The organism is Geobacter psychrophilus (assembly GCF_056821595.1).
Window position 1 is genome coordinate 467891 of record NZ_JBXDTU010000004.1, and the last position, 55862, is coordinate 523752.

Annotated in this window: 60 protein-coding genes (2 of these 60 running past the window's edge); 5 read left to right on the plus strand and 55 right to left on the minus strand. The window is 57.3% G+C overall.

The genetic code is table 11. The features are described from left to right. Window positions 1-180, plus strand: the 3' portion of a protein-coding gene (locus tag ACOCF6_RS04325) for a hypothetical protein (RefSeq protein ID WP_482459160.1). Its footprint begins 123 nt before the window's first position; only the last 180 of its 303 coding nucleotides appear in the window; its start codon lies off the left edge, out of view; the stop codon is at window positions 178-180. 62 nt (window positions 181-242) lie between these two features. Here ACOCF6_RS04325 and larE read toward each other — a convergent pair whose 3' ends face one another. The 16 genes from larE to ACOCF6_RS04405 form a co-directional block, all read right to left on the minus strand. Further along, entirely contained in the window at window positions 243-1055 is an 813-nt protein-coding gene (gene larE, locus ACOCF6_RS04330; RefSeq protein ID WP_482459161.1) for an ATP-dependent sacrificial sulfur transferase LarE, read from the minus strand. Further along, entirely contained in the window at window positions 1052-2731 is a 1680-nt protein-coding gene (gene cysN / locus ACOCF6_RS04335) for a sulfate adenylyltransferase subunit CysN (RefSeq protein WP_482459162.1), read from the minus strand. Before cysN ends, larE begins: the two co-directional genes overlap by 4 nt. Continuing rightward, complete coding sequence (gene cysD, locus ACOCF6_RS04340) at window positions 2731-3633, minus strand: sulfate adenylyltransferase subunit CysD (protein WP_482459163.1); 903 nt, start codon at window positions 3631-3633, stop codon at window positions 2731-2733. The genes cysN and cysD overlap by 1 nt, the downstream gene beginning before the upstream one ends. A gap of 140 nt (window positions 3634-3773) precedes the next feature. After that, window positions 3774-4844: a tRNA 2-thiouridine(34) synthase MnmA gene (gene mnmA, locus ACOCF6_RS04345; protein ID WP_482459164.1), complete on the minus strand. Its 1071-nt coding sequence runs from the start codon at window positions 4842-4844 to the stop codon at window positions 3774-3776. Between the two features lie 15 nt (window positions 4845-4859). After that, complete coding sequence (locus ACOCF6_RS04350; RefSeq protein WP_482459165.1) at window positions 4860-5555, minus strand: phosphoadenylyl-sulfate reductase; 696 nt, start codon at window positions 5553-5555, stop codon at window positions 4860-4862. Window positions 5556-5753: 198 nt separating this feature from the next. Beyond that, a complete protein-coding gene (locus ACOCF6_RS04355) occupies window positions 5754-6791 on the minus strand; it encodes a sulfate/molybdate ABC transporter ATP-binding protein (protein WP_482459166.1) in 1038 nt (345 codons plus the stop codon). Between the two features lie 17 nt (window positions 6792-6808). Then, window positions 6809-7678 (minus strand): sulfate ABC transporter permease subunit CysW, encoded by an 870-nt coding sequence (cysW, locus tag ACOCF6_RS04360; RefSeq protein ID WP_482459167.1) that lies wholly within the window; start codon window positions 7676-7678, stop codon window positions 6809-6811. A gap of 163 nt (window positions 7679-7841) precedes the next feature. Beyond that, a complete protein-coding gene (cysT, locus tag ACOCF6_RS04365; RefSeq protein WP_482459168.1) occupies window positions 7842-8672 on the minus strand; it encodes a sulfate ABC transporter permease subunit CysT in 831 nt (276 codons plus the stop codon). Between the two features lie 167 nt (window positions 8673-8839). After that, window positions 8840-9841: a sulfate ABC transporter substrate-binding protein gene (locus ACOCF6_RS04370; RefSeq protein ID WP_482459169.1), complete on the minus strand. Its 1002-nt coding sequence runs from the start codon at window positions 9839-9841 to the stop codon at window positions 8840-8842. A gap of 63 nt (window positions 9842-9904) precedes the next feature. Then, the gene (locus tag ACOCF6_RS04375; RefSeq protein WP_482459170.1) at window positions 9905-10132 is read right to left on the minus strand and encodes a sulfurtransferase TusA family protein; all 228 of its coding nucleotides are present in this window, start codon (window positions 10130-10132) and stop codon (window positions 9905-9907) included. Then, window positions 10119-11096 carry a 4Fe-4S dicluster domain-containing protein gene (locus ACOCF6_RS04380; protein ID WP_482459171.1) on the minus strand — a complete coding sequence of 326 codons (978 nt, stop codon included), beginning with the start codon at window positions 11094-11096 and terminating at the stop codon, window positions 10119-10121. Before ACOCF6_RS04380 ends, ACOCF6_RS04375 begins: the two co-directional genes overlap by 14 nt. An 87-nt stretch (window positions 11097-11183) precedes the next feature. Beyond that, window positions 11184-11585, minus strand: coding sequence for a M67 family metallopeptidase (locus ACOCF6_RS04385; protein ID WP_482459172.1), 402 nt, complete (start codon window positions 11583-11585; stop codon window positions 11184-11186). Window positions 11586-11591: 6 nt separating this feature from the next. Beyond that, on the minus strand, window positions 11592-12401 hold the full coding sequence (locus tag ACOCF6_RS04390) for a HesA/MoeB/ThiF family protein (protein ID WP_482459173.1): 810 nt from the start codon (window positions 12399-12401) through the stop codon (window positions 11592-11594). Further along, entirely contained in the window at window positions 12391-12615 is a 225-nt protein-coding gene (gene thiS, locus ACOCF6_RS04395; protein WP_482459174.1) for a sulfur carrier protein ThiS, read from the minus strand. The genes ACOCF6_RS04390 and thiS overlap by 11 nt, the downstream gene beginning before the upstream one ends. Before the next feature lie 32 nt (window positions 12616-12647). After that, a complete protein-coding gene (locus tag ACOCF6_RS04400) occupies window positions 12648-12848 on the minus strand; it encodes a hypothetical protein (protein WP_482459175.1) in 201 nt (66 codons plus the stop codon). Between the two features lie 44 nt (window positions 12849-12892). Then, window positions 12893-14137, minus strand: a complete 1245-nt coding sequence (locus tag ACOCF6_RS04405) for an O-acetylhomoserine aminocarboxypropyltransferase/cysteine synthase family protein (protein WP_482459176.1) — start codon at window positions 14135-14137, stop codon at window positions 12893-12895. 428 nt (window positions 14138-14565) lie between these two features. Here ACOCF6_RS04405 and ACOCF6_RS04410 point away from each other — a divergent pair, with 428 nt between their 5' ends. Then, window positions 14566-14700, plus strand: a complete 135-nt coding sequence (locus ACOCF6_RS04410; RefSeq protein WP_482459177.1) for a hypothetical protein — start codon at window positions 14566-14568, stop codon at window positions 14698-14700. Between the two features lie 55 nt (window positions 14701-14755). Continuing rightward, window positions 14756-14890 (plus strand): hypothetical protein, encoded by a 135-nt coding sequence (locus ACOCF6_RS04415; RefSeq protein ID WP_482459178.1) that lies wholly within the window; start codon window positions 14756-14758, stop codon window positions 14888-14890. 122 nt (window positions 14891-15012) lie between these two features. On the opposite strand, the gene ACOCF6_RS04420 is transcribed toward ACOCF6_RS04415, so the two are convergent. From ACOCF6_RS04420 to ACOCF6_RS04580, 33 genes are all read right to left on the minus strand, one after another. Further along, entirely contained in the window at window positions 15013-16368 is a 1356-nt protein-coding gene (locus tag ACOCF6_RS04420; RefSeq protein WP_482459179.1) for a sigma-54-dependent transcriptional regulator, read from the minus strand. A 17-nt stretch (window positions 16369-16385) separates the two neighbouring features. Continuing rightward, window positions 16386-17609 (minus strand): two-component system sensor histidine kinase NtrB, encoded by a 1224-nt coding sequence (locus tag ACOCF6_RS04425; protein WP_482459180.1) that lies wholly within the window; start codon window positions 17607-17609, stop codon window positions 16386-16388. A 2-nt stretch (window positions 17610-17611) separates the two neighbouring features. Beyond that, window positions 17612-18496: a transporter gene (locus tag ACOCF6_RS04430; RefSeq protein ID WP_482459181.1), complete on the minus strand. Its 885-nt coding sequence runs from the start codon at window positions 18494-18496 to the stop codon at window positions 17612-17614. Next, the gene (locus ACOCF6_RS04435) at window positions 18493-19023 is read right to left on the minus strand and encodes a MamS/MamX family magnetosome protein (protein ID WP_482459182.1); all 531 of its coding nucleotides are present in this window, start codon (window positions 19021-19023) and stop codon (window positions 18493-18495) included. Before ACOCF6_RS04435 ends, ACOCF6_RS04430 begins: the two co-directional genes overlap by 4 nt. Window positions 19024-19085: 62 nt before the next feature. Then, window positions 19086-19412 carry a hypothetical protein gene (locus ACOCF6_RS04440; RefSeq protein WP_482459183.1) on the minus strand — a complete coding sequence of 109 codons (327 nt, stop codon included), beginning with the start codon at window positions 19410-19412 and terminating at the stop codon, window positions 19086-19088. A 242-nt stretch (window positions 19413-19654) separates the two neighbouring features. Beyond that, window positions 19655-20998, minus strand: coding sequence for a sensor histidine kinase (locus ACOCF6_RS04445; RefSeq protein ID WP_482459184.1), 1344 nt, complete (start codon window positions 20996-20998; stop codon window positions 19655-19657). Next, a complete protein-coding gene (locus tag ACOCF6_RS04450; RefSeq protein WP_482459185.1) occupies window positions 20988-21692 on the minus strand; it encodes a response regulator transcription factor in 705 nt (234 codons plus the stop codon). Before ACOCF6_RS04450 ends, ACOCF6_RS04445 begins: the two co-directional genes overlap by 11 nt. A 20-nt stretch (window positions 21693-21712) precedes the next feature. Then, complete coding sequence (locus tag ACOCF6_RS04455; RefSeq protein ID WP_482459186.1) at window positions 21713-22138, minus strand: hypothetical protein; 426 nt, start codon at window positions 22136-22138, stop codon at window positions 21713-21715. A gap of 60 nt (window positions 22139-22198) precedes the next feature. Beyond that, complete coding sequence (locus tag ACOCF6_RS04460; protein ID WP_482459187.1) at window positions 22199-22630, minus strand: hypothetical protein; 432 nt, start codon at window positions 22628-22630, stop codon at window positions 22199-22201. Window positions 22631-22748: 118 nt separating this feature from the next. Further along, window positions 22749-23555, minus strand: a complete 807-nt coding sequence (gene extS / locus ACOCF6_RS04465) for a selenite/tellurite reduction operon c-type cytochrome lipoprotein ExtS (protein ID WP_482459188.1) — start codon at window positions 23553-23555, stop codon at window positions 22749-22751. Beyond that, window positions 23537-23947, minus strand: a complete 411-nt coding sequence (gene extQ, locus ACOCF6_RS04470) for a selenite/tellurite reduction operon b-type cytochrome membrane protein ExtQ (protein WP_482459189.1) — start codon at window positions 23945-23947, stop codon at window positions 23537-23539. Before extQ ends, extS begins: the two co-directional genes overlap by 19 nt. Further along, window positions 23944-24564, minus strand: coding sequence for a cytochrome b N-terminal domain-containing protein (locus tag ACOCF6_RS04475; protein ID WP_482459190.1), 621 nt, complete (start codon window positions 24562-24564; stop codon window positions 23944-23946). Before ACOCF6_RS04475 ends, extQ begins: the two co-directional genes overlap by 4 nt. Before the next feature lie 409 nt (window positions 24565-24973). Further along, on the minus strand, window positions 24974-25228 hold the full coding sequence (locus ACOCF6_RS04480; protein ID WP_482459191.1) for a Txe/YoeB family addiction module toxin: 255 nt from the start codon (window positions 25226-25228) through the stop codon (window positions 24974-24976). Beyond that, window positions 25225-25479: a type II toxin-antitoxin system Phd/YefM family antitoxin gene (locus tag ACOCF6_RS04485; protein WP_482459192.1), complete on the minus strand. Its 255-nt coding sequence runs from the start codon at window positions 25477-25479 to the stop codon at window positions 25225-25227. The genes ACOCF6_RS04480 and ACOCF6_RS04485 overlap by 4 nt, the downstream gene beginning before the upstream one ends. Window positions 25480-25614: 135 nt before the next feature. Beyond that, the gene (locus ACOCF6_RS04490) at window positions 25615-26013 is read right to left on the minus strand and encodes a QcrA and Rieske domain-containing protein (RefSeq protein WP_482459193.1); all 399 of its coding nucleotides are present in this window, start codon (window positions 26011-26013) and stop codon (window positions 25615-25617) included. Next, window positions 25968-27134, minus strand: coding sequence for a selenite/tellurite reduction operon b-type cytochrome iron-sulfur cluster-binding subunit ExtO (gene extO, locus ACOCF6_RS04495; RefSeq protein WP_482459194.1), 1167 nt, complete (start codon window positions 27132-27134; stop codon window positions 25968-25970). Before extO ends, ACOCF6_RS04490 begins: the two co-directional genes overlap by 46 nt. Beyond that, window positions 27097-28944: a selenite/tellurite reduction operon c-type cytochrome ExtM gene (gene extM / locus ACOCF6_RS04500; protein ID WP_482459195.1), complete on the minus strand. Its 1848-nt coding sequence runs from the start codon at window positions 28942-28944 to the stop codon at window positions 27097-27099. The genes extO and extM overlap by 38 nt, the downstream gene beginning before the upstream one ends. Before the next feature lie 46 nt (window positions 28945-28990). Next, window positions 28991-30640 (minus strand): methyl-accepting chemotaxis protein, encoded by a 1650-nt coding sequence (locus ACOCF6_RS04505; protein WP_482459196.1) that lies wholly within the window; start codon window positions 30638-30640, stop codon window positions 28991-28993. 142 nt (window positions 30641-30782) lie between these two features. Continuing rightward, the gene (locus ACOCF6_RS04510; protein WP_482459197.1) at window positions 30783-31004 is read right to left on the minus strand and encodes a hypothetical protein; all 222 of its coding nucleotides are present in this window, start codon (window positions 31002-31004) and stop codon (window positions 30783-30785) included. Between the two features lie 147 nt (window positions 31005-31151). Then, entirely contained in the window at window positions 31152-31496 is a 345-nt protein-coding gene (locus ACOCF6_RS04515) for a c(7)-type cytochrome triheme domain-containing protein (protein ID WP_482459198.1), read from the minus strand. A gap of 62 nt (window positions 31497-31558) precedes the next feature. Next, on the minus strand, window positions 31559-32275 hold the full coding sequence (locus ACOCF6_RS04520) for a 4Fe-4S dicluster domain-containing protein (protein ID WP_482459199.1): 717 nt from the start codon (window positions 32273-32275) through the stop codon (window positions 31559-31561). A 2-nt stretch (window positions 32276-32277) separates the two neighbouring features. Next, complete coding sequence (gene nrfD, locus ACOCF6_RS04525; RefSeq protein WP_482459200.1) at window positions 32278-33435, minus strand: NrfD/PsrC family molybdoenzyme membrane anchor subunit; 1158 nt, start codon at window positions 33433-33435, stop codon at window positions 32278-32280. Between the two features lies 1 nt (window position 33436). Beyond that, window positions 33437-35635 (minus strand): molybdopterin-containing oxidoreductase family protein, encoded by a 2199-nt coding sequence (locus ACOCF6_RS04530; protein ID WP_482459201.1) that lies wholly within the window; start codon window positions 35633-35635, stop codon window positions 33437-33439. A 121-nt stretch (window positions 35636-35756) separates the two neighbouring features. Then, complete coding sequence (locus tag ACOCF6_RS04535; RefSeq protein WP_482459202.1) at window positions 35757-37124, minus strand: cytochrome C; 1368 nt, start codon at window positions 37122-37124, stop codon at window positions 35757-35759. Window positions 37125-37321: 197 nt separating this feature from the next. Further along, on the minus strand, window positions 37322-38722 hold the full coding sequence (locus ACOCF6_RS04540; RefSeq protein ID WP_482459203.1) for a rhodanese-like domain-containing protein: 1401 nt from the start codon (window positions 38720-38722) through the stop codon (window positions 37322-37324). Between the two features lie 27 nt (window positions 38723-38749). Then, on the minus strand, window positions 38750-39073 hold the full coding sequence (locus tag ACOCF6_RS04545; RefSeq protein ID WP_482459204.1) for a hypothetical protein: 324 nt from the start codon (window positions 39071-39073) through the stop codon (window positions 38750-38752). Window positions 39074-39203: 130 nt separating this feature from the next. Further along, a complete protein-coding gene (locus ACOCF6_RS04550) occupies window positions 39204-41162 on the minus strand; it encodes a DUF3373 domain-containing protein (RefSeq protein WP_482459205.1) in 1959 nt (652 codons plus the stop codon). 706 nt (window positions 41163-41868) lie between these two features. After that, entirely contained in the window at window positions 41869-42135 is a 267-nt protein-coding gene (locus ACOCF6_RS04555; protein WP_482459206.1) for an ArsR/SmtB family transcription factor, read from the minus strand. 2 nt (window positions 42136-42137) lie between these two features. Then, window positions 42138-42515 carry a rhodanese-like domain-containing protein gene (locus ACOCF6_RS04560; RefSeq protein WP_482459207.1) on the minus strand — a complete coding sequence of 126 codons (378 nt, stop codon included), beginning with the start codon at window positions 42513-42515 and terminating at the stop codon, window positions 42138-42140. 43 nt (window positions 42516-42558) lie between these two features. Beyond that, window positions 42559-42783, minus strand: a complete 225-nt coding sequence (locus tag ACOCF6_RS04565) for a YgaP family membrane protein (protein ID WP_482459208.1) — start codon at window positions 42781-42783, stop codon at window positions 42559-42561. A 15-nt stretch (window positions 42784-42798) separates the two neighbouring features. After that, the gene (locus ACOCF6_RS04570; protein WP_482459209.1) at window positions 42799-46032 is read right to left on the minus strand and encodes an efflux RND transporter permease subunit; all 3234 of its coding nucleotides are present in this window, start codon (window positions 46030-46032) and stop codon (window positions 42799-42801) included. Window positions 46033-46099: 67 nt separating this feature from the next. Continuing rightward, window positions 46100-47227: an efflux RND transporter periplasmic adaptor subunit gene (locus ACOCF6_RS04575; protein ID WP_482459210.1), complete on the minus strand. Its 1128-nt coding sequence runs from the start codon at window positions 47225-47227 to the stop codon at window positions 46100-46102. Window positions 47228-47241: 14 nt separating this feature from the next. After that, entirely contained in the window at window positions 47242-48585 is a 1344-nt protein-coding gene (locus ACOCF6_RS04580) for a TolC family protein (protein WP_482459211.1), read from the minus strand. A gap of 268 nt (window positions 48586-48853) precedes the next feature. Between ACOCF6_RS04580 and ACOCF6_RS04585 the strand changes: the two genes are divergently transcribed. Together ACOCF6_RS04585 and ACOCF6_RS04590 are read left to right on the plus strand one after the other, a co-directional pair. After that, complete coding sequence (locus ACOCF6_RS04585; protein ID WP_482459212.1) at window positions 48854-49042, plus strand: hypothetical protein; 189 nt, start codon at window positions 48854-48856, stop codon at window positions 49040-49042. A gap of 102 nt (window positions 49043-49144) precedes the next feature. Then, on the plus strand, window positions 49145-50464 hold the full coding sequence (locus tag ACOCF6_RS04590) for a diaminopimelate decarboxylase (RefSeq protein ID WP_482459213.1): 1320 nt from the start codon (window positions 49145-49147) through the stop codon (window positions 50462-50464). Window positions 50465-50549: 85 nt separating this feature from the next. On the opposite strand, the gene ACOCF6_RS04595 is transcribed toward ACOCF6_RS04590, so the two are convergent. From ACOCF6_RS04595 to ACOCF6_RS04620, 6 genes are all read right to left on the minus strand, one after another. After that, window positions 50550-51707: a MalY/PatB family protein gene (locus tag ACOCF6_RS04595; protein WP_482459214.1), complete on the minus strand. Its 1158-nt coding sequence runs from the start codon at window positions 51705-51707 to the stop codon at window positions 50550-50552. Window positions 51708-51709: 2 nt separating this feature from the next. Then, complete coding sequence (locus ACOCF6_RS04600; RefSeq protein WP_482459215.1) at window positions 51710-52312, minus strand: flavin reductase family protein; 603 nt, start codon at window positions 52310-52312, stop codon at window positions 51710-51712. 255 nt (window positions 52313-52567) lie between these two features. Next, window positions 52568-53473 (minus strand): ABC transporter permease, encoded by a 906-nt coding sequence (locus ACOCF6_RS04605; RefSeq protein ID WP_482459216.1) that lies wholly within the window; start codon window positions 53471-53473, stop codon window positions 52568-52570. A 9-nt stretch (window positions 53474-53482) separates the two neighbouring features. Further along, complete coding sequence (locus ACOCF6_RS04610; protein ID WP_482459217.1) at window positions 53483-54262, minus strand: ABC transporter ATP-binding protein; 780 nt, start codon at window positions 54260-54262, stop codon at window positions 53483-53485. 2 nt (window positions 54263-54264) lie between these two features. Then, the gene (locus ACOCF6_RS04615; RefSeq protein ID WP_482459218.1) at window positions 54265-55278 is read right to left on the minus strand and encodes an ABC transporter substrate-binding protein; all 1014 of its coding nucleotides are present in this window, start codon (window positions 55276-55278) and stop codon (window positions 54265-54267) included. A gap of 149 nt (window positions 55279-55427) precedes the next feature. Then, window positions 55428-55862 carry the 3' portion of a hypothetical protein gene (locus tag ACOCF6_RS04620; RefSeq protein ID WP_482459219.1) on the minus strand. The gene runs 54 nt beyond the window's last position, so 435 of the gene's 489 nt are visible here — the last part of the coding sequence; the start codon falls outside the window, past its right edge; it ends in the stop codon at window positions 55428-55430.

The following is a 55862-nucleotide window of genomic DNA, read 5'->3' on the forward strand; positions in this document are numbered from 1 at the left end:
GCCGGGGTCACAGGATTCGCAACACGCGAAGAGATAATGAACGAATTTATGGAACGGTACGGCTTGATTGTGGATTTTACCGACAACAACCCGGATATGAGACCCGATCAGATTCTTGCAGATGAGCTCTCAAAACGACTGCCCGGGTTGCCTTCAGGTGCAAGGTTTAAGATCGGATAAGACCACAACAGATTACTACTGGGTTGCTGCTTTTCTCAAAGGTCAACGTGTGTCAGCCGGATTTAAAGGTTCATCGACCCTGTGCGGTATCCGGACAAATCCACGGCAACATAGGTGAAGCCCGCATCCTTTACAATTTTATCCACCTGCTCGCGCAGCGCCCCGATTGCCAGGACAAACTCGTCCGGCCCCAGCTCCAGTCGGGCAACCTTGTCATGATAGCGAACCCGCAAGATGCGGAACCCGATTCCCCGGAGCGCTTCTTCAGCCTGCCCTACCCGCCTGACACGCTCCGGCGTAATGGAGGTGCCATAGGGAAAGCGGCTGGACAGGCAGGCAAAGGCCGGCTTGTCCCAGCTGGGCAGCCCAAGAAACTGCGACAGGCCCCTGATATCCTCCTTGGTAAAGCCCGCTGCCTCCAGCGGACTGAGCACCCCGATTTCCTGCGCCGCCTGGCGACCGGGACGGTGATCGCTGCGATCATCCAGATTGGTCCCGTCCAGCACATGCAGCAACCCTTCCTCATCGGCAACATTCCTCAGCTTGGCGAACAACTCCTTCTTGCAGTAGTAGCAGCGGTTGCGAGGGTTATCCTTGAACTCGGGGATATCCAATTCTTCCGAAACGATCTCCCGGTGACGGCCACCGATACGGGTTGCCAGCTCACGGGCTTCCTGCAATTCACGTTGCGGATAGGTCTCGGACGTGGCGGTGACCGCCAGGGCCTTCTCACCGAGAACAGCCGCAGCCACGGCAAACAGGAGCGTTGAGTCAACACCACCGGAAAAGGCGACAACACAGCTTCCGAGTTCTGCTAGCATCCGCCGCAGATTCTCATATTTTTTTGTGAGGGCATCATCCAGTTTCACCGTCATATCCCGGTCCCCTCATCTGAAGACAAGCTGTTTACGGGCCGTGTGCCCCGTTTGAAGATCAGGATACTGACCCCTTCTGCAGTGCGATCGAATTCAAATGATAACGTATTCTCGTATGCCAGCTGCGCCACCGCTTCAAGTTGTACCAATTCCCGCAGAGTGAACAGCACGCGGTTACCCTTTGCAAGGTAGTCGATGAAGCTGGTTGACACATCGAACTCAAGCGGGCCCCATTCACCGGTCAGGTCAACCACGCTCACCCCGATGCCGCTGATGGAGGCTTCACTCAGACTGATGCGGCGGGTTTGGTAACCACCTGCAGCCGGCAGTTCCTGACCGGATCCAGTCAGCGCTGTCATCCGGGGTTCCAGGGGCGCCGCCGCGATCACCATGCCGGCAGCCACGGTGGCATTGGTGAAGCGGTCAATCAGGATAAAGCTGCCCGTATCCCGGTTCTGTTTGTACGTATCGAATGAGATCGGACGGTCAAGCTCCAGGCGGACCACGCCGATTTCGTTCAGACCGAGCGTCGTCACCTGTTTCTGTTCCAGGGTATTGACGTCCACCGCATACTGCACGGTGGTGACCCGTCCGGGGGTCACGGCCGTAGCGGTCTTGACCAGATAGATCTGTCCCGGCTGCAGCGGCTCGTCGTGCATCCAGACCAGGTGCGCCTCCGGGTGCCGGGCATGGATCGGCGGGGCATCAGGGACAGTCAGCATGTCCCCCCGGCTGACATCGATTTCGTCCGCCAGCGTCAGGGTCACCGATTGGCCAGCGGTCGCTTCCGGCAGGTCGCCGTTCATGGTGACGATCCTGGCCACGCGGCTGGTGCGTCCGGATGCAGCGACCCGCAGCTCGTCTCCCGGACGAACCGTACCGGCAGCGATGACACCGCAGAAACCGCGGAAGTCGAGATTGGGGCGGTTCACCCACTGGACCGGCATGCGGAAGGGCTGCGCCCGCTTGTCCCCTTCCACCTGGAAGGTCTCCAGGAAGTTCAGCAGAGTCGGCCCGGTGTACCAGGGAGTGTTGGGACTGGCTTCGATCATGTTGTCGCCGTTCAGCGCCGAAAGGGGAATGGCGGTTATGGAGGCAAACCCCAGCGGTGCGGCAAACTGCTCGTAGTCGCTACGGATTGCTTCGAAGGTATCAGCGTCAAACCCGACCAGGTCCATCTTGTTGATCGCCAGTACCACGTGCCGGATGCCGACCAGCGAGACCAGAAAACTGTGGCGCCGGGTTTGGGTCAGAAGCCCCTTGCGGGCATCCACCAGGATTACCGCCACCTGGGCGGTGGAGGCGCCGGTGACCATGTTGCGGGTATACTGCTCGTGGCCGGGGGTATCGGCGACGATGAACTTGCGCAGATCGGTGGAGAAAAAGCGGTAGGCCACGTCGATGGTGATGCCCTGCTCCCGCTCCGCCTGCAGCCCGTCCAGCAGCAGGGCATAGTCGATGGCGCCGCCCTGGGTGCCGACCTTTTTGCTGTCCGCTTCCAACGCTGCCAACTGGTCCTCGAAGACCATCTTGGAATCCCACAGCAGGCGCCCGATCAGGGTACTTTTGCCGTCATCGACGCTGCCGCAGGTGATGAAGCGCAGTAGTGATTTTTCTTCCTGGCTCTTGAGATAGGCAAGGATATCGTTTTCTATAAGATCAGATTGATGTGCCATTAGAAGTACCCCTCTTGTTTCTTCTTCTCCATGGAACCGGCCGAGTCGTGGTCGATCAGGCGGCCCTGGCGTTCCGAGGTGCGGGTCAGCAGCATCTCCTGGATGATCTGAGGCAGGGTGGTCGCCTCCGACTCGACAGCGCCGGTCAGGGGGTAGCAGCCCAGGGTGCGGAAGCGTACCGATTTGTGCTGGATGGTTTCCCCCGGCCTGAGATCCAGGCGCTCGTCATCCACCATGATCAGCATGCCGTCCCGCTCCACGACCGGCCGGACCGCGGCATAGTAAAGCGGCACGATCGGAATCTGCTCCAGGTGGATGTACTGCCACACATCCAGCTCGGTCCAGTTGGAGATCGGAAAGACACGGATGCTTTCTCCCGGCTTGATGCGGGTGTTGTACAGGTTCCAGAGCTCCGGGCGCTGGTCCTTGGGGTCCCAGCGATGACTGGCGCTGCGGAAGGAAAAAATGCGCTCCTTGGCCCGGGATTTTTCCTCGTCCCGCCGGGCACCGCCAAAGGCCGCATCGAACTTATAGCGGTTCAGCGCCTGCTTCAGTCCCTCGGTTTTCATGATATCGGTATAGAGCGCCCCGTGGGTAAAGGGTGAAACCCCCTGCCGGACCCCCTCCTCATTGACATGCACGATCAGGTCGAGGCCGCATTCGGCGGCCATCCGGTCGCGGAATTGAATCATCTCGCGGAACTTCCAGGTGGTATCCACATGCAGCAGCGAAAACGGCGGCGGGGCCGGATAAAAGGCCTTGCGGGCCAGGTGCAGCATGACCGCCGAATCCTTGCCGATGGAGTAAAGCATGACCGGGTTGCTGAATTCGGACACCACCTCGCGGAGGATGTGGATGCTTTCAGCTTCCAGCTGCTGCAGATGGGTAAGATTTTTGTTCATATTTTCTCCTTAGTACTCTGCGGATGCGGATTTTGCGTCAGAGCAAGGCTGTCGAGACAGTGGGCGGAGACGTAGCAGCGCTACGTCGCACAACCGCTGTCGAAGACTTACGCAGCTCTGGCACAAAAGCCACATCCGTGTTATTCGATCCAGCCGCCGCCAAGAACCCGCTCTCCGTCATACAGTACAGCGGCCTGGCCCGGTGTAACTGCGGTCTGGGCATGGTCAAAGCGCACCTCAAAACGGTTGTCGGCAACCAGTTTGACACTGCAGGGGGTGGCGGTTTGACGATAGCGTATCTTGCAGGTGGCACGGAACTCCGGGATTTCCGGCTGCACGCCCCAGGTTGCGTTTCCGGCGGTCAGGGTTTGTTGAAACAGTTCTTCACGCTCCCCCACCACCACCCGATTGAGTTCAGAGTCCAGGGCAACCACATGCAGCGGATGTTTCCAGGCAATCCCCAACCCCTTCCGCTGTCCGACCGTGTAACGGTGCAATCCGGAGTGGCAACCGACAACAGCCCCATCACCCGTCACGATCTCGCCGGCATTCTGAGCAACGCCGTGACTCTCGAGAAACCGCACATAATCGTTATCGGGTATAAAGCAGATCTCCTGGCTTTCGTGTTTCTGCGCCACGGGGAGCTTGTATTCTTCAGCCAGATTCCTGACTGCCGGCTTTTCCAGCTGGCCTACCGGAAACACAACCTGCTGCAGTTGTGCCTGCGTCAGGGTAAAGAGAAAATAGGACTGGTCCTTGGCCGGGTCGTGGCCGGTCAGAAGCCATTTCCGACCGTCAGCATCCTCTTCGGTCCGGGCATAGTGGCCGGTTGCCAGCTGGTCTGCACCCATTTCTTTCGCACGCTTCAACAGCAGGTCAAATTTGATCAGGTCGTTGCAGCGGATGCAGGGATTGGGGGTGCGGCCGGCCGCATATTCGGTGATAAAGTAATCGATCACCAGTTGCTTGAACTCCGCCCGCATATCGATGACTTCAAACGGGATACCCAGCTTCTTGGCCACCCGGCCGGCATCGATGACATCGTCCAGCGAACAGCAGGTTTTGATACGGCAGCCCGCTTCGCGTGGTATCGGGTCATAGAGCTGCAGTGACACCCCGCTGACCCGGTAGCCCTGCTCTTTCAGCAGGGCCGCGCTGACGGAGGAATCGACCCCGCCGCTCATGGCTATCACAACATGCTTATTGTCCATGCGCAGTTCTAATGTTCATTTGCGGTGCAGACCGCATTCTTTCTGTTCCGCGCTCTCCCACCACCATCTGCCTTCCCTGACGTGGTCCCAGGGACCGATCGCCCGGGTGCAGGGGGCGCAGCCGATGGAACGGTAGCCCTGATCATACAGGCGGTTCTTCGGCAAGTGGTGTTCTTCCGTGTAGTCGACAACCTGCTTTTCACTCCAGGTCAGCAGCGGGTTGATCTTGAGAATGCCGCCATTGGCACGGTCCAGCTCGATGGCGGCCAGGTCAGAGCGGGTGACACTCTGGTCGCGGCGCATGCCGGTAACCCAGCCTTTCAAATCCTTCAGCGCCCGGGACAACGGCTCAACCTTGCGGATAGCGCAGCACTGGTGGCGCTTCTCCAACGACTCGCGGAAGGAGAACAGACCCTCGGCCCGTTCCAGCTTCTCAATCTCACCGTGCTTTGGGAAATACCAGTCGATCTTCAAGCGGTAGCGTTCCACCAGGGCTTCGGCCACCTCATAGGTTTCCTCATTCAGCCGGCCGGTATCCAGGGCGAAAACCCCCAACTGGAGCCCGGCCGCATGGGCGATGTCGATAATGGCCACATCCTCCAGAGAGAAGGAGCAGGCCAGGGAAACCGGGCCATTGGCGGCTTCAATGCCGGCCCGCAGGATTTCTGCGGGGGTAGCGTTCTCTGACAATTCGGGAATTATTGTACTCATACTCACTCTCTTTACTGAAACGTGGATTTTTTTGTTCTGGCAAGGCTGTCGAGGGATTGCGCGGAGACGTAGCAGCGCTACGTCGCACAATTTAGCTTGCGAAATTGGACCGCGAAGGCGCCCCGTAAGGGGGCGGCCATCAGGCCGAGTCACAAGCGATCCTGAAGACTTACGCAGCCAGGGCGAAAAAAGACCGTTTCATATCTGGTAATCTTCCACAAATACTCTGACCTGCCTCGGCCTCACATACACCTGTTCGCCCTGCTGCAGCCCAAGATTCTGGAAGTTGTCCCTCGTCAGTTCCGCATCGATCAGCTCGCCGTTCTCTTCAATAACGAGCGTGATCCGCACTGCCGGGCCCAGTTTCTGGATATGCCGGATCTCGGCCTTGAGGGCAGTTGAATCCTGCGGGCTGCGGTCGATCTCGATATCATGCGAACGGACGTATGACACGGCATTTTCGTTGGCATCCTGCTGACCGCCGCCCGACTGGTGCAGGCGGCCATGAAACAGATTGACGTTACCCAGAAAATTCAGCACAAACGCCGTTGCCGGGTGCTCGTAGACCTGGTCGGGGGTGCCGGACTGCTCAACCTTGCCCTTGTTCATAACGACAATGCGGTCCGCCACTTCCAGGGCTTCTTCCTGGTCATGGGTAACGAAGACACTGGTAACGTGGATTTCATCATGCAGCCTGCGCAGCCAGCGGCGCAATTCGGCCCGCACCTGGGCATCCAGGGCACCGAAGGGCTCATCCAGCAGCAGCACCTGGGGTTCCACCGCCAGGGCGCGTGCCAAGGCAATGCGCTGTCGCTGGCCGCCCGAGAGCTGCGCCGGGTAGCGGTTGGCCATGTTCTCCAGTTGGACCAGGCTGAGAAGTTTCATAACCTTCTCTTTAATGTCCCCCTTGGATGGGCGGGTCTGCTTGGGGCGGACATTCAGGCCGAAGGCCACGTTATCAAAGACAGTCATGTGCTTGAAGAGGGCGTAGTGCTGAAAGACAAAACCGACGCGGCGCTCGCGCACATGGCTCTGGGTGGTATCCTCACCGTTGAACAGGACCCTGCCGCTGTCAGGCGTTTCCAGCCCGGCAATAATCCTGAGCAAAGAGGTCTTGCCGCAGCCGGAGGGGCCCAGCAGCGCCACCAGCTCACCGGAAGGGATCGTGAGGCTGACATCGCCCAGCGCGGTAAAGGTTCCGAATGTCTTTTTTATGTTTTCTATCTCGATACTCATCGGGTCACCTGTTTGAGTTAATTCTTTGCAAGTTGCTGCCTGACTTTCCACTCGGCGATTGACTTGACCACCAGGGTGATCAGGGCCAGGAAAGCCAGCAGCGAGGCCACGGCAAAGGCGGCGGTGTAGTTGTATTCATTGTAGAGGATCTCCACGTGCAAGGGAACGGTGTTGGTCATACCGCGGATATGGCCGGAAACAACCGACACGGCGCCGAACTCGCCCATGGCTCGCGCATTACAGAGGATCACGCCGTAAATGATGCCCCATTTGATATTGGGCAGGGTGACCCGCAGAAAGGTCTGCAGACCGCTGGCGCCCAGCACCAGGGCCGCTTCCTCTTCCTCCTTGCCCTGGGACTCCATCAGGGGGATCAGCTCGCGGGCAACAAAGGGGAAGGTGACAAAGATAGTTGCCAGAATGATGCCCGGCACGGCGAAGACAATCTTGATATCGTGAGCCTGCAGCCAGGGGCCGATCCATCCCTGCAGACCGAAGATCAGGACATAGATCAGGCCGGAGATAACCGGCGAAACCGAGAATGGCAGGTCGATCAGGGTGATCAGCAGATTCCTGCCCGGAAAACTGAACTTGGCGATGGACCAGGCCGCTGTCACGCCGAAGAAGAGGTTGAGCGGCACCGTCACAGCGGCGGTTATCAGTGTCAACCGGATGGAGGACAAGGTATCCGGCTCCCTGAGGGCCTCCAGGTAGACAGAGAGACCCTTTTCAAAGGCCTGGCTGAAAACGGCGGCCAGCGGCAGCAGCAGGAACAGGGTCAGAAACACCAGGGCAATCGCGATCAGGGCCCAGCGCACCACAGCCGGTTCGGTCTGAGCCCGTCCGGTCGTGCTTTTTGCTGAGTATGTTTTGGTTGGTGCGGACATAATAACCTCTAAAATATTTCTCACCACGAAGCCACGAAGATCACGAAGTAAAACAGAAACCAAATTAATCGTTAAATAAAACGTCCTTGCAGTTCTTCGTGTCCTCGCTTAAAGGCGCCTACTTCTGGTCGTGTCCTTCGTGGTAAATGCCGTTGTTATGTTTCTATTCCGCGTACCTTCTGCTCCATTTCTGCAGGAGGTTGACAACCAGCAGCATCAAAAATGACGTCAGCAGCATGACACAGGCTATGGCCGTGGCACCCTGATAGTCGAACTGTTCCAGCTTGGTGATGATCAACAGCGGTGTGATCTCCGAAACCATCGGCATGTTGCCGGCAATGAAGATAATCGAACCGTACTCACCGACGCCCCGGGCAAACGACATGGCGAAACCGGTCAGAATGGACGGCAGCAGCATGGGAAAGATGACCCGCTGCAGAGTCTGCCAGCGGCTGGCCCCCAGACAGACGGCAGCTTCTTCCAGTTCCACTTCGATCTCTTCAATCACCGGTTGAACAGTGCGCACGACAAAGGGGAGACCGATGAAGGTCATGGCCAGTACGATGCCGAGCGGCGTAAAGGCCACCTTGATGCCGAGCGGCTCCAGATAACGCCCCACCCAGCCGTTGGGGGAGTAGATCGTGGCCAGGGTAATACCGGCGACTGCGGTTGGCAGGGCAAAGGGAAGATCGACCAGCGCATCCACGATCCGCCGGCCGGGAAAACGGTAACGGACCAGCACCCAGGCCACCAGGACACCGAAGATCGAATTAATAATCGCAGCGATTACGGCTGCGCCGAAGGTGACCTTGTAGGAGGCCAGCACCCGCGGTGCGGTGACGGTGCTGATGAACTCGCCCCAGGTCAGTCCGGCTGTTCTGAAAACCAGAGCCGACAGCGGGATCAGGACAATCACGCTCAGATAGAAGACGGTGAAGCCCAGAGTCAGCCCGAAACCCGGCAGAACGTTGTTGCGGCGCTTGAATAGTTTCATGGGGATGTCCCGTTATTGAGATTGCTTTGTTCGGAGAGAGGATACCCTATAACATGAATGGAAAGGAATATTGATTTTCGGTTCATGCGCTTCCTCTCTCTCGGGATAATGCACAACCTGCAGCGGGCAGATGAATGCGGGGCAGCTTGATCCGCCCCGGTTCCCGGTTATTTTGCTTGTGCGTAGATCTGGTCGAATGTGCCGCCATCGGCAAAGTGTGTTTTCTGGGCCTTCTGCCAGCCGCCAAAATCCTTGTCAATGGTGTACAGTTTCTTGATTTTGGCCAGCCTGGTCGGGATCTTGGCGTTGATCGGCCGGTAGTAGTGCTTGGCGGCGATCCGCTGCCCTTCGTCAGTATAGAGGTATTTCAGGTACTCTTCGGCTACTTTGCGGGATCCGTGCCGGTCCACGACCTTGTCGATAACGGTAACCGGCGGTTCAGCCAGGATGCTCTCCGGCGGGGTTACCACTTCAAACTTGTTCGGTCCCAGTTCGTTGATCGCCAGGAAGGCTTCGTTTTCCCAGGCCAGCAATACATCGCCCAGGCCGCGCTGCACGAAGGTGTTGGTGGAGCCGCGGGCACCGGAATCCAGCACCGGCACATTCTTGAAGAGCCTGGCAACAAATTCCTTGGCTCTGGCTTCGTTGCCACCCTTTTGATTCAGGGCATAGGCCCAGGCTGCCAGGTAGTTCCAGCGAGCACCGCCGGAGGTCTTGGGGTTGGGGGTAATGACCGCGACACCCGGTTTTACCAGATCGTCCCAGTTTTTGATCCCTTTGGGGTTGCCCTTGCGCACCAGGAAAACGATGGTCGAGGTGTAGGGCGCACTGTTGTGGGGCAGTTCTTTCTGCCAGCCGGGCTTGATCAGCCCCTTAGCGGCAATGGCATCGATGTCGTAGCCCAGCGCCAGGGTAACGACATCAGCCTCAAGTCCGTCGATGACCGAGCGGGCCTGTTTGCCGGAACCGCCGTGAGACTGCCTGATAGTGACCTTGTCACCGGTTTTCTTCTGCCACTGCTGGGCAAAGGCTTTATTGAAATCTGAATACAGTTCGCGGGTCGGGTCGTAGGAAACATTCAGCAGGGTGATATCGGAGGCAAAAGCGGCAGCAGCAGTCAGGGTCAGTGCTAATGCTGCCAGGGCTGTCGTGATTTTATTGAGTTTCATATTTTCCCCTGTTTTATTCTATAGGCTTAATAGATATTACTACCAAAAAAAAGTTTATTCAGGTTACTCTTCGACCTTTTCCAACTCAAGGACATAATGACCTTCGTCCGTCTGCTTCAGGCCGATCAGCCTGTGGCCATCGGCCTTGAGGCTGCGGGGAACATTTTTCACCGGTTCGCCGTCATCCAGCAGAATCTGAAGAACCGTGCCGTTATCAACATCTTCCAGCGCCAGCTTGGCTTTGACAAAATTCGTGGGACAACTGACACCACGCAGATCAATTACCTGCATGAGCACCCTCCTTTACCACTTGAGCTCCTACCTGGGTCGCAATAATCTGTGGTGCAATGGTCTCGGCGACAGCATTCTCGGGAAACTGTGTGCGCAGATGATCCAGAAGTGCCTGCGGCCCCTCCTTGATTATCGTGTCGCCCAGCCGGATGCGCCCCAGGCCTTCAGCCTTCTGCTTGTACCATTCCAGCACGGAAGTGATGAAGGCAACGACCCGGTCTTCCGGCAGGAAGGTAGCGAACAGCGTCCCCACCAGGGGATTGCGGCCCCACTTGCCGCCGATGCGTACGGTATAGCCGCGTTTGGCCTCGCTCCAGGCGCCGGTGGGGCAGACCTTGACGCAGTCGCCGCACCAGATGCAGGGATCGTGGCTGAACAGCGGCTTGGTGTCCTCACCCATGACAATCGCCTTGGGCACACAGCTCTTGGCGCACAGACCGCAGCTGATGCAGGCATCGCTGTCGAGTTTCGGGTAGATCGCACCCTGAAAGCCGATATCATTGGTGGCGGATTTGGGGCAGTCAAAGGGGCAGCCGGCAAAGGCTACCTTGAACTTGTGGTGGCCGGTGGGTGTACCGAACAGCTTCTCATCGACTTCCAGGGCCGATTTCTGGGTATCCACCAGGCCATTGGGGTTGTATTCGCAGCCGCCGCAGGCCACCGGCACGCGTACCCGTGCACCGCAGGAAGCTACCTTCTGGGTGGCTTCGCCCAGCCCCTCAACAACGGCATCGAAATCCTTGAAATTGATATTGATCAGCTCGATGGATTGGCGCACAGACAGATGCACGAACTCGCCCCCGAATTTTTCGGCGACTTCGGCGATCCGTTTCAGCCTCGGAATTGACATCCGGCCGCCCGGGACTCTCAACCGGACGGTAAAAAGATCCTTGCCGCGCTCCTTGATGAAGCCGCCGGCCTTGAGGTTGTTCAGATCGATCTTGGTCTGCTTTGCATCGGACATCGCTTTAACTCCAGGTTAGTGTGATTTGAATCATGCCAAAACAAATAAAAGCTGTCAAGATTTATTTTTATAACGTCTACAGATTTACTATACTATCATCTCTATCTGCTCCAGCTGAACACTTCCTGATTTGATTGCATAGGACTTGATATCCGCTGCGGCTGCATCGGCAAGCGAGATGATCACACAGGAAACATCCGGTGTCAGCGCCAGCCGGATATCCTCTTCCGATGGACGGGCCGGAGATTCCGGGTGGGAATGATAGATCGCCAGCATTGACAGGCCCTTGGCCCGCAAATCCTTGATGACTGCAAACTGTTCCCTGGGTTCCATCATGAAATGTTCATTACTTGCATCGGTATTGACCATGCGGTAGATGGACGAAACCGTATCGCCGTTGCCGCCCAATATGCCGCATACCTCCAACGGGAAACCTTCCCTGGCATGGGCTATCAGATCGTCATGAATTGCTTTCGGGATTTTCAACATAGCGTATTACCCCTTAAGGTCACAGACGGTCATGGCATCCAGTTCATCCCTGACCTTTGTAATGGTCGGACTGTCGCCGCAGACCGGACAGGCGCTCTTGCGCTTGAGCGGCACCTCGCGGAACTTCATCCGCAGGGCGCTGTAGGTCAGCAGGCGATCGGTCAGTAGATCACCCTTGCCCAGCAGGAACTTGATCGCCTCGGTGGCCTGGATCGTGCCGATGACACCCGGCAGGACGCCGATCACACCGGCCTGGGAGCAGGTCGGAATGGCGTCCTTGGGGGGCGGTTCCGGAAAGATGCAGCGATAGCAGGCCGATTCACGCGGCTTGATCGTGATGGTCTGGCCGTCGAACTGCAGGATGCCGCCATGGGAATAGGGTTTGCCGGCCAGGACACAGGCATCGTTGATCAGGAATTTGGCCGCGAAGTTGTCGGTACCGTCGATGATGAAGTCGTAGTCGGCGATGATGCCGTTAATATTTGCAGCCGACACCCATTCCTTGTAGGTCTTGACCATAACGTCCGGGTTGATGGCCTCCATCTTCTCCCGGGCCGATTCCACCTTGGGTTTGCCGATATCAGGGGTGAAGTGGATCACCTGGCGCTGCAGATTGGAAAGATCGACATCGTCGGCATCGGCTATGCCGATGATGCCGACCCCGGCAGCGGCCAGGTAGAGGGCAATCGGCGCACCGAGGCCGCCGGCGCCAATGATCAGCACCCGGCCGTCAAACAGCTTCTGCTGCCCCTTGCCGCCCACCTCTTTCAGGATGATGTGGCGCGAATAGCGTTCGATCTGGGATTCAGTCAGCATAATAACTTCCCCCGCCCATGAAATAGAGAAATTCAATTATATCTCCGGCATTGACCGGCGTAGTCTCGTAGGCCGTTCGGTCCAGGATGTCACCGTTCAGCTCAACGGTGACATACAGACGCTGCGAAACATCCAGCTCCTCCAGCAGAGAATCGACCGTGCGATCGGAATTTTCAGCTATGGCGGTTTCTTTTCCATTAACGGTTATGTTCATCCCCATACTCCTTCATCCATCCTATGTATTTATCATCCCAGGCCGGGCAACGCAAGGCTGTCGCCGCCCTTTACCAGTGTGTTCGCTACATCACTGCTGCTGATTTTTGTGCCGTTGAGTGTTACGTCCGAGCTCTCTGCGGAAAGGATCTTCAACAGGACGTCCAGGGAAACAAACGTTCGACAGCCGATGTTCAATTTCTCTTCCCGTCCGTTTACCGTTACCGTCAGCATAAAAATATCTCCAATTTTGTTATCGCGTTATCCTGTGTATCCGCTCAAATTGCTTCCAGCGCCTGTGTAAAGTCTTCGATAATATCTCGGCAGTCTTCAATGCCGACCGACACCCGGATCAAGTCCTCCGTGACACCCATCAGGGCCTTTTCCTCCGCATTATAGTCGGCACAGATGGTGCTGGCGGGATGAATGACCAGGGTCTTGGCATCGCCGATGTTGGCCAGGTTCCTGGCCAGCTTGAGTCCGTTGATAACCTTGAAAGCTGAAGCCTTGTCGCCGGTGCCGAACGTCAGCAGACCGCCATAGCGCCCGCCGTAGAGCCTGCTAGCGACCGCATGGTGCGGTGAATCCTCCAGGCCGGGATAGCTGACCCAGGCCACCTTGGGGTGTTGTTTTAGAAAACGCGCCAGCTCCAGGGCGCTGGAGCAATGCCGCTCCATGCGCAGCGCCAGGGTCTGGATGCCTTCGGTCAGGAGAAAGGAGTTGAAGGGAGCGGCGCAGGCGCCCACATCCTTGTGTACCAGTTTGCGGGCCCGGGCGGTAAAGGCAAAGGCGCGGTACTTTTTGTGAAACTGTTCGAAATGGGGGAACCTGGGGCTGTTCCAGTTAAAGACGCCCCGGTCGATGATGGCTCCGCCGATGGTTGTGCCGGTGCCGTTGATATACTTGCTGGTGGAATAGGCCAGGATATCGGCTTCGAGCTGCACCCCGCTGGCCAGACAGGGTGTCGAGACAGTCGAATCCACCATGATCGGAATCCCGGCCTCATGGGCGATCCGGGCAAGTGCCGGCACATCCGGCACATCCAGCTTGGGGTTGCCGATCGTTTCGACAAACAGCAGGCGGGTGCGTTCGTTAATCGCACTCCTGAAACCGTACAGATCAAGCGGATCGACAAAGCGCGCCGTGATGCCGTAGTTGGAGAGGGTATCGCGGAAAAGGGAGAAGGTCCCGCCGAACAGGGACGAGGATGACAGGATTTCATCACCGCTGCGCAGAATTGTCAGCACCGCCGTGGTGATGGCCGCCATACCGGATGCGGTGGCGATTGCCGTCCCGCCGCCCTCCAGAATAGCCAATCGACGCTCCAGCGCCTCGGTGGTCGGATTGCCCAGACGGGTATAAACCTGCCCCACCGCCCGTCCGCGAAAAACGTCCTCCAGGTCTTCGGCACTGTTATAGGCAAACGAGCTGGACTGGACAATCGGAACCGATGTCGCGCCGGCCGGTCCGGGTTCCAGACCGCCATGCACCAGCAGTGAATCAAAGCGAAGCGATTTTTCCATTGCATCATCTCCTGAGGACACAAAACCATCCAGAACCAGACAGGCAGCATGACCGCCACCTGACAACATGATGGCCGGTTGCGGCTGTTTCGCAGGGCCATGTCCGTTACCACACCTGATACACATTAAATCTATTGTTTTCGTGTGGAATTCAAAATATCAAATCCACACAACTTATGTCAATAAATATTTTATTTATCTATCGATTTAGTAGTTAATAAACAAGGAGCCCAATTTCAGAGGCCGCAGTGACGTGCAGACATGTGCAGAGCAAGAAACATCCGCCGCAGATTTTGCACTGAATCAGCAACAGCACGTCCATTAGACAAATTAGATACACAACAATACCGAGCAGTTACAGACACTGTTTTATTTGGCACGCTCCGTGGAATATAGAGGCCTAACACATCCCAAAGGAGGTAGTACCCATGAAAGCACGGAAATTCGTAGTCGCAGCAACCGCAGCCCTCGTCGCACTGTCCCTCAGCGTAACGGCCTTCGCAGCCACCAAGAGCCAGAGCGGCACCCGCACCCAGATCAAATCCGGCACCTGCGTCAAGTAACCCGCGAAACTGAACGTCAATCACACTAACATCACAACTAAAAAGGAGCATTACCATGAAAAAACTCGTCATCGTCGCATCGGCCGCCCTCGTAGCACTGTCCCTTTCCGTATCCGCTTTTGCAGCAACCAAAACCCAGAGCCAGACCGGTATCCGTACCCAGATCAAATCCGGTACCTGCGTAAAGTAGAACTGCTCAACGCTGAAAAGCCACCTTTCCCGGAAGGGATAGGTGGCTTTTTTGGATGTGGATGTCTGCAATATCAAAATCAGCAGTACAGGAGTTGCACATCATACCTGAACGTCTTCCGGTCAGCTTTCCTCCCTGACCAGCAGACCAAGCTCTTTCAATCGATACTGCAATGTCCGCAGTGAAATCCCAAGGGCGTCGGCGGTCTGACGCCGATTGCCTTTATATTGCTGGAGTGTCTTCAGGATGGTTTCTTTCTCGCGATGTTTGAGAAGCCCTGCACGCGCTTCAAGCGGGGGATTCTGAACCAGCAGCTCCGCTGGAAGCTCACTGGCGGTAATCTCCCCCCGGGCAAGAATGACGCCCCGTTCGATGATGTTCTGCAGCTCCCTTACATTACCGGGCCAGGTGTGCCTTTGCAGAAGCAGCATGGCCTCAGCTGCAATGCCGATGGGACGACGGGCTCCCGCGGCAGCGGAAAACCGGGCACAGAAGTGCCGAACGAGGTGCGGGATGGCATCCGGGCGCTCGCGCAGAGGCGGCAGGGTAATCGGAAACACGTTCAAGCGGTAAAACAGATCCTCACGAAAGCGCTTCTCCACAACCTCCCGGGCCAGATCCCGATTGGTGGCTGCAATCACCCGCACATCCGCCTTGATCTGCAGCGATCCCCCCAAACGCTCGAATGTCCGCTCCTGCAGGACACGCAACAGCTTGGCCTGCAGCAGATGCGGCATTTCACCGATCTCGTCCAGGAAGATGGTCCCGCCCTGGGCCAGCTCGAACTTCCCCCGCCGAGCCTGAGCAGCTCCGGTGAAGGCGCCCCGTTCGTGACCGAACAGCTCGCTTTCCAGGAGATTTTCCGGAATGGCGGCACAGTTGAGTGGCACAAACGGTCCAGTCTTTCGCGGACTTGCCAGATGTACCATGCGGGCGATCAGTTCCTTGCCGGTGCCGCTTTCGCCATGCAGCAGGACGGTTGCCGGTGTTCGGGCCACGTCCTGGACCAGCTTTCTGACCGATTCCATTGCCTGCCCGGCAAAGATCAGCTCTTCGGGCGGCAGGCCGGCCTGCTCTGTCTCCTGCAAGGAAACCGACATGCGTTCGAGCTCCACCTGCTCCATTGCCCGGCCGACAGTTTCAAGCAGGCTGGCCGGGTCCTTGAGCGGCTTGGAGAGAAAGTCAAAGGCCCCCTCCTTGATGGCGGCCACCGCTTCTTCCACCCGGCCGAAGGCGGTTATGAAGATGAAAAGCGGCGCAACCGGTTCGACACGTGTTATCCGAAACAGCTCCAATCCGCTCCTGACCGGCATCTTCAGGTCGCACAGCACCAGATCGAAACGTTCACGCTGGATGCGGCGCAGCCCCTCGCCACCGTCGGATGCCGTTGCAACGGTGTATCCGGCACTGTCGAGAATGGTGGTCAGCAGTTCGCGAAAGACCGCGTCGTCTTCTACTATCAGTATGGTTGCAGACATAGATTCCTTTCCTGCCGCTATCCCGCCAGCGGCAAGGTCACGGTGAAGGCCGTTCCGCTTCCGACTGCACTTTCAACGGTCAGGCTTCCGCCATGCTCCTGTGCCACCTTGCGGCAGAGCGCGAGTCCAAGCCCCGTTCCCTTGGCCTTGCTGGTCCAGAATGGTTCAAAGATGCGGGAGATGCTTTCCGGTGGGATGCCGATGCCGGTGTCGCGTACAATAATAACAGCCCGGTTTCGTGTCTTGTCCAGCTCTACCCGCAACTCACCACCGTCCGGCATGGCCTGCAGCCCATTCTTCAACAGATTGAGCAGCATCTGATGTATCCGGTCGGAATCTGCCATAACCTGTGCCGTTGTCTGCGGGGTGTACACGACCTGTATTTTTCCCGAATCCGCCTCCATCTGTATCATCGTCACGCAATCCCGCACCAGCTCTTCGAGATCGGTCGGATGCCGTTCCTGCCGGTCTTCGCGGGCAAAGACAAGCAGATCATTTACCAGTGCCTCCATCCTGAGAGACTGGGCAACAATTTTCGTCGCATGCAGACGCGCCTGCTCCAGGTCATCGGCAGATTCCACCAACTGGGCAAAACCTTTGATGCCGGCCAAGGGATTGCGGATCTCATGGGCCATGACCGCTCCCATCTCCCCAAGACGTGCAAATTCCTCCCGGCGCTGCATATCTCTGCGATGCCGCTCTTCCCGGCGTACCATCCAGAGCACCAGCACCGTCAAACCCCACAGGGCTGCGGTAAGTGCCGCTACGACCGAAACGCCGGTATTGGCCCGGCGAATGACCTGATCAGCCCGATAGGTGTGCAGAGCCAGCACCAGCAGGTATTCTTCGTGGTCGGGATGAACCCTGGTACGCAGGATATAGACCTCTTCACCGGTGCCCAGCCGCTCCCGCTGTTCAGAGATGCCGTCAGGAAGCCGGTTTTGACCTGCCCGGGGGATAGTCTGGCCCACAAGTGCGGAGTTGGTATGAAAGCGGACTGTGCCTGTTCGGTCAACCAGGGCAAAGTAGGCGATGTCAGGGGTAGTATAGCGCGCAAGTGAGCGGAATGAGGCATCGGCAACAGCCAGTTGCTCGATCGCCGCAGACATGGAGAGACCAGCCCCGCGCAGGCTTTCGGCGGCAAGCTGTGGGGCCGCCTGCAAGGCGGACCAGGCAAACCACACCACCAGCAGGGTAAAGCAGCACGTGATGCCTGCAACCAGGCGCGTAGTCTTACCCATCTTCAGAATGAGTACAAAACCGCAAGTCCGCCGCCATACTCAGGGCTGTTATCGGCAATGCCGCGGGAGCCGTACAGGTCCAGAGCGGTTGAATCGGTTATCGACCAGAATATTCTGGCCCGCGCTTCCAGCAGATTGCCGGAGTAGCTGGACGGCGCTGTGGCACCCTTTACGAGCAGCATCGGTTCAACGCTTTCAAACAACTGGTAGCCGACCCCGGCCGTATAACTGAAATAGTTTTTCAAACCGAATCCGTCTGCCTTGCCCTGCCAGGTAAAGAGCCCTTCCCCGGTCAGGTGGAGGTTGCCGAACCACTTGGTTGCCTCCAGCCCGGCGCCGGCATCGAACTCGCCCGTACCCAGGCCATCCGAGCTGTTGGCGGTCGGAAACTTCACGAACAGCGTTGGGCGCAGCTGGGGGGCATTGTCACCCTCTGCAAGGGCGATGACCCCCAGCCGCATGATGATGTCGCCCAGTCCGGAGACGGAAGCATCAGACGTGCCCGCTGTTGTCGAGGTCGAGGTCGAGGTCACGGTCTGTTGCCGGTTGCCGCCGGGACCGCCCCGGCTGGTTGTAAACGCCGTCGTGGTACTCTGGTTGGTACTGAACAGGCTGGTTGTTACATTTGAGCTGCTTTGATAGATATAGGGGACCTCTATGCCGATATCTAACCAGTCATTCGGGGACCAGGTTGCAATCAGCGGCATATATACGCTGCGGGTCGTTGTAGCGGTCCCGTAGTCGCCCGAGGCAAATTCCGCACCCAGGCTGACGGATACTGTTTTCGGCTTATCCGGTGTAGTGCTGAGCGCATATGCCGGTTTTGAACATCCCACTGCAATAAAAAACAGCCACGCTGCATACGTTATTACACAATTCCTTTTCACCGTCTCCCCCCTCTCATGCCACTGCCACGGCTGCCAGACCCTGTGCGAGGGCCGCTGCCATTAAATTGCCGGTTTCCGTGCTGGTTTCCTGCCCCGCCGCCGGACCAGAGCGGCTTACCCGTTTCAGTTCGAAGCGTGACCGTTTCTCCGCTGCTCCGGTTTTCAACCCGTTGGGCAAAAACATAGAGCGCCCCGTCCTTGCCCTGGGCAAGGGACCCGGTGATGCTGACATCCTGGTTTTTCACGATGGTAATGCTCTGCTTTTCCCAGTACGCCCATGGTCCCAGCACAACCGTCACCGTGCCCTGGGGGGCGGCAACGGTCATTACCGTATGCTGTTCCTGTCCCTTGCGTTCCGGCGGCGTTATAACCGTAGCTTGTATGGTCGTAATGGTGTTGACATCAAAGCCTGCGGCCACATCGAGACCGCTGGCTGCATCTGTTGATGCGCTGCCCCAGAAAGCGGACGCATCCTGATGCCAGAAGATCAGGCATGCCAACAGCACTATGAAAAGCGAAGTATTCATCGGACCCATCCTTGTGTCACTGACCCGGCAGCACAACATGCCTGCCGGGTCGGACAGCACTGCTACTGGACTGTTGTTGTCGGCGTTGTGGTGGTTGTGGCCAGGCCGGAACCGTCTTGCAGCCCGTTGCCGTGGCCGGGGCGCGTGGTTGAACCGTTGGCGGTCGTTCCAGTAGTCAGAAAGGTACCGTCGCGACGTTGCGAACCGGCGGGCCGGGTGGCTGAAGACATCCCGCCAGCACTCTGTGTGCTTGTGCAGGTGCCGTTGCGCTGTCCGGTTCCGGCCCCGTTTCCAGCCCCCTTGCCGCGACCTGCCGCAAACACGTCCCCTGCTGCCAATGCGGCGATAATCCCGGCAACTGCTGCTGTTGTAATGATGCGCGTTTTCATGATGTTGTTCCTCCTGTCAGATGACTGATTCTATCCAGGATATATCAGAAAACATGCCAACCGCTTAACAGCTCAATATAACAGGCTTTTATTATTTCAGATCTACAGTGAGGTCAACGAATGCGTGCAGAATTTGCACGTGTCAGGTACGGGACTGCACCTGTTGCAGGTTCAACGATGACGGCTTATCCGACATCTGCAGTAGTCTTCAGTCACGAAAGCTGGAACGGAACACATCGTGCTCACGGCAGCGTCACGCAAAAAGACGTCCCGGAACCAGCCGAGCTCCTGACAAAGACCGTGCCGCCATGGGCCGTTACCAGCTCGTGCACGATTGCCAGACCAATCCCCAGTCCACCTTTTTTCCCCTTGTAGAACCGTTCGAATATATGCGGCAGATCTTCATCCGCTATGCCGCAGCCGTTGTCGGCAATCTCCAGGCAGGTCCGCTCGCCATCCGATGAAGCGATAACAGTAATTCGTCCGCCGGAAGCAATTGCCTTGATGCTGTTGGTGAGCAGGTTGATGATAATCTGGCTAAGACGATCGGGATCGGCGTATACGGAGAGTGTGTCCGGACAGTCCACCAGCAGCACGGCGCGTTTGTCGGCGCAGATCCGCTCGAAGCGGCCGGCAATCGCGCTCAGATAAGGCTTCAGCACGATGTTGTGCCTTTGCAGGTCCAGGGTGCTTGCTTCAGCCCGGGATAATTCATCCACCCCATTCAGAATAGCGGTCAGGCGCAGTGTCTCATCGTGCAGAGACCGGAGCGCAGTCGGGTTTGTCGGCAGCACGTTGTCCAGCATCCCTTCCAGTTCGCCGGAGATGATGGCCAGCGGGGTGCGCAACTCATGGGCGGCGTTGGAGAGCAGCCGGCGACGCAGCTTTTCCTGCGCCTCCAGGTTGTGTGCCATGCTGTTGAAACTCGCTGACAGGCGGCCAATCTCGTCATGCCCACTCGCATCGACACGGCGCGACAGATTCCCGCCCGCAATGTCGTCGGACGCGTCAACCAGCTCAAGGATCGGACGGGCAAGCCGGCGGGAAGCGAGTATACCCGCAAGGATCGAGACCAGACCCAGCACCGTGACCGAGACCAGCAGGACCCGGTTTGAAGAACGGACGAAGTAATCCTCCTTCACCTGGTCAAGCAGACGGGCCTGTATGTACCCGATCTCTTCTCCACGCAGATACAGGGGATACTGAACGAGTGCACCCTGCAGCGCACCCTGTTCATATCCGGTCGCATCCAGCACCCGCTTTCTCATCAGCGGCGTCACGGCCGAAACCGCCTGTCCGGAAGTGATGATTGTCCGGCCGGCCGCATCGAACAGAGCGACCTCAACCCCCACCTGCAGCGCCCAGGCCAGGTCCGTGACCAGCTTGTCCCGCTGCCAGCCGCCATTCTGTTCATAGCCCCCCTCCAGCAGGGCAACCACGCGTTGGACCCGGTCCTGGGATTCCCCGTCCAGATACCTGGCAAAATCACGCATGATCAGGCCGCGCAGCACAAAGGCGGACGAAAGCGCAATGGCAGAAATCAAGATGAACAGCAGCAGGAATTTGCAGCGCAGACTACAGCGCATCCCGTTCTCCGGCAAACAGATAGCCAACACCATAGACCGTTTTAAGGTACTCGGGGTTGCGGGGGTCGTTTTCAATCTTCTGGCGCAGATTCTTGATGTGGGCGTCGATGCTGCGGTCATACCCTTCGAATTGATATCCGAGGGCCCGGGACACAAGCTCGTCGCGGGTAAAGGTACGACCGGGGGATGAAGCCATGGTGAGGAGCAGTTTGAACTCGGTGGGGGTAACTGAAACGGGGAGACCATCCCTGCTGATCTGGTGTCGAAGGGAATTGAGCACCAGCGCACCGCTATTGAATGAAGCAATCTTGTCCGTCGTTGAAGTGCCGCGCTCATAGCGCTTCAATACGGCCTTCAGGCGGCAGACCAGCTCGCGCGGACTGGCCGGTTTGACCATGTAGTCATCAGCCCCGAGGGCAAAACCGGCAATGCGCTCCTCCTCGGAGGACCTGGCGGTCAGCATGATGACCGGGAAATCGCCTAGTTCTTTAAGGGTCTGGCACAGCTCTTCACCATCACCGTCGGGCAGGCCCAGATCGAGGATCACCGCCAGCGGGAGTTCCGCTGCGGCCTTGTCCATCGCTTCGCGCACGGTCGCGGCATGTACCGTCCTGAAATCGGCCCCTTCCAGATAGGCCTTCACAATTCGAGCAAGTTTGGTGTCGTCTTCAACAATCAGGACGGGTGGCAGCACGTGAACCTCTTTGCAGCGGATCAGTATATTGAACGAATGCGTCCCGAGCGTTTATCAATCATAACCTTGTCAATGACCTTGCCGCTCTTATCCACAATTTCAGCGGTGAAGCCCCAGCGATTCTCTGTCACCCCGGAAACCGCGTATGCCGGCCCGGTGAAATAATTCTGCAGGAGCACCCGGGCTTCCTGCGAGGTATGTACCGGCTGGCGGGCGCCATACCAGTCTCCACGGCGCTTGCCGCAGCGGCCGCGCATTTCCGGGCTGCACGAGCCATCCCCCTTTTTACACCAGTCAGGACCGCTCTCACAATCCATTTTCCGGTCATGGGTCCGGCAGTTCCCGGCTGTGTCCGCATGCACTTCCGCCGGTGCTGCCGGTGCGGCCGCGGCAGGCCGGGCAACGGCAGCCAGCAGGCACAACAGGATTGGAAACAGATATCTCATCGCACGTGCTCCGGTAGGCAGGGTGGCTTCAGGCAGTATGCTCCCGGGCCACCCGGCCGGTTACTTCTGCCCGCAGGGACCCTTGTTGCAGCCGCCCATGTTTTTGCCGCAATCGCCCATGGCCTTCTTGTCGCAGCCGCCCATCATCTGAGCGCACTCGCCGTCACATTTGTCAGTCGGCAGACCACTCTGGGCCCTGATGCCCTGGATTCTGGACTGGATGGCCTTGATGTCCGCCTGCAGTGCAGCGATTTTGGCCGTGTCCGGGGTGCCTTTCAGGTTTTCGCGTTGCGCCTCAAAACGCTTGAGCATCATCTCCTGACGCAAGTCGATGGTATCAGCCTGGAATTTGCGAAAGGGATCAGAGCTGGCTCCGGACTGGGCGCAATTGCTGCATCCGCCGCCCATTCCCCCCATGTTGCCGGCATCTGCCATGCTGAATACAGATACCGCCAGTCCAAGTGCAACCATTACTGCCACTATTTTTATCATTTTTGCTACCTCCCTTTGGATGTGTGCCGTGCTGTCTGTACCATAACTGAATGCTGCGAAGATGGTATGAAGGAATTATGAACAATTGTGAAGAGTTCTTGTAAGGGTCTGAAAGCGGTCACTTTCGTACTTCCGGGGCAATGTGAATGATTGACTCCAGCTCCTTGATCTCCGCCCCGCTCAGCGTGACAGGCTGCATGCGGGCCCACGGCCTGATCTCCCGGGGGTTTTTCAGCCAGGTGTTCAGGTTCGGGGCGCTCCAGGCCGCGCCATGTTTGAAGCTCTTCGGATAATAGATCGAAAACAGCCCGGACAGATTGGGGCCGATGCTTCCCGTACCGACGCTGCCGAGGCGGGCACTCAGTATGCGATGACAGCTGCCGCACCTGGTTGAGAAGATATCCGCGCGCTGTGTGGCGGAAGCGGAGAAATGCACCTTCACCGGCACGGCTTCAGACGCAACACGCCCCTGCGACCCGGCATACAGGGCATTCACCAGCATTGTCACCTGTTCTTCCGCCAGGGCAAAGTCCGGCATATTAGCCACCGGACGCCGGATGGCGTGCGTCAGTTCCGGGGCTGTCCTCCGGGCGGCCGATTCGTCAAGGCTCGTTGCCAGGGCATTGCCGCGACCGGCACTGGCATGGCAGCGCCGGCAGGCAAGCTGATCCAGCAAACCCTCTCCCGCTTTCAACTGCCGCGCATCGCCAAGGGTGTAGCGGACATATTTCCCGGCACGCAGGCCGGCATGGGCAATATTCCTGCGCTCCGAGGCCGGATTGCCGCGATGGCAGTCGCCGCAGCGGCCGCGCTCCGCATAGTGGGCGGGATGGCACGCCAGGCAGAGCTGCGGCGGCTGACCACCCCCGCCCCACGCCGGTGCGGCTGCCGCAAGCAGCAACGCTGTTAAAACAGCAGCGACCAATTGGCCCCCCTGAAAAACAGCGCCACGACCGTCAGCAGCACGATAGTGCCCGCCAGTATCAGCGTAGAGAGCGTCACTGTCCGCAGTTCACGGGGAAACCAGCCGGCCCGGTGGATACGCCCCCCGACCGGCAGCCAGGGGAGCAGCACAAACAGGCATCCCAGCAGCAGGACCGGATAGATCATGAAACGCGACCAGCTGACCAGCTCCTGGATCCAGAGCAGAAACCAGGCCGACTTGGCCGGATTGGGGGTGACAGCGGGATTGGCCTGTTCCTGAAGCGGCGCCGGGATCAGCGCCGCCAGCGCAAGCAACAGCAGTGTCAGCGTGCAGATCGAGCGCTTGATCAGCCTGAAGAAATGGGGGGAGCTTTTGACGAATCCGTTTTTCATAGATACGGCAGGACCCCCTTGTTTTTTCTGACCCGGTAGAAATGCAGCAGCGACAGGGCCAGCAGCCCCAGCGGGATGATGGCGATATGCAGGGCATAAAAACGGAGCAGCGACAGCCCCTGCCCGACGCCGTCCGGCACCAGCAGCGAGCGCACGAGCGACCCGAGCGGCAGCGTGGCCAGCAGTTCCATCCCGGTCTGGGTCGCCCAGAACGCCAACTGGTCAAACGGGAGCAGGTATCCGGTATAGGCCTCGAAGAGTGCCAGGAACAGCAGCAGGCAGCCGATCACCCAGTTGAGCTGCCGCGGCCGCTGATAGGCGCCGGTCAGGATCACCCGCAGGGTGTGCAGCAGCACCAGCACGAGCAGGGTGTGGGATGTCAGGCGGTGCAGGCTGCGCAGGTAGCGCCCGCCCCAGACCGACCCTTCGAGAAACAGTATTGAATTGTAGGCCCGCTCCGGTGTCGGCTGATAATAGACCAGCAGCAGCAGGCCGCTGACCAGCATGACCAGGAAGGCGCTGAAGGCCAGCCCCCCCAGGCAGAAGGTGTAACTGAAGCGCAGGTTCTTCTCCGGCACGACCCGGGGAAAGAGATGCTTGAGGAAATCGGAGATCATGACAACAGATATACACTTTTTTGAATAAATTGGTAACTCAGAAATCCAGCGGACTTTTCGGTTCTTTTACAGTCCTGACCGGGACGCAGTGAGTGTAGATCATGGCGGTCTTCATACTAAAAAGAGCTGTTTACGTTCTGACCCGTCCCCGATAGTCACATGTTTGACGCAGAAATCATCATGAAATTTCTATCCTGAAGCCGATACCTTTACTTGAAAAGGCACCGCAGGATTACCCCACTTCAAACAGAGAAACAGGCAAAATATCAATCGGTGAACACGTGATGGTTCTTCGCATGGGATATGGAAAAGACTTTAGAACATGGAAAGTAAGAGGAAGTGTAGGCCAAGAAGGATGGTTCATAGAGGAAAATGACAGCATCAAATTCAAGAATAACGGAAATTGAAATCAATAATGATAACGACAGGCGATAACCACAATCTCTGCTTCTTCCACTTGGTAGACAAGCCGATGTTCCCGGTCAATGCGGCGCGACCAGCAGCCAGCAAGCTGAAAACGAAGTGGTTCCGGTTTTCCTGTGCCCTCAAAAGGGGTTCTCCGAATTTCTTCAAGAAGCGCCAAGACCCGTTCTGCCTGGCGTTTATCAGTCTTTAGCCAATAGCGCAGGTCGTCAAGAGCAGTCGGAGTGAAAGTGACGTTCATAACCCAAGAGCATCCATGGGGGTACGCTTGCCGGACCGTGCCTCTTTAAGTGATTGCAGTAATCGAGAAGCATTAGCCGGACTGGAAAGTAAATATTCGCTCTCCATAATGGACTCATAGTCTTCCAGACTTACAAGTACCACGCTTTCACCCTTTCGACGCGTGATCAGGATCGGTTCGTGGTTGTTGCAAGCATCGTCCATGACGTTTTTAAGATCGTGACGTGCTTCGCTGTATGAAATAGCCTGCATAACGACCTCCATAATGACAAGATGTTGTACAATAACATGTGGATATTAATCTTGCAAGAGCAACAAACCGAATTCCCAACTTGCAGCTCGCCCGGATCGCCCGGAAAACTGGAGAGACTGGTCATCCTTATGACGTTACCCCTCCGTTACCTCAATAACGCCATCCCTTTCTTTCACCGCTAAACGCATGAGCGGCTTGTCTGCCGGCCCCTTCAGCACCCTCCCCTGGCGGTCGAAAAGGCTGCCGTGGCAGGGGCACGAAAGTTCACCCTCCGTAACAGTCACCGTACAGCCCAGATGGGTACAGACCAGGCTCAAGGCATACCAGCCCTTATTATCCCGGAGCAGGGCAATCCGCTCGCTGCGAAAGACCAGTGCACCGTTGACCGGTACATCCGCCGCAGCAGCGCTGGCCAGGACCCGGCGTTTCCCGGCGCTGCGCGGGGTGAGATAGCGCACCAGCATGCCGCCCGACACGAGCAGCAGGCTCAGGGTCGTGATGAATGTTCGACGCGATTGAGGAAGGTTTTCCATTTTTGTATGTACGCCTTTGTATAGGCCGGGCTTTTGCTACTCATGCGCAGGTAGCGTCCGGCATCCATGAAACTTCCGTTGCTGACCCGCTGTCCTTTCTGAAGCCAGAATGATGCCAGCCCCAGGCCGTTCTTTTCCAGATTGTAGATGCGCCGGGCGTCCGGTTCCAGCAGGAAGCGGGTCGGATTGTCGTGACACCCCTCGCAGGTCACGCTGCCGCGCTGAACTGTGTGCGGGAAATAGGCCCGCCACTCGGCTGCCAGCAGGGTATTCTCCGGGCCGCTGTTTCTGGCGCTCATGATATCCGTATAATAGGCGATGAACATCGGCCTGACCGGGCTGATCCTCCCGGCGGCATTGATCCCCAGCGGCGGTGCATCCTGCTTTTTCAGGTAGGCGCTGCGCAGGTATTCTGCACTCGGTCCCTGCGTCAGGTCAAACTCCTCCTTCAGGCGCGGGTCGCGGAAGCGCAGGAAAAAGCTGCCGTACTCCTGGGGTGCCCAGGCCGAATGGCAGGCATAGCACTCCAGCCGCTGCATATGGGCGGAAATGCGGTGTTCCACCGGTTTACGACTCGGCGTGTGGCAATCAAGACACCGTTTTGACGAGCGTTGCCCACTGATCAGACTTGCCATGGAGTGGCAGGCACCACAGGTCATACCGGCCCGGTAATGCACGTCAGGCGCCATCTTCAGGAAGGTCTCGCCATTCACCTCGATGCCGCGCTGGTAGCGCATGTTATCCTCGCGGGGAGCCCGTCCGGAATAATCCCAGCCGGTATAATATCCTCTATGACACTTCTGACAAGCCGCCACAGTCGGCTTTGATGGCTGCACCCCGTCATGGCAGTCCCGACAGCTGCTTACGTGGCAGGAATCACAATTTTTGTACCAGAACTCCGAATCGACCCGGGCATAGCTCCGTTGCACGAACTGTTTTTCCCCGGTGCGATGGGCCATCGGGGACACAAAGATCCGGTCGTAGTCATTATGGCATACCGCACAGCCGTCCGGAACCTTTCCGGCATCCGTGTGATGACAGGAGACACAGACAAGTCCGCCATGTTCTGCCTCTGCCCCGGAACTAAGGGAGAGACAAAAGACGGCGATGAAGAGCATCATCAAGTGCACGTTGATTGAGTCCTTTCCGATAGATCGGGTCTGAGGCCTTCGAGTGGCAGGGGAGACAGAGGTTGACAGCCAGTGTCCGTTTTACTTCGCTGCCGTTCAGTGGGCGGGCGTTTTCGCGGGTGATGGCGGAATGGGCGTTAACCTTCCCGTTTTCCATGGTCAGGAAACCATCCAGTGGCTTGCTGTCGGAACGCTCGCAGATCAGAGTAGCCTTGATACTGTTCCCTTCAACAACATGCTGGCCGAAACCGAGGAAGGCCGGGTTGCCGTGGCATTCGACGCATCCGAGGGCCTTTTTCCCGGTGTTGTGCGAATAGAACGGGGCAAAACGGAGCTGCTGCCTGCCCTTGAATTGTGAGATGTATTCCGTTTTGGAGTGTGAACCATCCTGCTCAGCCACGGTGACAAAGGTCTGGCAACCGGGCGTCACCGGCGAGATCCGTCCCCGCTGGTTGAGTGCCAGCGGGAAGGGGTACAGCATGCGGTAATCCTCCGTCTCGCTGAAGGCGCCCGGCGTTTCCTGGCCCTTGATGAAGTCCATGCCGCTGCGGGCCTTGTCATAGCGGGTGTGGCAGCCATAGCACTGTACCGAAGTATGCGAATGGCAGCTGTAGCATTCCAGGCGCTGATGCCCGCTGACCGTATGCTCGGGGGTGCCGGTGATGACCTTGCTGCGGTGCAGTTTGCCGCTGCGCTTGCCTTGCAGCCAGATCGTGCCGTCCTGATAGAACACGTTGGAATAGCTGCGCCCCTTGGATGTCTGGATCATGCGCATACCATTGCGCACAGGTATTTTGTAGTTTCGGGATTCACGCAGCGGTTCCTCGTTTTCGCGGGAAACCGTGCGAAAGCGCGGCAGTTCGCCGGCGCTGCCGTGGCAGTCTTCGCAGGCCACCTCGGTCTGCAGATACATGCTGCGGTAGGCGAAGCCGTCTCCCATCACATCCCGTGATGTGTGGCAGTCAATGCACTCCAGGCCGGCTGCAAAGTGGACATCAGGTGCAATATGGGTCAGGGTGCGGGCTCCGCTGGTCATCACCGGCCCCGCTTCGCCACTGCTGGTCGGCACCAGGGCATTGTTGCCATCGTACAGCCCCTGGTAGGAGTAGGCGATACGGCCGCTGCGGTTGTGGCAGCGGGCACAGACCTGCGTATCCGGCAGCGCTGTCATGGCGTGAGAAGCGGAATGACCGGCCTTGCCCTGCATGGTTGTGTCGCGGCCCGCGTAGGTGGCGGTATCGTTCCAGGGGAAATGGCAGGCGGCACAGCCTGAGGCATGGGCAGCGGCGTAGGATTCCCCATTGGCGATGCCCACATGGCAGCGGGAGCAGAACTTGCGGTACAGCTCGCCGGACAGGTTGTCCAACTCTGCCACCGACAGGGTTTCAACCGGCAGGCCGGAGGCGTCAAAGGCCTTGCCGCCAACCGTTGTGTAGTTCCTGTTGTCCTCACCTTCCCAGGTCAGCTGGATGTTGCGGATCATGCCGGCATTGGTCTGCATGATCGTGGACCGGACCCGTTCCAGCTGATAGCGGTGACAACGGCCGCAGGCCTCCTCCCAGCCGTCCGGGGCAGAGGGATTGGCGGGGCCGCGCAGGCCGGCATGGGCCCTGTCTTTGTCACGGGCCAGCGGATCACCGCCATGGCAGTCGACGCAGCCGCCGTGGGACTTTGAGACATGCTCGATGCCGGCGTGGCACGACGCGCACAGCTCTTCCCTGCCACGCTCGGCACACGCGCTCATCATCAGCAGCAGTCCACAAAAAAACAGGACCGCCACCATCCGGCCGGCCCTGTTCATGTGAGATGATACCAAGCGGTTATGCATCAACGGTCACGTAGCGTAATCAGACTTTAAGCCGGAACTGATCCACAATACCCTGCAGTTCCGATGCCAGGCCGGCCAGCCGCCCGGCGGCAGCGGCGGTCATCTGCGAACTTCCGGCGGTCTCCTGAACGATCTCGGTGATCCGCTGCATATTGCCGCTGATCTCGTTGGTCGTGGCGGTCTGCTCCTCGGCGGCTGTGGCGATCTGGTTGATCTGTCCGGTCACCTCGCTCACCTGAGACAGGATTTCCTCCAGGGCACGTCCGGAGCGGGCCGCATCGTTCGTCCCGCGCTCCACCTCAAGGACCCCCTCTTCCATGGCTGACACCGCATTCCTCGTCTCGCCCTGGATCGACTTGATCATACCGCCGATCTCTTTGGTCGCCCGGGTAGTGCGTTCGGCCAGGGCCCGCACTTCGTCGGCAACCACGGCAAAACCGCGCCCCTGCTCGCCGGCCCGGGCCGCTTCGATGGCTGCATTCAAGGCCAGCAGGTTGGTCTGGTCGGCGATATCCTCGATCGTGCCGATGATCTGGCCGATCTGATCGGAGCGCGCCCCCAGGCTCTCCACGGTGCGGGCACTGTCCTGTACCTTGCCGGAAATCCGGGACATGCCGTCTACTGTCTGCTGGACGATCTCAGCGCCATTGCTGGCGGTGCTGTATGCCCGGTTGGCGCTTTCCACCGCCATGCTGCAGTTGCTGGCGATATCATTAGAGGTTGCAGCCATCTCTTCTCCGGCAGTGGCGACCGTCACCGCCTGGGCAGCGACATGTTCCGAACCGTCGGCAATCTGTTCGGCGTTGGCGCGCAGTTCACCGGCTGCCGACGTAAGCTCAACCGAGCAGGCACTGATCCGTTCCATTGCCGACTGCAGTGTGTTGGCAATCTGGTTGAAACTTTCCCCGATGACCCCCAATTCATCGCGGGATGCGATTGTCGCGCGCACGGTCAGATTGCCTGAGGCCAGTTGCGAAGCGGTATCCTTGAGCAGCAGCGACGAGCGGCCGATGGCGCCGGCAATGATAAAACCGGCCGCCAATCCGCAGACCAGTGCCCCCAGGATCGACCCGATGATGATGGTGCGAAACAGGGTATACTGCTGCTGGCTTTTTGCAAAGGCGTCCCTGGCAACCTCGACTTCATGCTGCATGAGAGCTTCCATGGATTTGTTGGCTTTCTGGATGGAAGGGTTGATCACATCGAAAGTGATGCGGTACGTCTCCCGGAAATCTCCGGCCAGAACAGCTTTTATGGCCGGCTCCAGACCTTCCTTGATGTACACGAGACGATCCTTTTGAAATGCTTCCGCCAGATCACGGGAGGACTTGTCCTGCAGGCGAGCACTGTATTCACTCCAGAGCTGGTCTATCTCGGCGATATACTTCAAGGTCTGATCGGTATGCATGCTGGTGGGGTGTGCATGCAGGGAGCTGAATTCGTTCTTGGCATCATGCTGCAGGGAGAGCAGCATCTGAATGCGGTTGGCGCGCATCAAACCGTCAATCTTGGTCAGCAGCCCGGAATTTTTCATGTTGACCTGATACACATTTTCCAGGGCCTGATTGCTCTGCCGGAAGCCGGCCAGGCCGATGACGCCAACGATCACCATCAGCACCAGCAAGAACAATGTAATGCCCAACAATTTGGCTTTAATGCTGACACTCATGTACCACCTCCGCAATAATTCCAGCTCCGTAATCAGGCATACTACCACAGCCCCGGCTATTGACAATTAGCTATCTTCTTTTGAAAACAAAAAAAGACATGCCGTTGCCGGCATGTCTCGTAGTAATTGAGCGAACCTGCCACTAGCAGCCGGAAACTTCCTTCTTGCCCTTGGCAGCAGGCTTGGCTTCCTCTTTCTTCTTGGCATCCTTCTTTTTGTCTTTCTTGGCATCCTTCTTGGCATCTTTCATCTCAGCCTTCTCAGCAGCCGTTTTTTCGGCGACTTTCTCATCGGCTGCAACGGCAATCATCGAAAAGCTCAGAGTCATCATTGATGCTACCATCAGCGCTACGATTCTTTTCATGTCTATTCTCCTTTATTTGTTTGCCGACAATCCGGCTTAATCACAATATGCTGTTATTAGCATATTCGGCTTAAATGTCCAGTTTTCTTTATTCGATTCCCGTCAGATCCATGCACAGCAAAGACAGCGGGACCGGGTTGACTGTCATCAGTCATAAATGAGCGTATCAGGACCTTTCTTGGGATGGCACCTGTCGCAGTGATGGTCGATGCCGAATGCGGTCTTCCCGTTATGGCATTTGCCGCAGAGTTTACCCTGCTGGATGGCCTTCATGGTTATGACCGTTGCCCCTTTTTCCTTTTTCGGGAACATCTCCCTGTTGTGGCACTCTTCGCACTTGAAGCCTCGCTTCAGATGCTTGTCCCCATGAAATATGGCCACGTCCGAAGCCTTGTCTCCCTTATAGATGATGTCCTGCATGGATGCCCCGTACGCAAGCCCGCACACCAACACAGGTAACGCCGCCAATAACCGGATTGATTTCAGTCCCATGATCCCTCCTTCAATGCTTTTTTTCTGCAACGATATAGGCCGACTCTGTCGGTTCATCAGGGCTAGGAGATATAGTACACCATCGGCTTTGTTCCCATCTCTTCCTTGTATCTAAAGACATTCGGCTTTGAAATCAGTTTTGTAATCAGCGCGTTGGGGTCGTTGATGTCACCGAAGTAGGTGGCACTGCCGAGACAGGTGGTCGTACAGCGGGTCAGTTGCCCCTTTTCCACGCGATGGATGCAGAAGTGGCATTTGCGGGCATTGCCGATCGGCGAGTGCCAGTGGCTCTTGCGCTTGAACGTGCCACCGTACTCGCCGGAGTTCTCCACCTCGTAGGTCTTGTCGTGAAAATCACCAGTGTAGTAATGCCCTGAATCGGCCGAACGGGCTCCGTAGGGACAGGCTACAATGCAGTAACGGCAGCCGATGCATTTTTTGTAGTCAATCATGACCAGGCCGTCGTCCCGTTTATAGGTGGCCGTGACCGGACAGACCGGGGTGCAGGTCGGCGAATCGCAGTGAAAGCAGGGACGCGGCAGAAAACGCATGCCGGTATTGGGGAATTCGCCGATTTCCTCTTCCTTGACAGGTCGATAGTGAATATCGGGCGGGGTCAGGTTTTCGGACATGCATCCGGTGGTGCAGGCGTGGCAGCCGATGCATTTCTTAAGATCGATCGCCATCGCCCACCGGCGCTCATTTCGCGGTTTTTTCAGGGCGCGCTGCAGGTCCGCATGCATGATTTCCAGAATATCTTTACCATCGAACTGTTCCATGGTCAGTGGTCCTCCTTGATGTTCCGCGCCTCGAAAACGCCTGAGCGTTCGAAAATAATATACAGCACCATCACGAGCGAAGCGGACGCCACAACAACAAGATTCTCGTAGATTGACGGTACATAGTGCACAACCTCCGGCATGTCATAGACCCTGAAAAGCGGAATCTTGAACGCGCCGACAACCAGGTCGTTACGGGCCTTCAGCTGGGTTCCCATGATAAACAGTCCCACAAAGATCAGCCAGTTGGCGCTCTGGCCCATCTTGAGCAGGATGTAGGGAATAATGATGACGACCACGATCCCGAACAGCACACTGTTGATCAATGTCAGCGAGAACACCTCGGACCCCTCCAGATGCGCCGAGAGGCCGATCATGGTCCGCCAGAACGTGATCAGCAGCGCCAGTCCCAATCCGACCTTGAGCAAGGTCACAAAAGGATGGAGATGGTAATTTTCGTCCAGATTTTTCTGTTTGACCGTAATGGCGGCTATGATCGTTGTCAGCGAGCAGCCGGTCAGAAAGGCGATGAACAGGAAGTAGATCGGCATCAGTGCGCTGTAGTAGTAGACACGCGAACTGACTGATCCGAGCAGGCTTCCCAGGGTGCTGTGGGTGAAGATTGCGATAAAGAACGCCCCCCACATGACCCGGTTGGAATGCCTGTTGGTCTGGATATTTACGTATTCCCATGTGATTGCGATCACATAGCAGGTGTACCAGATCGCCATCCAGAACATGGGAGACTTTGGGTTTGGCGACAGCAGGAAGTAGTACATCCGCTCGATATGCCCCATCTCGGTTGCCAGGGAGAAGAAGGCCGCCACCGCCGTGATGATGCCGACAAAGATGATCCGTGATGCGAACGGCCGGTACTGTTTCTCAAAGAACACATGGCCGAAGAAATTGACAAAGGTGCAGCCGGTGCTGAGCAGTGCAAAATAGATATAGGTGGATATCTGCATCCCCCAGGGCACCAGATTGGAGGTGTTGATGGTATGGGCATGCCCCTGGATGAAGATGGCTGCGATGGCGTAGAATCCGATCGCCAGGCCGAACAGGGAGGAGTACAGTGTCAGGCCGGCCCTCCCTTTGACTACATCAGACGCTGTGGTGAGAAGTTGTTGCTTTTCAGGAATGAGAACTCCGAATAGTCGCATATCAGGCCCCCTTCACAATCTTGACAAAAATTCCGCGCATGGCAGTGCCCCCCATGATCGGGTCGATGACATATTTCGTAATCAGGTCGTCATCCGCGATCCCCTGATTGTTGGCCCGGGTCATCCCTTTGGAATGAACGCCGAAACCATGGTACATGTAAACGGCATCATCGCGCATACGCTGGGTCAGCTTGATCTTGATCCTGCCGGGTGTCGTAACCCCGTCCTGATTGACGAGCGAGACATATTCCCCGTCTTTCAATCCCAGTTCTTTCCCTTTTTTTGCATTGATCCAGAGTGCGTTTTCCTTCTGCAGATCGGTCAGCATGAAGTTGTTGGTTGTCCGGGAAAAGGTGTGCAGCGGCGAACGTCCGAACAGCAGCCGGAAGTGATTGGCCGGCGGCTGGGGGTGCCGGGTGTATTTCGGCACGGGGTCAAAACCCTTCTCTTCCAGCTGCTTGGAATACAGCTCGATCTTGCCGGAAGGGGTCCCGAATTCCGGTTGACTTGCATCGGTGATGTAGGGGGCCGACGTGTCTGTCTTGACGATGACACCTTTTTTCTTCAGTTCGGCAAAATCGATGCCGCCGGCCTCACAACGCCTGGTCAGGTATTCCTCGCCATCCTTCCAGGGGAAGTAGGCTGACAGTCCGAGCTTGCCGGCCAGCTCCTTGGTCATCCACCAGGATGGCTTGGACTCCCAGAGCGGCTCAATCGTCGGCTGTCGCAGTGATATCTCCAGTTCCTTGAACTTGCCGATATTGAGATTGTCGTAGCGCTCCATATAGGTACACTCCGGCAGGACAACATCGGCCCAGGCAATGATATCGGCCGGCAGCACATCGACGGCAACCACAAGCTCGAGGTTCTGGAGGGCCTTGATGGTCTCCTGCTTGTCCGGCAGGGTCTTCATCAGGTTGCAGCCGTAAATGAACCACCCCTTGATCGGGTGCGGTTTGCCGGTGATGGAGGCATGCTTGATGGAGGTTGTCGTCTGCAGTGCGGCAAACGGATAGGCCGCATCCAGCTTGGGTACATCCGCGTGGGGTGGATAGTCGGGCAGGCCGGGATATTCGGGTACGCCGCCCTTGGCAGGAAAGAAATAGCCCCCCTCGCGCCCCCAGGTGCCAAGCAGGGCGTTGAGTATGGCAATGGCGCGACTGCGCTGGGTATCGTCACCATACCAGACCGAGTAACGTCCGGCGCCGACACAGACATGCGGGGCGTTCCTGCCCATCTCGCGGGCTACTTTGACGATGGTGTCACGCGGAATGGTGGTCTCGATCTCGGCCCATTCCGGGGTATACTGCTGCACGGCCGCCCGCAGCTCGTCCAATCCGGAGGCGTACTTTTCGATATACGCCTTGTCATACAGCCCCTCTTCGATGATGATCCTGATCCAGGCCAGGAGCAGCGCCATATCGCTGGCAGGCTTGATCGGCAGCCAGCGGTCGGCCTTGGAGGCAATATTGGAGAGACGCGGATCGACCACGGTCAATCGTGCGCCATCTGCCAGGCCGCTCATGATGTCCTGCACCTGGCTGTTATGGGCATTTTCCCCCAGGTGAGAGCCGATCAGGACGATGTATTTGCTCTTGCTGAAATCGTAGTATTCGGGCGAACCGACGTCTGATCCGTAGGTCAGGTAAAAGCCCATATCACGGGGGCCGCGACACTGGGCAAACGATGGAGCCGTATAATTATTGCAGCCATAGGCCTTGAGCAGGTGCTTCCAGAAGGCTCCGCCGGTTCCGTGTGAAAACAGCGCCATGGATTCGGCACCATGTTTTTGTTTGATACCGTTCATCTTTTCGGCGATCAGACCAAGCGCCTCGTCCCAGGTGGCCCGCTTCCAGACCGGTTCGCCCCGTTTGCCCGTATTGATCATCGGGTATTTGAGACGGTCCGGATCATACAACGCGCCCAGTGCAGCATTGCCCCGGCCGCACAGACGGCCGCGGCCGCGCAGGCTCAGGGGGTTTCCGTCCACCTTGACAACCTTGTTATTCTCCACCTTGGCGATCAGACCGCAGTTCCAGAAACAGAGTTCGCAGAATGTGGCAATCTGCTTCATATCTTTCTGACCGGCCTCTTCGGCCCAGGAGAGAAATTTTTCAGGCATGGAAGCAGCAACCGTCAATCCCGCTGTTGCTGCGCCTGAAACCTTGAAAAATGTCCTGCGAGAGAATTTTGGCGACACGCGTTACCTCCTGACTTGACGTGGCATAACAGACTTCACTGATAAAGCGGATTGAGACCGGGATCTATGCAATTCCCTGGAAACAGGTAAAGGGGCGCAATGAATCACGCCCCTTTACGTTCTACTCGTTTTCCTGCTGCTGCTTGAGCAACTTTTCAAAATACAACTCCGGATTGGTAAGCCTGTCCACTTCCTTGGAGCTGTATCCCAGCTCTTTAAAATTGAGCACACCATTGAGCGCATGGCAGTTGGCACAATTAAGCGCCTTGTTCTTGGGCGTTACCTGGTGGTTGCTGCCGAAATAGATCGTCTGCCACCCCGGAACCGGTTCATACTCCTTGATGCCAAGGATCCTGGCAGCCGACGCAACACCCGCCAGCGAGTCGCCGTTTGAAATCGGCGGGGCAAAGTCCATGGACAACAGCTGGCCGTTCAGTTTGTTGAAATAGGCCTTGCCCTGGAACACCTTGAAGGGATAGATCTTGCTTTTCCCGTCCGTCCTGCTCCCCTTGGGGCCGATGAACTGCGGCGTATTGCTGACCGTCAGGTTGTACCAGGCATACACCGGGGTAGTTTCATTGACTTCCCGCTTGAGGGTTGACGGCTCGTAAAAACCGTTGGATTGCTTTTCCCATTTGGTGAAGTCCTTGGAAAATGCTCCGCCGGTCTTCGGGATATGGCAGGTCTGACAGGCGATTGTTGCGGTGTGCCTGTTATAATCGGCATCAGCATGCGGCTTGGCACTGTGACATTCACCGACACAGGTCATGTAGATGCCGTCATGGGCCCAGTTGTTGGGATCGCGACCGGTGGGGAATTTGTGGTTTTTCACCTGATGGCAGTCAACACAGATGATGCCCTTGGAGACATGGACCTCGGCCTCCTTGGCCATGGAGAAGCCCCGTTTGATCATGGCGCCGCCGCCGGCAGATTCATGGCAGACCATGCAGTTCTTGATGCCCGGTTTGCCGATATAGGCGGCGGCCTCGGTGCTGCGGTCCTGGGTCATGACAACCTTGCCGTCCTTGTCCTTGACCGCCTTCCGTTTACTGTAATCATACTTGGAGGAATGGCAGATCAGGCAGTCGATAGCCTGTTCCGCCTGGGGCCCGCTACTGCCGACATCACTGGTATGATCGCCCGGGTGGCAGGTATTGCAACCGGTAAACTTGGTTTTGCCGAGCGCATTCGGCGGCACCTCCTTCAGGTTGTTGACGATATCGTTACCATTGCACATGGTGTAGATACGGTCCTTCATGCCATGTTCTTCGTTGGGATTTATGTTGTCGACATGGTCCACCTTCGAGGCATGTTTCCAGTGCACGGTACCGAGAATTTCCTTGGCTTTGCCGGGGTGGCAGGTTTCGCAGGTCTTCGGCCCCTGGTAGCCATTCTTGAGAATATGATCTTTTCCCGGATGCTCCTTGGCCTGAACAACAGTTGCCAGCAGTGTACACCCCAGCAGGATTGCAGTTACTTTACCAGTCATCTTTCAATTCCTTTCGACAAAAGCTGAATTCACACCGCACCATGGCATGTAGTCAATAGCCATGCAACGCTTATTCCAATTATATGAATTTTCATATAACCGTCCATATAACCGGATTTCAAGACTGCAGACAAAAAAAATACGCGTGCTGCACCTCGCCATATAGCCAGACACGGCACGCGTATTAACGTCACCAGTTAGTCTTTTGAAATCTTGTAGCTGCCATTCTTGTCAAAATCCACCTTGGCATTGATGAATTTCACATTGGTATAACCAAGACCTTTGAGGGTGTTATAGGCCACTTCGGCGATCACACCGGTATTGCAGTAGAACACAACCAGCTTGTCCTTGGGAATCTCGGCCAGACGGTCCTTGATCTCTTCGGCCGGGATCAGCTTGGCGGTCTTGAGCATACCGGCTTTGGCCTCGCCGGCGCTGCGGGCGTCGATGATCATGACATTGGCCGGAAGCTGCGCCGCATACTTTTTAAACTCGTCCAGCGCGATCTCGCCGGGACGCGGTTTGGGTGTATAGCTGACCTTGGTGACGAGCTTGCCGGTGACAACCTCATACCGGGCTGACTGCCATGCTTCGAATCCGCCTGAAAGCAGCTTGACATTGCTGAAACCGGCTTTGAGCAGCTCTTTGGCAACGGTAACCGCCTGCACACCCCCCTTGTCGTCATAGACAACAATCGGCGCCTTCTTCAGCTTCTGATCGAGTTTTTTCACGAGTGGCGCTGCGTTGTGATGGGCAGGGAAAGAAACCGCCCCCTTGACGGAACCCTTGGCGGCTTCTTTGGCGGGACGCACATCCAGCACCACCAGGGGAATATCCTTGTCCAGCCAGGCTTCCTTAAGGAACTGGGCCGACAACACCCCATAGTTCTTCTGGGACCAGGCCGGCATGCCATCCTTGTAGACCTTGATATTGGTATAGCCGAGCTTCTTGGCTTTATCGGCCGAACCGGGGCTCATGTTGCAGGATGGACCGGCGCAGTAAAAGATTATCAGGGCGTTCTTGTCCTTTGGCAGCAGTTTCTCGGCCAGCTTGTCAAACGCCGGATAGGGAAGATTGACGGCTGTCGGGATGTAACCTTCCTGAAAGCGTGGCAGCGGGCGCGAATCAAAGAGGAAATAGTTCCCTTTTTCAGGCCCCAGGGCGACAAACTTCTCGATTTCGGCAGTTTTTATCAGCATTTCTTCCGAAACCTGGACCGGCGGCTTTTCAATCAACCGCACAGCTGTCTTGACGCCGTCCTTTTCCGTGAACTCAACCTTGATTTCATGCCCTTTTTTTATCAGGTTGTCTTTTATGAACTCGCCGTCACCGGTTTTGCCCGCACCGTTAACAACCTTGATCTCGTCCTCATCAAACTTGAACAGTTCAACGGCATCATCGATCTTTACCTGAATGGTCTTGGCCTTGAACGATACCAGATCAAAATGGCCGCGTACCGCACCCGGCTCGGCCTTGTGGCAGTTGGTGCAGATCTTGGCGATCGTCGGCCTGGCTGCCGGCGCCGGATCAGCTGCAAACGACGCAGCAGCACCTGCTGCACAGGCAATCATTGTAAGGACAATGGTTTTGTTGATCATGAAGTCTCCTCCTGTCTGATATTCGATCTAGCAACCAGCCGTTTTCTTGAACATCTTGCTCGTATTCTTGTTGTCGACCTTATCATACTTGCAGCGGATTTCATCACCGTCAACAATACGCTTGTCATTGAACTTATCGAGGGTCAGTTCATCATTGACTGTAATCGCCACTTCCTCTCCGCTTTTAGTGTCTTTCAGGAGCACGTTGGCGGATTTGCCATCAGCAGCCATCTCGATTTTCGAAATGGTGCCCACCATCTTCACTTCCTCTGCGCTGGCATTCGTAACAAACGCAAATGTTGAAATGACCATCACTGCAACCAGCAATACGACTGAAGTTATCTTTTTCATACCCGACTCCTTTACTACGGTTAATTACCTGATAGTGTCTGTCAGACAAGTCTGCCAGATTTTTTTCACTGTGCAAGCTGCACAGATATGACGGCCCGGGCGGAACCCACACGCCCGGGCCGCAAACAGCCTAGAACTTCACTTCAAAGGTAGCATAGACATCGTGGGCAGTCTTCATGGGTGCCAGCATCATCAAGTCGGTTGACTGGATTTCGGAGATCTTCTTGGGAGCCCCAACCCAATTGTTGCTGCCGGTATATTCGAAGTCATAATACTGGTAGCCGAGCTTGAAGAAGGCCTTGCTCAGGTACGACGAGATCGGCTTGAGGTTGAGTTCCTGAATGATGTAGGGCTCATACACATTGCCGCGGGTACCGACTTTGCTGGTCCACATGTCATCCGCAGCCGGGGCGAATGTGATCCAGTTTTTCGAACCATGGTTAAACTCGAATCCGATTTTGGTTTTGGATGGCAAATCATAACGGACACCGGCGTAGACGGCCCAACCGGTCCGGTCGGCCCGGTTGCTATCCTGTGCGAAGAATTCGCCGGTCATCAGCCCCTGGAACCCGGCATTATCAGAAACATTGCCGCCCGGATGGGCAACACTCAAACCGAAGTCAGTGAAGAAATTGAGGTTACCTGGACCAACCTTCTTGAGGGTGCTCATGGCACCCATCCCGTACCAGTCGATGCTGCCGAGATTGGTCGCCGGGGCGGTATTGCCAAAGATGGTGTTGTTCATGGCAGGGAAATCGAAAATATTGAAACCGCGATTCCACTGCAGCCATACACGCAGGGGATCGGTATCCACCGGGATGATGGCAATCCCGAGCATATCCGTATCTTTGATGCTGTTGGAGGCGGTTTTGATGCCGCTGTCAAAACCACGGCCGTAACAGACCTTGGCATAGGCACCCGGCAGCATGTCGATATCCGGCGCATACCCGACCGTCATACCGTCAAAGGCATAGTCAACCAGCAGGGCGGGTGTACCGCCATTGCCGGGACGCTCGTTGTTCAGACGCAGATTGCTGGGTGCGCCATTGGTGGCGGGACGACGGCCGACCGAGAACCATAACGGCTGATCGAGGATATTGCTCCAGGTCGCAAAGGCCCGGTCCACATTCAGCAGGCTGTCGGATGGCACGTGACTGAGGGTACCGTCGAACACGCCGACGCGATCAGCGAAGTAACCGCCCATGGTAGTGGAATCGCTTTGTGATCCGAATGATTTGTACATATCAAGCTTGGCATGAACGGTAATATCCTGGGTGGCCTTGGCGGTCAGGTCGATACCGAACTTGTTGGTGTACAGGGTTTCGTTTTTGGGTTTGTAGGCTGGCATCTGTGCGAGATTGGGAGAGCCCGCTCCAAGAAAGGACTGCAGAAGTGCCGTATTTGCCAGCAACGCGGCCTTTTCCGGAGTCGTGCCCAGATTGTTCACCAATTGTGTAATCATGCCCTGATACGCGGCCTGGCCAGCTGCGAGATTGCCGCCGCCCAGCTTTGTGATAACTGCCGTCATGACCCCTTTATTCGAAAGCGTATTCAAGATGGCGCTTTGCTGCGCCGTCAGCCCTTTGGCAGCAAGCGCGGCATCAACACTGCCGTAGGTAGTCATGTAGTTTGATATAACTGAATCAAGACCGCCGTTAGTCATAAAATTGAACATGGCTTGCGGCATGTAATTATTTAAAATCATGCCAAATTGATCCCGTGTAAACAGCGTCCCTGATTTGCCCGCCATCATGTAACTCAGAGCTGAAGGGTTTCCGGAAACACCCGCTACTGTTGGGTCGTTCAGAAAATTGCCCACCATCGTACCCATTGTCCCGATTGCATTCGAATACGGCACTGTTTCACCATGCAGCGAATCCAGACGGAAGCGGTATTCACCACCGATAGTCAGCCATTTGCCGATGGATTTGTCCTCTACCTTCTTTACCGAGCTTTTGAGGTCCGCTATTTCCTTGGACAGCTTGTCGATCCTCTTTTGCAGGTCGTCATCAGCCGCATGTGCCGCCATTGGAAGGGACATCCCTGCGACCAGTGTTGTCAATACAAGCTTCATTACCGACTTCTTCATTGATTCCTCCTTTGTGAGTGGTGCCCCATCATCTGGAGCGGTGTCAGTGGTATCACGGACCTACGTATATGTTGTTTCAGGCATTCACCTCCTTACATGGCAGGTAATCCTTTGATACTATTGCGGTTACATTCATAAAACACACCATTTAAGTAGTCTACTATCCATGTATTCAAATTATTGCATGCAATAGGAGTGCCGCATATATAGCGGAAACGGTATTGCATTATGCAATGCGCCATATGATGCAGTGTTTAACTCTGTCGTTATTGGCAGATTGCTTTGAGTAAATAGTGGGTATGAATTAAATAGAACAGCCGTGGGAAGGATTCGCGGCCAAATAACGGAACATTGAACGCCAGTAAGATTTGTCAGAAGCCATATCACCGGAGTAACTCGGCTTCTGACAGGAAGACATTTGTTATATGACGGACTGCTGCCACCTTCTCAGTAGCGGGCAGTCATGTTACGGCACGTTGCGTACTTGAATCTGCTCCTGTACCAAGCTTTTGAATCTCACGTATCTTTACCGGATGGTGTCTTGTCCTGCCCGTTTTTTTTGGTGCCCCGGTCCCCGAGGTCACAAGAGTCGGACATTCAGGTTTGAATACCCAGCTTGGGCAGGATGACCTTCTGCAGTAAAATCCAGATTACAACAACGGCGACCATGATCAGAATATCTTTCATGTTAGTACCTCACGACACGTCAATTTTGTTCAAGAAACTCGACTATTACCTTTGCTACCGGGTCAATGACCGTGTAATGCATTTCAACACCGTGGCGCTTGCCCTCGATGATTCCGCGTGCCTTCAGCATCGCGAGATGCTGGGAAATAACGGCTTGCGGCAAACCGAGGCAGCCCCAGATATCCTTGACGCATTGTGGCTGTTTCACCAATCCGGCAACAATTTTCAACCGCAAGGGATGACCGAGTGTTTTCAGGACCAGCGCAGATGTCTCATACACGCTCATGGCTATCTCACAATCTGAAAACCGTTTCGATACCAGCCCACGATGCCGTCGCTCATATGATAAACAACGCCATAGCCCATTTTGGACAGGTAGCGGGCGGCGGGCAGCGAGCGCGAACCGACCGCGCAATAGACAATGACAGGCCGATTTTTAGGAATTTCACCGATTCGCCGCTCTACCTCGTTAACCGGAATCAGCACGGCTCCGGGGATACGGCCCTGACTGAATTCCTGCGGGGTGCGTACATCCAGCAGGAAGGCATTCCTGTTTTTATCCAGGATGACTTTGGCCTCTCGGGCCGTTATGTTTCGGGTTTCAGCCGCTGTTGCAGATGAGCAGGCCATCAGCAGCAACAAGAGTATCCATAGGATTCTGTTCACGTGTCATACCGTCCTTTGTCAGTTTCCTTCACAGCTTCCACAATCATTTACAGCAGCTGGAGCCGGGAAAGCGAGGCACACCCAGTTTTGCCAGGATGTTGAACATCGGGCAGAACTGGGTAAATCCGGACTGGAACAGGTTCAGTCCGACAAAGCCGGTGAACCAGAGCCAGTTGGGGCTGTGAAAGTGTGCCAGCAGCAGTGAGATCATAATGAATGACCCGGCCACGATGCGTACGATGCGTTCGATATAAAATTCTTCTTTCATGTTCCTGCCTCCTCGTTACGATTCAGATGAAGTCTGTATGTGTGGTTCACCGACATGATGCCGTTCCTTCCAGTTTTGGACCAGGTAATACAATATGGGAATGGTTACCCGTGACAGGGTCGTCGAGGCGATCTCGCCGAACATCATGGCCAGGGCCAGCCCCTGGAAGATCGGGTCAAAGACGATTACAAAGCTCCCTACCACCACCGCAGCCGCGGTCAGCAGCATGGGGCGGAAGCGGACGGCGCCGGCCTCGATGATGGCCTCATCCAGGGCCATCCCTTCGCGGCGCTTCATCTCGGCAAAGTCGATCAGGATGATGGAGTTACGCACGATGATCCCGGCCAGGGCGATGAAACCGATCATGGAGGTAGCGGTGAAGAAGGCACCGAACAGGGCGTGCCCCGGCAGGATGCCGATCAGGGTCAGCGGAATAGGGGCCATGATCACCAGCGGCGTGGTGAAGTCCCGGAACCAGGCCACTACCAGGATGTAGATCAGCACCATGACGGCACCGAAGGCGATCCCCAGGTCGCGGAAGACCTCGTAGGTGATGTGCCACTCACCGTCCCACTTCATGCCCAGCTTTTCCTCGCTCCAGGGCTGCCGGGATGCCAACACCTCGATCTTTGAGCCGTCCGGGTTCGACAGGGCGGCGATCTCTTTCTGCATCTTGAGGATGGCGTACACCGGCGCCTCGATCTGGCCGGCCACATCGCCGATCACATACACCACGTTCTTCAGGTTCTTGCGGTAGAGGGTCTTCTCCGCGTTGCCGGTCGTTGTCCGCACCAGCTGGGAGAGCGGCACGCTCCCCTTCTGGCCGGGAACGTAGATCGCCGAGAGATCCGCTATTGAGCTGCGCTCCCCGGCAGGCAGGCGCAGGTTGATGTAGACCGGTTCCTTTTCCTTGGGCAGGTGCAGTAATCCGCTGTTCTCCCCTCCCAGAGCCATGGCCAGGGTCCGGGCAACGTCATCCACGGCAATGCCGGAGAGGGCCGCCTTTTCCCGATCAACGCCAAATGTCACCTTCCGCTGATCATCTTCGCGGTACATATCCACATCCACCACGCCGGCAGTCTTGACCAGAATGTCCCTGACCTTGCGGGCGGTGCCGGCGCGAGCAGCATCATCCGGTCCGTAGATCTCAGCCACCAGAGTGGCCAGCACCGGCGGACCGGGCGGAATCTCGGCCACCTTGACCCGGGCTCCGTACTTGTCGGCAATGGCCTTGACCAGCGGCCGGATGCGCTTGGCGATAGCATGGGACTGATCCTTGCGCTGATCCTTTGGCAGCAGGTTGACCTGGATATCGGCCAGATTCGAGCCTTTGCGCAGGTAGTAATGCCGCACCAGGCCGTTGAAGTTGAAGGGGGCGCTGGTGCCGATATACAGCTGGAAATCGGTCACCTCCGGCACACCCCGCAGGGCGTCGCCCATCTCGCGGGAGATGCGGGCGGTCTGCTCCAGCGGCGTGCCGTCCGGCGCATCGATGATCACCTGCAGCTCGTTCTTGTTGTCGAAGGGGAGCATCTTGACCGTCACGGCCTTGAACAGGACCAGGGAGCAGGAGAGCAGCAGCAGGACTACCACCGCACCCAGGAAACCGTAGCGCAGCCCCTTCTCGTGGATCAGCCGCCCCATCCAGTGGCGGTAAAATGCTGTTAACCTGGAATCTTCGGGTGCTGCGCCGGAGTCGTGATGTGACTCTCCCTTCATGAAGCGGAAGGCGAAATAGGGGGTCACGATGAAGGCGATCAGCATGGAGAAGAGCATGGCCATGCTGGCGCCGACCGGGATCGGCCGCATGTAGGGGCCCATCAGGCCGCCCACGAAGCCCATGGGCAGGATCGAGGCGATCACGGCAAAGGTGGCCAGCATCGTCGGGTTGCCGATCTCATCGACCGCCTTGATGGCCGCATCCAGCGGCTTCATGACCGTAGTCGTGAAGTAGCGGTGGATGTTCTCGACCACCACGATGGCGTCGTCCACCAGGATGCCGATGGAGAAGATCAAGGCAAAGAGGGTGATGCGGTTGAGGGTGTAGCCGATCAGATAGAAGATCAGCATGGTCAGTGCCAGGGTGACCGGGATGGCGATGGCCGCCACCGCACCGGCCCGCCACCCCATGAAGACTGCGATCAGGATCGTGACGGAGATGGCCGCCAGGAACATGTGGAACAGCAGTTCGTTGTTCTTCTCTTTGGCGGTTTCGCCGTAGTTGCGGGTGATCGTGACCTGCACATCGGAGGGGATCAGCTTGCCCTTGAGTGCCTCGACCTTTCGGGCCAGATCCTCGGCCACCCAGGTGGCGTTGGCGCCCTTGCGCTTGGCCACGGAGATCGTTACCGCTGCATAATCCTGTCCCGGTGTGCCGGTCAGATTCTTGTGGGCAGCAGCCGGTCCCATGCCCATAAAGACATAGTCCTGCGGTTCCTGCAGGCCGTCCCGGACCTGGGCCACATCACTGAGATAGACCGGCTTGCCGCCGAAGACACCGACCACCGTGCGTTTGACCGCCTCTGCGCTCTCCAGGAAGCCGCCGGTTTCAACGATTGTTTCTTTATTGGCGCCGGAGAATGCGCCGGATGAGAGTGTGGCGTTGCCCTTCTGCAGGGCACCCGCCACCTGCAGGGGCGACAGGCCGTAACCGGCCAGGCGCGGGGCGTCCAGCGTCACCCGCAGCTGGCGAGGCAGGCCGCCCTTGATCTCGACCTCGGCGCTGTTCTCGCTCTTTTTCAGTTCATCGGCCACTTCCCGGGCCAGGGTCCGCAGGGTGCCGTGATCATAGCGCTCCGACCAGAGCGTCAGGGCCATGATCGGCACGTCGTCGATGGATTTCGGCACCACCAGCGGCTCACCGGCTCCCGGCGGCAGTACGCCGCGGTTGCTCATGACCTTGTTGTAGAGTTTGACCAGCGACTCCTCCATCGGCTGTCCCACCAGGAAGCGCACGGTGATGATGCCCAGGCCGGGGCGGCTCATGGAGTAGAGGTACTCGACCCCCTTGATCTCCCACAGCTTGGACTCGAAGGGCTTGACCACCCGTTCCTGCACCTCCAGTGGCGAAGATCCGGGCATGGGCAGGTAGATATCCACCATGGGAACCACGATCTGCGGTTCCTCCTCGCGGGGGGTCATCTTGATGGCAAACAGGCCCAGCAGCAGCGAGGCGCCGACGATCAGCGGGGTCAGTTTCGAGTTGATGAAGGCGCGGGCTATTTTTCCGGCGAAGCCGAGATGTTGCATAGTGTTAAACCTCTTTAGTCACTGTTCATATATCAACAAGGTCAAAAAATCTTGCTCCCGATTGTGATTATTCCATCTTAGACCCTTCGCTGATCTTCTCAACGCCACTGACAACAACCCGCTCACCATCGGACAGGCCGGAGAGAATCTCCACCTTGTCGCCGAAGTTTTTACCGACCTTGACCAGACGCATGCGGACGATGCTGTTCTTGTCCACGACCCAGACAAAGCTTAATGCGCCGCGTTCAACCAGTGCTGCTTTCCTGACCCGCATGCCGTTTGTGCTGGTGCCCAGCGCTATGGCACCACGCCCGAACGTTCCGGACGCAAGTCCCTTCTGACTCAGGTTGACCTTGGCAATGAAGGTGCGGCTGTTCGGATCGGCAACCGGGACGATCTCTGCAATTTTCAGGTTCAGGGTGGTAACACCGGAATCGAGGGTCACCTGCACTGGCGAACCAGGTTTAACCTTACCGGACAAGGATTCCGGCACAGCCAGCTCCAGCTGGTAGTTGCCCTCATCCTCTATCGTCATCAGCGGCTGACCGGGAAAGACCGTGGCTCCCGGATCAACCTGCTTTGCGGAGATGATGCCAGAGATAGGGGCAATAATGCGGGTGTATCCCGACATGGCAGCCGCTGCCCGGGATCCTTCCCGTGATTGATTGAGGCGCGCCTCGGCCCTGGCCACCCCCTGGGAAGCAAGTTCCTGCTCGGACTGTTTCACATCAAATTCCTGGCGGGTGACGGCCTGCTCCTTGAACAGCTTCTGATACCGTTCAAAGGTTGTATCGGCCAGCTTTTTGCGGGAGCGGGCCTCTTCAAGCCCGCGCTGCGCCTCGTCCACGCCGGAAACGGCGGCAGCTGCCTGGGCCTGGTTCTCCTGGGCATCCAGCTGTGCCAGCAACTGCCCCTTGCGGACCCGATCGCCTTCACGCACCTTGAGGCTGCTGACCGTGCCGGGAACACGGGTTGAGACGACGGCACTACTGCGGGACCGCACCGTGCCGACCAATTCAACCGATTCGGGCAGAGCAGCGCTTGAAACTGTTTCCAGAAGCAGACCTTTGACCACCGGAGCAGGAACGTCGGTTTTTTTGGCGTTGTCGCCATGCTGGCCGCCGCAGCCGCCCAAAGCAAGCAGGACGGCCACTGCGGGGATCACGCTGCGAAGCCTGTAGGTAATGGTACTCATGTCGCTCCTGTATATCATTTGGTCATCTCCTTGAGAAAAATTCCGGCACTGAAATAGACATAGCCGCGTGCCAGGGCCAGGTTTGCCTCTGAATCCACCAGATCTGCCCTGGTCTGGTTCAGCGCTGTCTGCGCGTCGAGAACCTCGACCATGGTGGCCAGCGAATTTTCAAATCGTTGGGTCAGAAGACGTACGGTCTCTTCGGCATCCTGCTGGGTGTTGACGGCAACTTCGAGGCGCTTGGCCATCTCTTCGCTGCGCAGATAGCTCTCCCTGACCCGCAGGCCGGATTCGCGCGTGGCATGCTGCAGCAGCTCGGCTGCGGCGGATTTTTCTGCGACCGCCTTGTCCCGCTCGCGACAGCGCTTGAATCCGTCAAACAGCTGCCAGGTCAGGGCAACGCCCGCATTCCAGGAATCGTTGTCCGTCCTGAAGGGTGTGTCCCGGGAATTCATCTGATAGGTGGCAAAGGCGCCGACAGTTGGCAGATAGCTGCTGCGGGCAAGCCACAGGGCAGCATCCGCCTTTTCATACTCCGTCTGCGACAGTTTCAGTTCAATTCTGCTGTCGAGCGACAGTGCAACCAACTCCTCAGGTGTCTGGAGCAGCGGAGGGGCTGCAATCTTTGCATCAACCAGTTCGATGCTGTCGCTCTCCTTGAGCCCTATGACGTTGGCAAGCTCCATCCGGGCTATGGTGAGATTGTTGCGGGCGCTGATCAGCTGCTGTTCGTTCATGGAAAGGTTCGTGCGGGCCCGTAACTCGTCTGATTTCAGGCCGACGCCGGCCTGATTGCGGACCGTCGCCAGCCGCATGTGCTCCCGCACCTCGCTGACGGCCTGTTCAGCGGCACGGAGGCGGGCCTGGGCCTTCTGGATATCCAGGTACAGCCTGAACACCCTGAACGCTGTTTCCTGTTTCGAACCTTCGTAGCGCGTGTCCTGGATGTGAGATTCCTTGACAGCCATCTCCCGGGCCGGTGGGATGGACGGGTTGTAGATCGGCTGCCTGACCGTGAGAGCGGTCCTGAAATCGTGCTGGGTGCCGGGATTGTTGAGGTTATTGATCTGGAAGTCGTTCTGGCTGAAGCGTCCTTCATCCAGCTTCATCATGAAGGTCTGCGTCGGGGAATTGGAGATCGTGAAGCTCTCATCAAAGGAGATGGAGGGATAGTAGCGGGAGGTTACGATGGCGATACTCTGCCGGGCAGATTCTGCCGTAAATCCGGCGGCCCGCACCCGGTTGTTTTTTTCGACCGCCATGCCGATGGCATCCTTGAGGCCCAGCCGGAAGGTTTCCGCCCCCGCCGTAGCGGCACAAACCGCAATCATACACAGTGCAAGAATAGACCTGATCATACGCACTCCTCGGTGTCAAATATAGTGAAAATTATATATGTTATAATTTATATGTCAATAAAAAAACTGATGCTGAATTCTGACGCAGTAACGGGCTACTTTCTTAATACTACCCAGCGACTGCCGGTTAGGTTTATGCATTTGTCACTTAAAAGTCCCCCCTCCCCTTGCGGGAGGGGGTTAGGGGGTGGGGGAATTTGCCATATTTGATGCTGACGGCAGCTTCACCCACCCCTCAATCCCCTCCCGTCAAGGGAGGGGAGGCTTAATGCAAAGACCAAACCGGACACTGCTGAATACTATCAGCAAACCAGCTAACTACGAGATTCAGCAGATCAACCAGGTAGCGGGATGCAGGCATTGGAACATGGTTGCCGGCAACAAGACTACCGCTTCGAAGTCAGTTTTTTGGGCCTGGCTGAGAAAAACAGTAGAAAATGTCCGGAGAGAAGGGTAACATTTATAAATTTCAAAATGCTCCGGCAAGTACGTGCCCCTTTACACTCCCCGCGAAACTCGCAGGTGAGTGAAGCCATTTCAAAATAGCGAGGTTGAAGAGATGACAGTGAAACATTTTGGACCGACAAAATTTGATGCAGCACTGGTACCGGAGATCGCCCGGAAATGGGGCACGCCGCTCTACCTGCATGATCAGGCATTCATCGAGCGCAGCTGCGATCAGCTCTTGAGCATGCCGAACCCGTTCGGCCTGCATGTGCGCTACGCCATGAAGGCCAACTCGGACCGCACGGTACTGCGCGTAGTGACCAACAAGGGTCTTGACCTGGACTGTTCTTCGCTGGATGAAGCGGCCCGGGCCCACATTGCAGGGATTCCCTACACCCGCATGATGCTGACGACCCAGGAAGTCCCGAGCGGCGAAGAGCGTAAAGAGCTGGAGGAGATGATCCGTGCCGGCCTGAAATACAATGTCTGCTCTCTGACACAGTTCCGCCTGATTGCAGGCTTTGCCAAGGAAACCGGCATAGAGCTGTCCATCAGGGTCCATCCCGGCTCGGCCGGCGGCGGCGAAAGCCAGACCCGTGATACCGGCAGCGAATACTCCTGCTTCGGCGTGCACCTCAATGATGTGCCCGCGGTGAAAGCCCTGGCCGACGAGATGGGGCTGCACTTTACCCAGGTGCATGTGCATATCGGATCGGGCGGCGACCCGGAGAAGTGGCGCGAGAATATCGATCGCGAGCTCGGTTTTGTCAGGGATCTCTTTCCGGATGCCGTACGGGTCAGCTTTGGCGGCGGCCTCAAGGTGGCCAGGATGCCGGGTGAAAAACAGGCGGATATTGCCTCCCTGGGAGCCTATGCCGCCCAGCGAGTGAAGGAGTTTAAAGAGGCCACCGGCCGCGAACTGAAGATGGAGATCGAACCGGGGACGTTCGTGGTTGCCAATTCCGGCCACATCATTACCCGGATCATTGATAAGAAGCTGACCAACGAGCTGAATTTCCTGATCGTTGACGGCGGCATGGAGCTGCTGACCAGGCCGCTGCTCTACGGCTCCGAGCACCCGATCACGATCGTGCGCCAGGACGGCACGCTGCTCTCCAGCGAATACGACAACATTCCGGCAGCCGGGACCAAGCCGTTCGGCATTGTCGGCAGATGCTGCGAAAGCGGCGATTCGGTGCGCCTGGACAATGACGGCAACATTGTGCCGGTGATGATTGCTGAACCGGAGATCGGCGATTACGTGGTGATCGGCGGGACCGGCGCCTATTCCGAGAGCATGTCGCCGGAGAATTACAACTCGCACCGCAAGCCGCCGGCAGTCATGAAGACACGCAGCTCGGAATTTGTCCTGATCAGGAAGAAACAGACCCTGGAACAGATCTTCCAGAATGAGCTGGATGTAGAACTGTAATAGAGAATCCGGCACAACGGCCGGGACCATCTGAATAACCAGACATCAGAAAAGCCAGGGATACCCTCCCTGGCTTTTCTGGTTTTCATTTCGTACGGGCGGCGATCGCTGCCGCCATCCTCCCCAGCGCTTCTGTCAGCAAGGACCTGCTGCAGCCGAAATTGAGCCTGACAAATCCGGGTGCACCGAATTCCGCGCCATCTGACAGCCCTACCCCGGCCTGCTCGAAAAACTGGCCGGGATTTTCAATGCCGCTGGCACGGGTGTCGATCCAGGCCAGGTAGGTGGCCTCCACGTGGGTGGTTGCCAGTCCGGGGATGCTCCCGATCGCCTCCGCCACCAGGTCACGGTTCCCTCTCAGATAGGTCAGCAGCGCCTGCCGCCACACTTCACCGTAACAATAGGCCGCCTCGGCAGCCGTATATCCGAGCAGGTTGACGTGCGGCACGATCCGTCCGGCCGCCTTGATGAAACTTTTTCGCAGCAGCGGGTCACTGATCACCGCAAAGGAACAGCCCAGCCCGGGGATGTTGTAGGTCTTGCTGGGGGCCAGCAGCGTAATCGTGCGGCGGGCGATGTCCGGCGACAGGGTGGCAATCGGGATATGGGCTGTCTCCTCGTCCAGGATCAGACCGGCGTGGATATCGTCCGAACCGATGATCAGGTCGTGACGTTCGGCCACCCCGGCAAACTGCTCCAGTTCCTGCTGTGACCAGGCACGGCCGACCGGGTTATGGGGACTGCACAGCAGCAGTAGCCTGGTGCGCGGCGTGATGGCCCGTTCCAGGGCTTCCAGGTCCGCCACCCAGCGCCCCTCGTCCAGCTTCAGCGGCACCTCGACCGTGGTACGCTGCGACAGGGTCGGGGCCGACAAAAACGGCGGATAGACCGGTGTGAAGGTGACGACCTCGTCACCCGCTTCACCAACAGCCCGGCAGAGCACATTCAGCCCGCAGACCAACCCCGGCAGCCAGACCAGCCATGTGGGCTGCACCTGCCAGCCGAAATCCCGACCCAGGTGCTCCAGCACCGCATCCACCAACCCTTGAGGCGGATGGGTGTAGCCGAAGACCCCCTGTTCGATCCGTTCGTGCAAGGCGGAGATGACCGCCGGCGGAGAACGGAAATCCATGTCCGCCACCCAGAGCGGGATGATGTCGCGCCCCCGGTACTTGTCCCATTTTTCGCTGCTGGTGCCACTGCGGTCGATGACCGTGTCAAAATCGAATTCAGTGCCGGTCATGTCTACTCGCTCTTTGCCAGGCTGATGCCGCTGTCGTCAATCAAGCCCCTGCCGATGGTGAACCCCTGGGCCAGGAGCGCCCCGGTGGCAAAATAGTTGCGGGAGCCGGGATCGTAGGAAAAGGTCCGGACCTTGGCAGCATCGGGCAGCCCCTTGTCGTTCAGTACGGATTCATCGGCCTTGACGTCGACAATCTCGCCGATGAACTGGGTATGCAGCCCGATCTCGACCGTCTGCAGCAGTCGGCATTCCAGTATCAGGGGGAACTCGGCCACATAGGGGGCATCCACCAGCTCGCTTCTGACCGGAGTCAGACCGGTCACGGCAAACTTGTCCACATCCCGCCCCGAGACGATCCCGACATAATCCGCCTCGCGGACATGGGTCTCGGAGGGAATGTTGACGGTAAAGGCCCGGCGGGCCACGATAGCATCATAGGTATAGGTCGCTTTGCGCAGGGACACGGCCACACAGGTCGGCGACGAGCAGCAGATGCCGCCCCAGGCGATGGTCATGATATTGGCTTTGCCCTTAGCATCGTAGGTCCCCACCAGCCAGGTGGGTGTCGGTTGTGCCAGGGTCTTGGCACCCAGTGATATTTTCATGTCAATGATCTCCCTCTGTTTTTGTGTTTCTTCATCAGTCTTCATGGGTCCGCTTTCAATGCACTACCGTCAGTTTCCCCGCATCCTACCCTGAAGAAGTGGTGAGGGGATATAGTATGCCGTCTGGCAGCGAAAAACAATTTCAAACAAAGTCTGTTCGCACGGCACAGAAATGGCCGAAGGGAATCCCCCCCGGCCATGGGTTTTCTGCAGCGAACTGGAGCATTCACGACAGCAGATGTTCACCGGCGGCACTTATGCCGGGCCGGAGCGGCTGTCATGCCCGCTGTTTTTCATTCCCCAGCGGACGACAGTCCTCTGTTCGAGGCCGGTGAAGACCAGGTTCTCCACGGCGATGCCGATCACGATCACGGTGATCAGGCCGGCAAAGACCGCCGGTATTTCCAGCTGGTTCTTGTTTTCGTAGATGAACCAGCCGATGCCGCCGCTGCCCGAACTGACACCGAAGACCAGTTCCGCTGCAATCAGGGTGCGCCATGCAAAGGCCCAGCCGTTGCGCAGCCCGGTCAGCAGCGAAGGAAAGGCGGCCGGTATCAGGATGGTGGCTACGTAACGGATGCCGATCAGGCCGTAGTTGCGGCCGACCATGCGGATGGTCGGGTTGATCCCGGCAAACCCGGCGTGGGCACTCAGGGCCACCGGCCAGAGCACGGCATGCACCAGCACAAACATGATGCTGCCCGTGCCGAGCCCGAACCAGAGCAGTGCCAGCGGCAGCAGTGCGATGGCCGGCAGGGGATTGAACATGGCAGTGCACAGGTCCAGCAGATCTGCGCCGAGGCGACTGCCAACGGCTGCCATTGCCAGCACCAGTGCCAGCAGCACACCGATGCCGTATCCGACGATCAGGGTCTTGAGGGATACCAGAATACGGGCAGGCAGCGTTCCGTTGACCAGTGCCTCGGCCAGCGCCTTGAGCGTAGCGCTGAAGGTCGGAAGCATGAGCGGGTTGGCCAGGTGCCCGGCGTACCACTCCCACAGGATGCACATCAGCACCAGCAGCACCGTTCGTCGCAGCCAGGCCTGATCCCAAATGTGTCCCAGAGTGATGCCCTGCCTGGCGAATGCGGTTACAACTGCGGTATCAGCAGTGATGCCTGCTGTTTCAATAGTGGTTGCTGCGGCGCTTTCTTTCGTCATGATCGTGCCTCAAATCGTATATTCCGGAGCAGAGCGGAACAGGATCCGCTGGATCCGTTCCGTCAGTTCCGGGTTGTTTGCAGCGGCCGAATTAACCCGGTCCGCTTCCAGAATCTCTTCCACCCGGCCCGGATGGGGCGACATCACCACGATCCTGTCCCCCAGCAGCAGCGCCTCTTCAATGGAATGGGTGACAAACAGCATGGTGAAGCGGGACTCACCCCACAACTCCAGCAGTTCATCCTGCATCCGTCTGCGCGACAGGGCGTCCAGAGCGGCAAAGGGCTCGTCCATCAGGATGATATCCGGCTTCATGGCCAGGCAGCGGGCGATGGCCACCCGCTGCTTCATGCCGCCCGACAGGGTATGGGGATAGGAGTCGGCGAATTTCTGCAGATGCACCGTGCGGATGGTCTCGTCAGCACGCTCAAATGCTTCCCTTTTGGGCAGGCTGCGGCTGGCGATCAGACCAAAGGCCACGTTCTCACGCACGCTCTTCCAGGGGAGCAGTTGGTCAAATTCCTGAAAGACCATCACCCGGTCCGGTCCCGGCCCTTCGACCAGCCTGCTGTTCAGGGTAATGCTCCCTGCGCTCGGCTTCAGATACCCGCCGACCGCTTTCAGCAGGGTCGACTTGCCGCAGCCGGAGGGCCCCAGCAGCACCATCCGCTCACCGCGAGCCACCTGGAACGTGACGCCTTCGGTTGCCGTCACTGTATGGTTTTGCGCCCGGTAGCGCAGCGTGACGCCGCTGACATCAAGCAGTGATTCTGCCGCTGCAGTCGCCATGATCAGCTCCCCTTCTTGCCGTGGACAGCGGGAAAAAACAGCTCCCGCCAATCCTTCGGCCGGGTCTTGATCGTACCGGTCTGGTGCATGAAATCGGCGAACTTGGCGATATTGGTCGGGGTCGTCGAATACCCCAGCTTCGGGTTGTTGAGCTGGGAAAGCAGGTCTGCCGGGGATTCCTTGCTACCGCTATTCTTGATGTAGATCTCGGCCGCGGCCTTATGGTTCTTTTTGATGAAGTCATCGGCCTCTTCAATGGCGGCCAGGACCGCCCTGTTGATTTTTGGATTGGCTTCGTAAAAGACCTTGGTGGTGGAGATGACGTTGAAGGTGTGCGGTCCGCCCAGGACATCGTAGGAGTTGAGTACCGTCCGGACATTCCTGCTATCAAGCTCCTGGAACATGAAGGGGGGGCTGGTCAGGTGGGCATTGATCTCGGACCTGCCGGACAGGAGCGCGGCCATGGCATCCGGGTGTTTCATGGTGACGGTCAACTTGTCCAGTTTGGCATAGTTTTCAAACCCAAAGGCCTTGGCCGCCGCCATCTGCAGGACGATGGCCTGGATCGAGACCTTGACCGCCGGCAGGGCGATACGGTCCTTGTCGCCGAAATCACGGATCGATTTCACGTTCGGATTATTGGTATTGAGGAAGAGCGGCGATGTATCAAGGGCTGCCAGCCCCTTGACGGCCCCGTTGCTCTTGGCCCACAGGAGGATCAGGGGGGCAACGCCGCTGGAGACGTAATCGACGCTGCCGGACAGCAGGGCGTCGTTGGTGGCGCTGCCGCCCCCCAGGGTAGCCCAGGTCACCTTGATATCCCCCAGGCCGGCTGCCCGGGCATGCTTCTCGATCAAATGCTGCTCCTCAGCGACGATCAGCGGCAGATAGCCCAGGCCGTACTGTTTGGCGATGCGCACCTCCCTGACCTCGGCTGAGGCTGCGAAGGGAATGGTAACGAGGATGGCGAGCAGGAGTGAGAAAATACGAATCGGGTGGAAGGTGGTACGTTTCATTGTGTATGTCTCCTTTGAATTTACGTTTAAATCAGTAATGTCCGGCCAGGTAATGGTCCCCCCTCCCCTTGCGGGAGGGGGTTAGGGGGTGGGGGAATTTGCCATGTTTACCTCCGCAGCAATTTCACCCACCCCTCAATCCCCTCCCGTCAAGGGAGGGGAAGGGATCCATGCTCTACCGCCAGACGGTCCAGATGCAGATGGAAGGGGTGCAATCGTTCTTCATGCTCCTTGCGGAGCAGATAGGTCTCATCGCGTACCTGCAGCACCTCTATCAACCAGACCGCCGCCAGGTCGGCATCGCCCAGGGCGTTGCGCACCTCGCGGTAATATGCGCTGAATAGCGGCCCGGAGACATGGGCCTTGTACGTCCGCCCCGTTATGACCAGCACCTGGCCATCACGACCGCTGAGGGTGATGGAGACCGGCCGCTCGAACCAGATGCTGCGCAGCAGGTTGCGGTGGCTGGAGGAGGTTTCCAGCAGTTCCAGGTGCACCAGCCTCCCCTGCCCATCCTGCCTGAGGAAGGGACTCGGCACGCTGTGGGGCGCGCCCGCTTCATCCAGGGTGGCGATGCTGGCATG

What these genes read in the sequence shown, in the direction of transcription:
- larE (WP_482459161.1), bottom strand. Translation starts at nt 1,055, where the DNA reads ATGACGGTGAAACTGGATGATGCCCTCACAAAAAAATATGAGAATCTG.
- cysN (WP_482459162.1), bottom strand. Translation starts at nt 2,731, where the DNA reads ATGGCACATCAATCTGATCTTATAGAAAACGATATCCTTGCCTATCTC.
- cysD (WP_482459163.1), bottom strand. Translation starts at nt 3,633, where the DNA reads ATGAACAAAAATCTTACCCATCTGCAGCAGCTGGAAGCTGAAAGCATC.
- mnmA (WP_482459164.1), bottom strand. Translation starts at nt 4,844, where the DNA reads ATGGACAATAAGCATGTTGTGATAGCCATGAGCGGCGGGGTCGATTCC.
- ACOCF6_RS04350 (WP_482459165.1), bottom strand. Translation starts at nt 5,555, where the DNA reads ATGAGTACAATAATTCCCGAATTGTCAGAGAACGCTACCCCCGCAGAA.
- ACOCF6_RS04355 (WP_482459166.1), bottom strand. Translation starts at nt 6,791, where the DNA reads ATGAGTATCGAGATAGAAAACATAAAAAAGACATTCGGAACCTTTACC.
- cysW (WP_482459167.1), bottom strand. Translation starts at nt 7,678, where the DNA reads ATGTCCGCACCAACCAAAACATACTCAGCAAAAAGCACGACCGGACGG.
- cysT (WP_482459168.1), bottom strand. Translation starts at nt 8,672, where the DNA reads ATGAAACTATTCAAGCGCCGCAACAACGTTCTGCCGGGTTTCGGGCTG.
- ACOCF6_RS04370 (WP_482459169.1), bottom strand. Translation starts at nt 9,841, where the DNA reads ATGAAACTCAATAAAATCACGACAGCCCTGGCAGCATTAGCACTGACC.
- ACOCF6_RS04375 (WP_482459170.1), bottom strand. Translation starts at nt 10,132, where the DNA reads ATGCAGGTAATTGATCTGCGTGGTGTCAGTTGTCCCACGAATTTTGTC.
- ACOCF6_RS04380 (WP_482459171.1), bottom strand. Translation starts at nt 11,096, where the DNA reads ATGTCCGATGCAAAGCAGACCAAGATCGATCTGAACAACCTCAAGGCC.
- ACOCF6_RS04385 (WP_482459172.1), bottom strand. Translation starts at nt 11,585, where the DNA reads ATGTTGAAAATCCCGAAAGCAATTCATGACGATCTGATAGCCCATGCC.
- ACOCF6_RS04390 (WP_482459173.1), bottom strand. Translation starts at nt 12,401, where the DNA reads ATGCTGACTGAATCCCAGATCGAACGCTATTCGCGCCACATCATCCTG.
- thiS (WP_482459174.1), bottom strand. Translation starts at nt 12,615, where the DNA reads ATGAACATAACCGTTAATGGAAAAGAAACCGCCATAGCTGAAAATTCC.
- ACOCF6_RS04400 (WP_482459175.1), bottom strand. Translation starts at nt 12,848, where the DNA reads ATGCTGACGGTAACGGTAAACGGACGGGAAGAGAAATTGAACATCGGC.
- ACOCF6_RS04405 (WP_482459176.1), bottom strand. Translation starts at nt 14,137, where the DNA reads ATGGAAAAATCGCTTCGCTTTGATTCACTGCTGGTGCATGGCGGTCTG.
- ACOCF6_RS04410 (WP_482459177.1), top strand. Translation starts at nt 14,566, where the DNA reads ATGAAAGCACGGAAATTCGTAGTCGCAGCAACCGCAGCCCTCGTCGCA.
- ACOCF6_RS04415 (WP_482459178.1), top strand. Translation starts at nt 14,756, where the DNA reads ATGAAAAAACTCGTCATCGTCGCATCGGCCGCCCTCGTAGCACTGTCC.
- ACOCF6_RS04420 (WP_482459179.1), bottom strand. Translation starts at nt 16,368, where the DNA reads ATGTCTGCAACCATACTGATAGTAGAAGACGACGCGGTCTTTCGCGAA.
- ACOCF6_RS04425 (WP_482459180.1), bottom strand. Translation starts at nt 17,609, where the DNA reads ATGGGTAAGACTACGCGCCTGGTTGCAGGCATCACGTGCTGCTTTACC.
- ACOCF6_RS04435 (WP_482459182.1), bottom strand. Translation starts at nt 19,023, where the DNA reads ATGAATACTTCGCTTTTCATAGTGCTGTTGGCATGCCTGATCTTCTGG.
- ACOCF6_RS04440 (WP_482459183.1), bottom strand. Translation starts at nt 19,412, where the DNA reads ATGAAAACGCGCATCATTACAACAGCAGCAGTTGCCGGGATTATCGCC.
- ACOCF6_RS04445 (WP_482459184.1), bottom strand. Translation starts at nt 20,998, where the DNA reads ATGCGCTGTAGTCTGCGCTGCAAATTCCTGCTGCTGTTCATCTTGATT.
- ACOCF6_RS04455 (WP_482459186.1), bottom strand. Translation starts at nt 22,138, where the DNA reads ATGAGATATCTGTTTCCAATCCTGTTGTGCCTGCTGGCTGCCGTTGCC.
- ACOCF6_RS04460 (WP_482459187.1), bottom strand. Translation starts at nt 22,630, where the DNA reads ATGATAAAAATAGTGGCAGTAATGGTTGCACTTGGACTGGCGGTATCT.
- extQ (WP_482459189.1), bottom strand. Translation starts at nt 23,947, where the DNA reads ATGAAAAACGGATTCGTCAAAAGCTCCCCCCATTTCTTCAGGCTGATC.
- ACOCF6_RS04475 (WP_482459190.1), bottom strand. Translation starts at nt 24,564, where the DNA reads ATGATCTCCGATTTCCTCAAGCATCTCTTTCCCCGGGTCGTGCCGGAG.
- ACOCF6_RS04480 (WP_482459191.1), bottom strand. Translation starts at nt 25,228, where the DNA reads ATGAACGTCACTTTCACTCCGACTGCTCTTGACGACCTGCGCTATTGG.
- ACOCF6_RS04485 (WP_482459192.1), bottom strand. Translation starts at nt 25,479, where the DNA reads ATGCAGGCTATTTCATACAGCGAAGCACGTCACGATCTTAAAAACGTC.
- ACOCF6_RS04490 (WP_482459193.1), bottom strand. Translation starts at nt 26,013, where the DNA reads ATGGAAAACCTTCCTCAATCGCGTCGAACATTCATCACGACCCTGAGC.
- extO (WP_482459194.1), bottom strand. Translation starts at nt 27,134, where the DNA reads ATGATGCTCTTCATCGCCGTCTTTTGTCTCTCCCTTAGTTCCGGGGCA.
- extM (WP_482459195.1), bottom strand. Translation starts at nt 28,944, where the DNA reads ATGAACAGGGCCGGCCGGATGGTGGCGGTCCTGTTTTTTTGTGGACTG.
- ACOCF6_RS04505 (WP_482459196.1), bottom strand. Translation starts at nt 30,640, where the DNA reads ATGAGTGTCAGCATTAAAGCCAAATTGTTGGGCATTACATTGTTCTTG.
- ACOCF6_RS04510 (WP_482459197.1), bottom strand. Translation starts at nt 31,004, where the DNA reads ATGAAAAGAATCGTAGCGCTGATGGTAGCATCAATGATGACTCTGAGC.
- ACOCF6_RS04515 (WP_482459198.1), bottom strand. Translation starts at nt 31,496, where the DNA reads ATGGGACTGAAATCAATCCGGTTATTGGCGGCGTTACCTGTGTTGGTG.
- ACOCF6_RS04520 (WP_482459199.1), bottom strand. Translation starts at nt 32,275, where the DNA reads ATGGAACAGTTCGATGGTAAAGATATTCTGGAAATCATGCATGCGGAC.
- nrfD (WP_482459200.1), bottom strand. Translation starts at nt 33,435, where the DNA reads ATGCGACTATTCGGAGTTCTCATTCCTGAAAAGCAACAACTTCTCACC.
- ACOCF6_RS04535 (WP_482459202.1), bottom strand. Translation starts at nt 37,124, where the DNA reads ATGACTGGTAAAGTAACTGCAATCCTGCTGGGGTGTACACTGCTGGCA.
- ACOCF6_RS04540 (WP_482459203.1), bottom strand. Translation starts at nt 38,722, where the DNA reads ATGATCAACAAAACCATTGTCCTTACAATGATTGCCTGTGCAGCAGGT.
- ACOCF6_RS04545 (WP_482459204.1), bottom strand. Translation starts at nt 39,073, where the DNA reads ATGAAAAAGATAACTTCAGTCGTATTGCTGGTTGCAGTGATGGTCATT.
- ACOCF6_RS04550 (WP_482459205.1), bottom strand. Translation starts at nt 41,162, where the DNA reads ATGAAGAAGTCGGTAATGAAGCTTGTATTGACAACACTGGTCGCAGGG.
- ACOCF6_RS04555 (WP_482459206.1), bottom strand. Translation starts at nt 42,135, where the DNA reads ATGAGCGTGTATGAGACATCTGCGCTGGTCCTGAAAACACTCGGTCAT.
- ACOCF6_RS04565 (WP_482459208.1), bottom strand. Translation starts at nt 42,783, where the DNA reads ATGAAAGAAGAATTTTATATCGAACGCATCGTACGCATCGTGGCCGGG.
- ACOCF6_RS04570 (WP_482459209.1), bottom strand. Translation starts at nt 46,032, where the DNA reads ATGCAACATCTCGGCTTCGCCGGAAAAATAGCCCGCGCCTTCATCAAC.
- ACOCF6_RS04575 (WP_482459210.1), bottom strand. Translation starts at nt 47,227, where the DNA reads ATGAGTACCATTACCTACAGGCTTCGCAGCGTGATCCCCGCAGTGGCC.
- ACOCF6_RS04580 (WP_482459211.1), bottom strand. Translation starts at nt 48,585, where the DNA reads ATGATCAGGTCTATTCTTGCACTGTGTATGATTGCGGTTTGTGCCGCT.
- ACOCF6_RS04585 (WP_482459212.1), top strand. Translation starts at nt 48,854, where the DNA reads ATGCAAAGACCAAACCGGACACTGCTGAATACTATCAGCAAACCAGCT.
- ACOCF6_RS04590 (WP_482459213.1), top strand. Translation starts at nt 49,145, where the DNA reads ATGACAGTGAAACATTTTGGACCGACAAAATTTGATGCAGCACTGGTA.
- ACOCF6_RS04595 (WP_482459214.1), bottom strand. Translation starts at nt 51,707, where the DNA reads ATGACCGGCACTGAATTCGATTTTGACACGGTCATCGACCGCAGTGGC.
- ACOCF6_RS04600 (WP_482459215.1), bottom strand. Translation starts at nt 52,312, where the DNA reads ATGAAAATATCACTGGGTGCCAAGACCCTGGCACAACCGACACCCACC.
- ACOCF6_RS04605 (WP_482459216.1), bottom strand. Translation starts at nt 53,473, where the DNA reads ATGACGAAAGAAAGCGCCGCAGCAACCACTATTGAAACAGCAGGCATC.
- ACOCF6_RS04610 (WP_482459217.1), bottom strand. Translation starts at nt 54,262, where the DNA reads ATGGCGACTGCAGCGGCAGAATCACTGCTTGATGTCAGCGGCGTCACG.
- ACOCF6_RS04615 (WP_482459218.1), bottom strand. Translation starts at nt 55,278, where the DNA reads ATGAAACGTACCACCTTCCACCCGATTCGTATTTTCTCACTCCTGCTC.